Consider the following 57,671-nt stretch of genomic DNA (forward strand, 5'->3'; position numbering starts at 1 on the left):
GTTTTTTCGGCTATCAGTTCTTCGCCGTCTACCGCGCCTGTGGGGTGGAAGCCGAGGGACGTGTAGAGGGCTGCTGCCGGGGTGTTGTCGGGGTGGTACGAGAGGCGGACCGGGGGGTTGGCGTCGCGGGCCGCCAGCCACGGGGCCAGCGTCTGCACCGTCGCGCGGCCGACGCCCTGGCCCTGCTCGGCGGCATCGATCAGCATGCCGCCGATCCAGTGCGAGCCGTCGTCGTCCACGCCCCACATGACGTGGCCGACGACGGTCTCGTCGGCGTACACGGCCAGCGAGGTCCACACCTCGGATCGGCTGCTCAGCAGCAGATAGCGCGCGCCCAACGCGGCCACGAACCGGCGCTGGTCGTCGCGCGGGGCGACGTCGGCCACCGCCCGCCAGTTGTCCTCGTCCACCGGCCGCAGCGTGACTCGCCGCCCGGCCCGGTCCAGGTGTCCCGCGTCGATCATCCGGCGGATGCTACCCGGCTCGTGCCCGCCGATCCTGGACAGTTTCCGTTCGCCGGGCGGCGACGGAGGCGCAACGTGCAGCGGTGCAGCGGCGGTGGAGCGGCCCGGTCAGTCGAGCAGGGCGTCCAGGCCGACGGTGAGGCCGGGGCGGGTGCGCACCGCGCGGACGGCCAGCAGCACACCCGGCATGAACGACACCCGGTCGTACGAGTCGTGCCGGATGGTCAGCGTCTCGCCGGTGGCACCGAACAGCACCTCCTGGTGGGCGACCAGACCGGTGGCGCGCACGGCGTGCACGCGTACCCCGTCGATGTCGGCGCCGCGCGCGCCCGGCACCTCGTCCTTGGTGGCGTCCGGGACCGGGCCGAGGCCGGCCTCGGCGCGGGCCTGGGCGATCTGCCGGGCGGTGTGCGTGGCCGTGCCGCTCGGCGCGTCCAGCTTGTTCGGGTGGTGCTGCTCGATGATCTCGACGGACTCGAAGTGCCGGGCGGCCCGCGCGGCGAACTGCATCATCAGCACCGCGCCGATGCCGAAGTTCGGGGCGATCACCACGCCCACCTCGGGCCTGTCGGCCAGCCAGCCGCGCACCTGCTCCAGCCGCTGCTCGGTGAAGCCGGTCGTGCCGACCACCGCGCTGATGCCCTGCCCGATGCACCACCGGAGGTTGTCCATGACGACGTCCGGCGTGGTGAAGTCGACGACCACGTCGGCGGCGGAGGCGGCGTCGAGGGTGTCGCCCTGGTCGATCGCCGCCACCAGTTCGAGGTCGTCGGCGGCGTCGACCGCCTTGCAGACCTCCAGGCCCATCCGGCCACGGGCACCGAACACGCCGACCCGGGTCTTCTCCTGCTCGTCAGTCACGGCGCACAACCTATCCCAATCGGGACGTGCCCCGGTCGTCGGATCCGGTCGGCTCCACCGACCGGGACGCGCTTCCGGACCGTGCGACGACAGCCCTCAGACCGCGAAGTCTCCCTCGCCGAACGGGCCGACCACGGCCAGCGACATCGGCCGGCTGAGCAACTCGGCGGCGAGGACGTTCACGTCCTCCACGGTGACCTCGTCGACCCGGCGGAGCAGTTCGTCCACCGGCATCAGATCGCCGTAGAGCAGCTCACCCTTGGCGAGTCGGCTCATCCGGGAACCGGTGTCCTCCAGGCCGAGCACGAACGAGCCCTTGCTCATGCCCTTGCCCCGGGCCACCTCGGCCTCGGTCAGCCCGTCGGCGGCCACCCGGGCCAGCTCGGCGCGGGTCAACGCGAGGACCTCGTCCACCTTGCCCGGCGCGCAGCCGGCGTAGACGGCGAACAGGCCGCTGTCGGCGTACTGGCTGGCGTACGAGTAGACCGAGTACGCGAGGCCGCGCTGCTCGCGGATCTCCTGGAACAGGCGGCTGGACATGCCGCCGCCGAGCACGTTGTTGAGCACCCCGAGGGCGAAGCGCCGGTCGTCGAGGCGGTCGATGCCGGGGCAGCCGAGGAGGACGTGCGCCTGCTCGGTCTCCTTCGGCTCGACCAGGGTGGTCGCCGCCTTGGTGCGTACCGCCGGGGTGGCCGCGCGGTGCGGCGCCGGGCTGGCCGGGTCGCTGTCCAGGCCGGTGCCCCGCACGGCCTGGCGGACCAGCTTGACCACCGCGGCGTGATCCAGGTTGCCGGCGGCGGCGATGACGATCTGCGGCGCGGTGTAGCGGTCCCGGTAGAAGCTCTGGATCTGCCGGCGGGTCATCGGCGTGACGGTCTCCTCGGTGCCGGAGATCAGCCGACCCAGCGGGTGGTCGCCGTAGACGGCGCGGGCGAAGAGGTCGTGGACCTCGTCACCGGGCTCGTCGTCGTGCATGGCGATCTCCTCCAGGATCACGCCACGCTCGGTCTCCACGTCGGCCGGCTCCAGCAGCGAGTCGGCGACCAGGTCGCACATCACGTCGATCGCCAGCGGCAGGTCCTCGTCCAGCACCCGGGCGTAGTAGCAGGTGTATTCCTTCGTGGTGAAGGCGTTCGTCTCGCCGCCCACCGCCTCGATCTGCGAGGAGATCTCCAACGCGGTGCGCTTGTTGGTGCCCTTGAAGAGCAGGTGCTCCAGGAAGTGCGCGGCCCCGGCCTGCGGGCCGGTCTCGTCCCGGGAGCCGACGGCCACCCAGATGCCGAAGGACACGCTGCGCATCGCCGGGATCGCCTCGGTGAGCACGCGCAGACCGCTGGGCAGCACGGTACGACGTACCGTGCCGCCCAGCGGATCGTCGCTGAGCGTCCGGGTCACCGCGCGGGCGGTGCCGCCGGAGCGCACCGCCCCGGTGTCCCGAGACGGGGCCACCCCCCGTCGATCCGGTGGAAACGGCGCACTGAAGGCCCGACTCACGTGGTGCTCCCGGTTCGACGAGGGGTGGGTGATGCGAGGTACGACGGTCAGCTGTGCCGGGTCCGGCGGCGCGGACGCTCGCCGCCCTCGCCACCCTCGCCGCCGCCACCCTCGCCACGGTTGTCGCCGCGCTCCGGGCCACGCCCACCACGGTCGCCGCCACGGTCGCCGCGGTCCCGCGGACCGCGGTCGCCCCGGTCCCGACCGGCCGGCCGGTCGCCACCGGCGGCCTCGCCAGCGGCCGGCGCCTCGGCGCCCTCCGGACGAACCTTGTCCAGGTAGATCTTGCCGCGGGCATCGATGTCGGCGATCTCGACCTCGACCCGGTCACCGACGTTGAGGAAGTCCTCCACGCGCTCGACCCGCTTGCCGTCGCCCACCTTGGAGATGTGCAGCAGGCCGTCGCGGCCCGGCAGCAGCGAGATGAACGCACCGAACGCGGCGGTCTTGACCACCGTGCCGAGGAACCGCTCGCCCTGCTTGGGCAGGGTCGGGTTGGCGATGCCGTTGATCCGGTCGACGGCCGCCTGGGCCGACGGGCCGTTGGTGGCGCCGACGTAGATCGTGCCGTCGTCCTCGATGGAGATCTCGGCGCCGGTCTCGTCCTGGATCGCGTTGATGGTCTGGCCCTTCGGGCCGATCACCATGCCGATCTTGTCGACCGGGATCTTGACGGTGGTGACCCGCGGCGCGTAGTCGGACATCTCGGCCGGAGCCTCGATCGCCGCCCGCATGACCCCGAGGATGATCTGCCGGGCCTCGTTCGCCTGCTGCAGCGCGGCGGCCAGCACGTCCGACGGGATGCCGTTGAGCTTGGTGTCGAGCTGCAGCGCGGTGACGAAGTCCGGCGTACCGGCGACCTTGAAGTCCATGTCACCGAACGCGTCCTCGGCACCGAGGATGTCGGTCAGCGTCACGTACTGGGTCTTGCCGTCCACCTCGTCGGAGATGAGGCCCATCGCGATGCCGGCGACCGGAGCCTTCAGCGGGACACCCGCGGAGAGCAGGCCCAGCGTCGACGCGCAGACCGAACCCATCGAGGTGGAGCCGTTGGAGCCGAGCGCCTCCGACACCTGCCGGATGGCGTACGGGAACTCCTCGCGCGACGGCAGCACCGGGATCAGCGCACGCTCGGCGAGAGCGCCGTGGCCGATCTCGCGCCGCTTCGGCGAGCCGACCCGGCCGGTCTCACCGGTCGAGTACGGCGGGAAGTTGTAGTTGTGCATGTAGCGCTTGCGGTTCTCCGGGGACAGCGTGTCCACCATCTGCTCCATGCGGAGCATGTTCAGCGTGGTGACGCCCAGGATCTGGGTCTCGCCCCGCTCGAACAGCGCCGAACCGTGCACCCGGGGCAGCACGCCGACCTCGGCGGTCAGCGACCGGATGTCACGCGGGCCGCGGCCGTCCATGCGGACCTGCTCGCGCAGCACGCGGTTGCGCACCTCGGACTTGGTCAGCGACCGGAAGGCAGCGCTGAGCTCCTTCTCCCGGCCCTCGAACCGAGCGCCCAACTCCTCGGCGACCCGGGCCTTGACCCGGTCCAGGGCCTCCTCGCGGTCGGCCTTGCCGGCGATGGTGATCGCCTCGGCCACCTCGGTGCGGGCCACCTCGGAGACGGCCTCGTACACGTCGTCCTGGTAGTCCAGGAAGACCGGGAACTCGGCGACCGGCTTGGCGGCCACCTCGGCCAGTTCGGCCTGCGCCCGGCACAGCTCGCGGATGGCCGGCTTGGCGGCCTCCAGGCCGCTGGCGACGATCTCCTCGGTCGGGGCGGTGGCGCCGGCCGAGATGAGGGCGACGGCGTTCGGGGTGGCCTCGGCCTCGACCATCATGATCGCGACGTCGCCGTCGTCGAGCGTGCGGCCGGCCACGACCATGTCGAAGGTGGCCCGAGCCAGCTCCTCCAGGGTCGGGAAGGCGACCCACTGGCCGTCGATGTGCGCGACCCGGGTCGCGCCGATCGGGCCGGAGAACGGCAGGCCGGACAGCTTGGTCGACATCGACGCGGCGTTGATCGCCACGACGTCGTACGGGTGCTGCGGGTCGAGCGCGAGGATGGTCTCGACGACCTGGACCTCGTTACGCAGGCCCTTCACGAAGGACGGGCGCAGCGGCCGGTCGATCAGCCGGCAGGTGAGGATCGCGTCCTCGCTGGGCCGACCCTCGCGGCGGAAGAACGAGCCGGGGATGCGGCCCGCGGCGTACATCCGCTCCTCGACGTCGACGGTCAGCGGGAAGAAGTCGAACTGCTCCTTCGGCTGCTTGCCGGCGGTGGTGGCGGAGAGAACGACCGTCTCGCCCAACTGGGCGATGACGGAACCGGCGGCCTGGCGGGCCAGCCGACCGGTGGAGAAGGTGATCTCACGGGTGCCGAAGGACCCGTTGTCGATCACAGCGGTGCGGGATTCGGTGCCGAGTTTGGTCTCGGTCATGTGCTGTCGTGCTCCTTCGCGTCGTGGGCCCGCGACGTCGGGGAGCTGCTCAGCCGGCCGGTCTTCGATCGAAGCGCCCGGGTGGCCGGCATGATGCCGGGTTCCCGGGGGCCACTACCGGAGACCGGTACGCTGACCGGCTCCCTCTCGGGTGGTCGCGCGGCCCGTGTTCTTCAGGTGGGACGCGGTACGGGGGAGCGGCCGTTGCGCCACTCCCCCGTCACGTCACCGGCGCAGACCGAGCCGCTCGATGAGCGACCGGTAGCGGGCAATGTCCTTCTTCTGGACGTAGTTGAGCAGCCGCCGGCGCCGGCCGACCAGCAGCAGCAGCCCACGGCGGCTGTGGTGGTCGTGCTTGTGCACCTTCAGGTGCTCGGTCAGCTCGGCGATCCGCTTGGTGAGGACCGCGACCTGGACCTCCGGCGAACCGGTGTCGCCCTCGGCGGTCGCGTACTCCGCACGGATGCTGGCCTTGGCTTCCTGGTCGAGCGCCATGTTCTCCCTGTTTCGATGGGTTGATCAAGTAGGTGTCCGCCGTCCCGATGGACCGGGAACGGACCGGTACCTCGCACCCGCGGCGTCGAGCAGGCACGCGAGGCCCCACGCCGGTCACCCGACGTCTCGGCAAGACTACCAGCACTCGCCGGTAACACCCGGCGAAGGGCCTCGGCGGGGCCTGTCAGCCCCTGACGATCAGGCCAGCACGCGCCTGGTGCGTTCGACGTCCTGATTCATCTGAGTGATCAACGGCTCGATCGAGTCGTACCGGATCTGACCGCGCAGGTGCGCCACGAAGTCCAGGGCCAGCCGCTCGCCGTACAGGTCGCCGGTGAAGTCGAGCGCGTACGCCTCCACCCGCCGCTCCCGGCCGGAGAAGGTCGGGTTGGTGCCCACCGACACGGCCGCCATCAGCGGCTCGTGCTGGCCGCGGCGGATCAACCGGGCCGCGTACACCCCGTCGGCGGGCACCGCCGCGTACCGGTGGCAGAGCAGGTTGGCGGTGGGGAAGCCCAGCTCCCGGCCGCGCTGGTCACCGCGGACCACCACGCCCTCCAACCGGTGCGGCCGACCCAGCGCGGACGCCGCGGCGCCCACGTCGCCCGCGTCGACGCAGGAGCGGATGTACGTGGAGGAGAAGACGGTGCCGTCCTCGGCGACCAGCGGGCCGCCCTCGACGCCGAAGCCGAAGGTCTGGCCCAGCCGCTCCAGCAGCGCCACGTCACCGGCGGCCCGGTGCCCGAAGCGGAAGTTGCCGCCGACCACCACCAGCGCCGCGTGCAGGTGCTCGACCAGGACGTCGTGCACGAACTGCTCGGCCGGCAGCCGGGAGAACTCCGGGGTGAACGGCACCACGCACAGCACGTCCACACCGAGGGCCTCGATCAGCTCCGCCTTGCGGGCCTGCTCGGTGAGCACCGCCGGATGCGAGCCGGGGCGGACCACCTCGGCCGGGTGCGGGTCGAACGTGACCACCACCGACTGCACGCCCAGCTCCCGAGCGCGGGCCACGGCGTGGCCGATGGTCGACTGGTGCCCCTTGTGCACGCCGTCGAAGACGCCGATGGTGACGACCGAGCGTCCCCACCCTCCGGGCGCCGCGTCGTACCCCCGCCACCGCTGCATGCCACTCCTCCCCTGCTGTCCCGCCGGCCGGCGGGTCGACACCGCCGGCCGCGGGCCGGCGGACCTGCGCCCCGGCGTCAGGCCGGGGCGAGCACGATCTCGGCGCGGGCCCGCCCGTCCCGCTCGCTGACGATAGCGATCAGGCCGCCCGCCGGTCCGAAGACGGCGTACGGCCCGATGCGGCCGGTCGGGTCCAGTGGGCCGCCGTGGGCGAGCACCCGCGCCTCGTCGGGCGTGGCGTCGCGGCGCGGGAAGAACCGGTCGGCCGCCGCGTCCAACGGCAGGTTCACCACGGCCGGGGCGCGCTGCTCCAACTCGTCGAGGGTGGCCGCCTCGGCGAGGGTGAAACCGCCGACCGCGGTCCGGCGCAACGCGGTCAGGTGGCCGCCGACGCCGAGCGCCAGGCCCGCGTCCCGGGCGATGGCCCTGATGTACGTGCCGGAGGAGCAGGTCACGTCCACGTCGACGTCCACCACGTCCGGCTCGTCGCGGCGGATGGCCAGCACCTCCAGCCGGGAGATGGTGACCCGTCGCGCCGGCAGCTCGACGCTCTCCCCGTCGCGGACCCGCTTGTACGCCCGCTGCCCGTCGATCTTGATGGCGCTGACGGCGCTGGGCACCTGGTCGACCTCCCCGGCCAACGCGGCCAGCGCCGACCGGATCGCGTCGTCGGTCACGAGACCGGCCGGGGTGGTGGCGATCACGTCACCCTCGGCGTCGTCGGTGACGGTGGCCTGGCCGAGCCGGATCGTGCCGGTGTAGCTCTTGCCCGCGCCGATCACGTAGGTCAGCAGCCGGGTAGCCCGCCCCACGCCGATCACCAGCACCCCGGTGGCCATCGGGTCGAGGGTGCCGCCGTGCCCGACCCGGCGGGTCTTCGCCAGCCGGCGGATCCGCGCCACCACGTCGTGCGACGTCATGCCGCCGGGCTTGTCGACCACGATCAGACCATCGGTGCTCACGTCGCCCAAGCCTGCCAGATGCGAGCGCCGGTCAGCGGACGGCCCCGACCACCGCCCAGCGCCCGGTGCGCAGGCGCAGCAGCAGGGCGACCAGCCGGATCACCACGAACAGGGTGAGCCCGGCCCAGATGCCGCCCAGCCCGAGATCGAGCACGTACGCCAGCCAGATGGCCGGCAGGAAGCCGCCGAGGGCCGCCACGATGGTGAGGTTGCGCAGGTAGCGCACGTCGCCGGCGCCGATCAGCACGCCGTCGAGGGCGAACACCACCCCGGCCAGGGGTTGCATGGCGACGAACCACGGCCAGGCCACCATGGCCTGTTCGCGTACCTGCTCATCGGAGCTGAACCACGACGGCACGCCGCCGGCGCCGGCGGCGATGAGCAGCGCGAAGCCGATACCGCAGACGCCGCCGAGCAGGCCGATCCGCCGGGCCAGCGCCCGGGCGTCCGCCGCGTCGCCGGCCCCGAGCGCGGCGCCGACCAGGGACTGCGCGGCGATGGCGAGGGCGTCGAGCACCAGTGCGGTGAAGAACCAGAGTTGCAGGGCGATCTGGTGGGCGCCGACGGCGGCGGCGCCGAAGCGGGCGGCGACGGCGGTCGCGGAGAGGAAGCTGGCCTGGAACGCCAGGCCCCGGATCAGCAGGTCCCGGCTGAGCACCAGTTGCTGGCGGATCACCCGGGGTTGGGGCCGCAGCGACACCCGTTCGGCGACCAGCGCGGCGGCGAAGAGCCCACCGGCGATCGTCTGGGCGACCACGTTGGCGACCGCGGAACCGACCAGGCCGAGCCCGGCGGGGTAGACCAGCAGGGGGCAGAGCAGCGCGGACAGCAGATTGGGCCCGAGCACGAAGAACAACGGGCGGCGGGTGTCCTGCACGCCGCGCAGCCAGCCGTTGCCGGCGGCGGCGAGCAGCAGGCCCGGGGCGCCGAGGGCCGCGATCCGCAGCCACTGCGCGGCGGCGTCGGCCACGTCGCCACCACCGCCGGCGAGGGTACGTGCCAACGTGCCGCCGCCGAACTGCATGCCGATCGCGATCAGCAGTCCGACACCGAACGCCAACCAGGACGACTGGACGCCCTCGGCGACGGCGGCCGCCCGGTCGCCGGCGCCGAAGCGACGGGCCGAACGGCCGGTGGTGCCGTACGCGACGACGGTGCCGACCCAGGCGGTGAGCGTCATCACCGTGCCGGCGACGGCGAGCGCGGCGAGCGGCACCCGGCCGAGGTGACCGACCACGGCCGTGTCGACGAGGACGTACAGCGGCTCGGCGGCGAGCACCACGAGGGCCGGCAGGGCGAGACCGGCGATCCGGCGCGGCGAAGCCGATCGGGTGGCGGTGGTGGCGTGGCTCATCGCCGCCGATCCTGGCACGACCACCGTAAGGATCGCAATCCCGCCGACTACTTACCCGGCGGCGGGCTCGACCAGCCTCGCCGTCGACCGACACCGCTGGCTGAGCGCTGTGGAGTTGATGTCGTGCACGAATCAGTCACCTGGAGCCGGGTCGACCCGGCTCCAACGGCCGACCGCCGCGATGTCGCAGACCATTGCGCCCGACAGGCGTGCCAGGGCGCGTCCGGCAAACTTCCGGCCGCGCCCATCCGAGGGCCGAGGCCGTCAGGGCCGCCGCACGGGAACCTGCTCCGCAGACGACCGGCGTCGGAGTCACCGTCGGACCGGGGCAGGAACTACTGGCGGGTGTCCATCGACGTCTGCAGCGCGCGGCGGGCCTGCTCGCGGGCGTCGTCGGTGGTCTCGGGCTTGGGCTTGTTCGGCATGGTGGCGCTCCTTCCAGGGTGTGAGCCACCGGCACGCGGCGGCCCTCACGGGCGGTCGTGCTGAGCGCCCCACGGCGGTCCGGGGTTACCGGAGCAGCCGACTGGGCAGCGTGAGCCCGGGTCGGTCCGACCCTGGAGGGAGGCGGCGCGAGGTGTGGCACCACAGCCCACGACCTGCGCCGCAACGCGGCGCCGGCCATCTCCCAAGTTATCGTTCAGGTCCACATGCTGCTCACGGTTCCCGCCATTTGGACAGCCCGCATCCCGACTCAGCGGGCCAGGAAGTGCCAGCCCAGCCACCACCAGAACCCGAACAGACCGATCCGGCCCACCGGCACCGGGCCGACCTCGTAGCGCATCACGTACGCGCAGACCTCGCCCAGGGTGGGGATGCGCGAACCCTCCCGCCGGGCCAGCCACTCGACCACCGCGAACAGGACCAGCGCGGTGAGGAAACCGCCGATCGCGAGCGCCCGCATCATCGCCGCACCAACCCCCAGAACGCGGCCAGCCAGGCGAACCAGGCCGCCGACCGGGTCAGATGGTCCTCCAGAAGAGGATCGGCCAGGCGGGAGAAGGTGGGGAAGTCATCGCCGACCGCCAGCACGAAGGTGGCACCCTCGAAGACCCCGAAGACCACGACCGGCAGCGCCCACCAGGCCGCGCCGGCGCCCAGCCGACGCGGCGCCGGCCGCCGGGGCACCCGGTTGCTCAGACCGAGCCAGATCAGCACGCCTCCGGTGCCGAGGGTGTACAGATTCGCCTCGGTGGAGAACGACGCGAACCGGCCGCCGACGAGCGACAGGCAGACGAGGACGGGGACGGAGACGGCGGGCCGATCCCAGGCGCGGGGGGCCTCCACGGTGAGGTCGTGCGGCTGCTCCATCCCGCAATTCTTCCCGCTATCACGGAGCGCGGGAAGACCGACACTCCCCGGAGCTGTCCCTGATCTTCCCCACCATCCGATCGGCCGGCGTCGACGCCAGGTCAGTCCTCGGAGCGGATCAGCGCGGCGTCCAGCTGGTCGCGGATCGACCCGATCACCTGCTCGGCGGTCCCCCGGCCGGTGAACCCGGCCGCGAACCGGTGGCCGCCACCGCCCAGCACGACCGCGACCCGGCTGACGTCCACCGCACCCTTGCTGCGCATCGACACCGCCCACTCGTCGGGCCTGACCTGCTTCAACACGCAGCTCACGTCCGCCTCGGCGGTGCACCGCACCGAGTCGATCAGCGCCTCCAGCACGTACGGCCGCTGGTCGTGTCGGGCCAGGTCGTCGAGTGTCGCGAAGGTCCACACCAGCCCCCGGCCGCCGGCCGCGGCCGGCTCCAGCCGAGCCCGACCGAGCACCTCACCGAAAAGACGAACCGCGCCGAAGGGCCGGGTGTCGAAGACCCGCCGGGAGATGTCACCGGGCGAGATCCCGGTGGCCAGCAGCCGGGCGGCCAGGTGGTGCACGGCCGGGGTGGTCGCCTCGAACCGGAACGAACCGGTGTCCGTGGTCAGCGCCACGTACAGGCACTCGGCGATGGCCCGGTCCAGCGGTACGCCGAGCCGGGCCAACAGCTGCTCGGCCACCACCGACGTCGCCGCGGCGGCCGGGTCGACCAGGTTGACGGTGCCGAAGCCGTCGTTGGAGGCGTGGTGGTCCAGCACCAGCGCCGCGCCCGCGCTGGTCAACCGCCCGGCCAGCTCACCGAGGCGCGACTCGCTCGCCGCGTCGAAGCAGATCACCAGGTCCGGGGCCGGGTCGGCGTCGCTCGACGGGACCAGCAGCTCCAGTCCGGGCAGCCCCCGGAACGGCTCGGGCACCTCCGGCGGCCCGGGGAAGGTCGCCTGCAACGCGCCCACGCCGAGCCGCAGCAGCCCCAGACCGAAGCCGAGCATGCTGCCCAGCGCGTCACCGTCCGGGTTGACGTGGCAGATCAACAGCACCCGACCGGTCGGCGGAAGAGCCCGGATCAGCGCCTCGGCCGCGGCCCAGTCCGCCTCGGCGGGGCCGGCGCCGACCGTCGGGGCGAGCTGCGCGCCGGCGGTGCCGGTCACCGCGCTTCCCCACCCCGGGGAGTTTCCTTGACGTCGGTGGCCTCGTCGGCCTCGTCCGTCTCGTCGTCCTCGTCCTCGACCCGGTACGGCTGCGCCTCACCCGCGTACTCCGCCCGGGCGGCGAGCCGCTGCACCTCGGCGTCGGCGTTGCGGGCCGCGGCCAGCAGGTCGTCGATGTGCTTGACCTGATCCTGCACGTCGTCCAGGACGAAGGTGAGGGTCGGCGAGTGCCGCAGCCCGAGGGCCTTGCCGACGGTGCTGCGCAGCAGCCCCTTGGCGCTCTCCAGGGCCGCCGCGGTGTCCGCCTGGGCCACCGCGTCACCGAGCACCGTGTAGAAGACCGTCGCGTCCCGCAGATCGGCGGTGATCCGGGCGTCGGTGATAGTGATCATGCCGAGCCGCGGGTCCTTGATCTGGCTCCGCACCACCGACGCGACCAGCTCACGCACCCGTTCCGCGTGCCGGCGTACCTTGGCCGGATCAGACATCTCGCCACCTCCACGGCGTCCTGCTCCCGGCCGCCCGGCGGCCGGATAGGCCGCCGGCCGACCGGCCAACAACTCGAACATTACCTTCGCGGCCGGACCGGTCGCCCGGCACAGCCGGCAGCCCGGTCAGTCGTCGTCCACGCCGTACAGCCGGCGCCGCACGGACAGCAACTCGACCTCGGGGCGAGCCGCCACCAGCCGCTCGCACGAGTCGAGCACCTCGCGGACGTGCGCCGCCTCGGCGGCCACCACGGCCACCGCTATCTGCGCTCGACCGTGCAGGTCGAGCGCACCCACCTCGGCGGCCGACACCTCGAAGCGGCGCAGTGCCGCCACGATCGGCCGTACATATGATCTCTTGGCTTTGAGCGACCGGGAGTCGCCCGGCAGCAGCAGGTCGAAGACCGCGGTTCCGGTGAACATCGCCCCGGACGATACCGCCACCCCGCCCCGCATGATCAAGGGGTTTACGCCGGTCGGCGTAAACCCCTTGATCAGCGTGTCACCGCCGGATCAGGCGCGAACCTTCTCCCGCATCTCGAACGTCTCGATGACGTCGCCGACCTGGACGTTGTTGTAACCACCCAGGGTCAGACCACACTCGAAGCCCTCGCGGACCTCCGTGGCGTCGTCCTTGAAACGCTTGAGCGAGGTGATCGTGAGGTTGTCCGCCACGACCGTCCCGTCCCGAAGCAGGCGAGCCTTCGCGTTGCGCCGGATGATGCCCGACCGGACGATACAACCGGAGATGTTGCCGATCTTGGACGAGCGGAAGACGTCGCGGATCTCCGCGCTGCCCAGCTCGACCTCCTCGTACTCCGGCTTGAGTAGGCCCTTGAGCGCCGCCTCGATCTCCTCGATGGCCTGGTAGATGACGGTGTAGTACCGGATCTCCACGCCCTCGCGGTCGGCCATCTCACGGACCTTGTTCGAGGCCCGCACGTTGAAGCCGATGATCGTGACCGGCTCGGACGAGGCGCTCGCGAGCATGACGTTGCTCTCGGTGATCGCGCCGACGCCCCGGTCGAGGACCTTGAGCTGGACCTCCTCGGGAATGTCGAGGTTGAACAGCGCGTCCTCCAGGGCCTCCACCGAACCGGAGACATCGCCCTTGAGGATGAGGTTGAGCGACGTCTTCTCGCCCTCCTTGAGCTGCTCCATGAGCGTCTCGAGGGTGGCCCGACCACGGGAGTTGGCGAATGCCGCCGCCCGCCGCCGTGCCTGGCGCTGCTCGGCGATCTGCCGCACCGTGCGGTCGTCCGCCGCGGCGAGGAACGTGTCACCCGCGCCGGGCGGCGCGGTCAGACCCAGGACCATGACCGGACGCGCCGGCCCGGCCTCGGCGACCTGGTTGCCGTTCTCGTCGAGCATCGCCCGGACCCGGCCGTGCGCCCCACCGGCGACGATCGAGTCGCCCGCCCGCAGGGTGCCCTTCTGCACCAGCACCGTCGCCACCGCACCGCGACCCTTGTCCAGGTGCGCCTCGATGGCCACACCCTGCGCCGGCCCGTCGATCGGAGCGGTCAGCTCCAGCGACGCGTCGGCGGTCAGCAGGACAGCCTCGAGAAGTTCCTCGATGCCGATGCCCGGCTTCGCGGCCACGTTGACGAACATGGTGTCGCCGCCGTACTCCTCGGCGACCAGGCCGTACTCGGTCAGCTGCTGGCGGACCTTGTCCGGGTTGGCCTCCGGCTTGTCGACCTTGTTGACCGCCACCACGATCGGCACGTCGGCCGCCTTGGCGTGGTTCAACGCCTCGATGGTCTGCGGCATCACGCCGTCGTCGGCCGCGACCACCAGGATCACGACGTCCGTCACCTGGGCACCACGAGCACGCATGGCGGTGAACGCCTCGTGACCCGGGGTGTCGATGAAGGTCACCGCGCGGTCCACACCCTCGTGCGGAACGTGCACCTGGTATGCACCGATGTGCTGGGTGATGCCACCCGCCTCACCGGCCACGACGTTCGCCTTACGGATCGCGTCGAGCAGCTTGGTCTTACCGTGGTCGACGTGACCCATGACGGTCACGACCGGCGCACGACTGACCAGACGCTCCTCGGCGACCTCCGCGTCGAGGTCGATGTTGAACTGCGCGAGCAGCTCGCGGTCCTCGTCCTCCGGGCTGACGATCTGCACCTCGAAGCCGAGGTGCACACCCAGCAACTGCAGGGTCTCGTCAGAGCAGGACTGGGTCGCGGTGACCATCTCGCCCAGGTTGAACATCTCCTGGACCAGCGAACCCGGGTTGGCGTTGATCTTGTCGGCGAAGTCCGACAGAGACGCGCCACGGGACAGCCGGACGACCTGACCCTGACCCCGGGGAGCACCCGAGCTCATGGTCGGAGCCGACAGGTTGTCGAACTCCTGTCTGCGCTGCTTCTTGGACTTGCGACCACGCGTCGGCCGGCCACCCGGACGCCCGAAGGCACCCGCGGCGCCGCCGCCACGGCCACGACCACCGGCACCCGGACGACCGCCGCCGCCAGCCGGGGCACCCGGACGGAAACCGCCGCCGGGAGCACCGCCACCGCCGCCGGGACCGCCACGGTAGCCACCGCCACCGCCGGCACCCGCGCCGCCGCCGGGGCCGCCGCGGTAACCGCCGCCACCACCGGCGCCGCCGCCGGGACCACCACGGAAGCCACCGCCGCCGCCACCGGGACGACCTGCGCCGCCACCGGGACGACCGGCGCCACCGGGACCGGGGCGACCGGCAGCCGGACGCTGGCTCGGCATGGACGCCGGGCTGGGCCGCGGCGGCATGGAGTTCGAGTTCGGGCTTGGCGGCCGCGGTGGAATGCCCGCCGGGCTGTTGGGCCGAGGGCCACCCGCACCGGCCGCCGGGGGCCGCTGCTGCTGGCCACCCTGGATGCCGAACGGGTTGTTACCGGCACCGCGCGCCGGCGGGCGACCGCCCGGCCGGGCACCCGGACCCGGGGCCGGCGTGCTCGGACGAGCGGCCGGGGAACCGGGACGGGGGGGAATCGCGGCGGGACCCGGCCGAGGGCCGGGACGGTTGCCGTCGGCCGGCGGCTCCCGGCGGACGGGGTTGTCCCGCTGCTGCTGGCGGGCGGCCTGCGCGGCCTTGACCGCGGCCTCCTGTTCAGCCTTCAGCGCGGCGGCACGCGCCTCCGCGGCCGCCACCTCGATGTCGTGGGCACTCGCCGGCTTGGCGACCGGAGCCGCGGGCTGCGGCGCACCGGGCACCGGACCCTTCGGCTTCGGACCGGGTGCCGGCGCAGCCGGCCGCCGAGGCGGCATCGGCTTGGCCGAGATCCGGGGCGCGCCCGGGGCCGGAGAGGGCGTCGGGGTCGGGGTTGAAGCCGGCGCCGACGCGGGCGCCGACGGGGCGGCCGGCGCCGAAGCACCGGCGGACGCGACGAATGCGTTACGCAGCCGTCGGGCGACGGGCGCCTCGACGGTGCTGGACGCGGACTTCACGAACTCGCCCATTTCCTTCAACTTGGCGAGAACGGTCTTACTCTCGACCCCGAGCTCTTTTGCAAGCTCGTGTACGCGGGCCTTGCCTGCCACTGCACTCCTCACTCCGAGGTCGTGCGGGCAGCACCCGCAGCGACCTCACTCGTGCACTTGAAGCCTGGTCATTTCAGGGACTTCATCGTGTGCTCATGTCGGTCGTCCTACCTTGCTAGCGACCCTCGCCCGGTCGGGCTGACCGGACGTAGTGGTTGGCGCATCGACGTGCTCCGCCAGCACACCGTGATCGAGGACCTCGGTGATGCGCAGCGCACGCCCGAAGGCGCGGCGCCGCACCGCCAGCGCGAAGCAGGCCGGATCCGGGTGCATGTTCGCTCCCCGACCCGGCAGCCTGCGGCGCGGATCAGGCCGGAGGCTGTAACCAGCCTCGTCCCCGATCGCGACGATCCGCAGCAATTCGCTGGCCGGCGCACGTCGCCGGCAACCCACACAGGTGCGCTCCGGCTGCGCGCGTCGTACCACTGGAGGAAGTCTACCCCTAGCTGCCCGAGATCGCTCCGCCCGGCTCGGTCACGTGATCAGCTGCGCCGCGCGCGGCCGGCGCGGTCTGCTCCGCGTCGGAGCGGATGTCGATCCGCCAACCGGTCAGACGAGCCGCGAGACGGGCATTCTGCCCCTCCCGCCCGATGGCGAGGGAAAGCTGGAAATCCGGGACGGTCACCCGGGCGGCCCGGCCGGCCAGGTCCACCACCTCGACCCGCAGCGCCTTGGCCGGCGACAACGCGTTGCCGACGAAGGCGGCCGGGTCGTCCGACCAGTCGATGATGTCGATCTTCTCGCCGTGGAGCTCGCTCATCACGGCACGCACCCGCTGGCCCATCGGGCCGATGCAGGCGCCCTTGGCGTTCACTCCGGGGGTGGTGGAGCGGACGGCGATCTTCGTACGGTGACCTGCCTCACGGGCGATCGCGCCGATCTCCACCGTGCCGTCGGCGATCTCCGGGACCTCCAGCGCGAACAGCTTCTTGACCAGCGCCGGGTGCGACCGGGACAGGGTGATCTGCGGCCCGCGCATGCCCTTGGCCACGTGCACCACGACGCAGCGGATCCGCTCGCCGTGCGCGTACCGCTCGCCGGGCACCTGCTCGGACTGCGGCAGCACGCCCTCCAGCTTGCCCAGGTCGACGCTGACGATGCCCTTCTCGGAGCGCGCCTCGTGCGCCTGCACCACACCGGTGACGAGGTCACCGTCGCGGCCCACGTACTCGCCGAAGTGCACCTCGTCGGTGGCCTCCCGCAGCCGCTGGAGGATCACCTGCTTGGCGGTCATGGCGGCGATCCGGCCGAAGTCGTGCGGAGTGTCGTCCCACTCCCGCACCAGGCTGCCGTCGGAGTCCATCTCCTGCGCGTACACCAGGGCGGCGCCCGACTTGCGGTCGATCTCCACCCGGGCGTGCGGCTCGGCACCATCGGTGTGCCGGTAGGCGGTCAGCAACGCGGTCTCGATCGCCGCGAGAATCGTGTCGAACGGGATCTCCCGCTCGCGCTCGAGTGCGCGCAGCGCCGCGAGGTCGATGTTCACCTCTCCTCGTCCTCCACATCATCTTCGTCGTCGATGTCGTCTGAATCGTCGAACTCGTCGGTGTCGTCCGCGTCGTCCAGCTCGTCCGGCTCACCCAGCTCGGCGAGGCGGGTGAACTCGACCTGCACCCGGCCCGGGCCCAGCTGGGCGTACGCCCACGAGGTGCGGCCGTCGTCGGTCTCCAGCTGCACGCCGTCGTCGTCGGCTCCGACCACCCGGCCGGTGAGCTGACGGTCGCCGGCGGGCTGCTCGCCGCGCTGGCCGGGCAGCGCCGCCGCTCCCCGGACGGTGACCTTGACCAGCCGGCCCACGGTGCGCCGCCAGTGCCGGGGCAGGGTGAGCGGCCGGTCCACGCCGGGCGAGCTGACCTCGAGCTGGTACTCCCCGGCGACGATGTCGCCGTCGGCCTCCTCGGCCGCGTCCAGTGCGGTCGAGACCGCGCGGGAGACGTCGGCGACGGCGTCCAGGTCGATCCCGCCGTCGGCGTCCACGATCACCCGCACCACGTGCCGGCGACCGGCCCGGGAGACGGACAGGTCCTCCAGGTCGTAGCCGGCGCCGTTGACCACCGGCTCGATCACGGTCCGCAACCGGGTACGCCGCGCCGCGAGATCACCGCTGCGGGGGCCGCCCTCGCGCGGCCCGCGGGGGCCCGCGCCATCGCGGGGTCGACCCGTCGACCTGGTGGCACGGCCACGCTGCGTCATCTCCGCACCCTTTCCCTGGTCGACCGGAACGGTCGTCCCGACATGCCGGCACGCCACCGGAGCGGACGCGCCGGTGGCTGCGCAGAGCGTAACGCGCCGGCCGGGTGGTGGACCGGGCGGCGCACCGACGCCGGTGGCCCCCACGGCGGCGCGGATGGTGTTGACTTGCCCGGTGGGGATCGGCAGAACGACACAGCGCGACGAATCATCCGGACAATCCCGGCGAAAGCTCCTGCGTGCCGGGGCGCTGCTCGCGCTCGGCGGCGCGGTGGCACCGCTGACCGGCTGTGATCTTTTCGACCGCGACGACGAGCCGGCACCGCCACCCGACCCGCTGCGGCCGATGGTGGACGAGGCCCTCGGGCTGGCCGAGGCGCACCGGGCGAGCGCGACCGCGCATCCCGACCTGGCCGACCGCCTCGGCCCGATCGTCGAGGCGCACACCGCGCACGCCACCGAACTCGCCCGGGTGATCGGTGTCGCGCTGCCCTCGGCACCGGCCGCCGCGCCGACCAGCACCCCGGCGGCCGACCCGGCCGGCGCACTGGCCGCCCTGCGGGCGCTGGAGAAGGCCGGCCAGCGGACCGCCACCGCCGCCTGCGCGGCGGCACCGGCGGAACGGGCGGCGCTGCTCGGTTCGATCGCCGCCGCGCGGGCCACCCACCAGGAGGCACTGAAGTGAAGCAGCCGTCCGCGGCGGAGGCGCTCGCCGCTGCCCTGTCCGCCGAGTACGCGGCCATCTACGCCTACGGGCGGATCGGCGTACGCCTCACCGGGGCGGCCCGGGACACCGCGCGCCAGGCGGAGGCCGCACACCGACGCCGACGCGACGCGCTGGTGGTGCAGCTCAGCACCAGCGGTGGCACCGTCCCGCCGGATCGCGCCGGGTACGCGCTGCCGTTTCCGGTGACCGACCGGGCGAGCGCGCTGCGGCTCGCCGTCGAGGTGGAGGAACGCACCGCCGCGCACTGGCGGGCCGCGTTGGCGTCGACCACGGGCGCCGACCGGGACCAGGCGCTGGCTGCCCTGGTCGAGTACGCCGTACGGGCCACCCGGTGGCGCAAGACCGCCGGGTTGACCCCGCCGACTGTCGCATTTCCCGGCCGTCCGACCTGAACCGGTCTGCTCCGGTTGCGGTGCGCATACCAGGTATGCATACTCCGTTGCCATGTCCATCCGTCACGGGCTGCTCGCCCTGCTCGAACGCGGCCAGATGTACGGCTACCAGCTGCGCGCCGCGTTCGAGGAGTCGACCGGCTCGACCTGGCCGCTGAACATCGGGCAGGTCTACACCACGCTGTCCCGGCTGGAACGCGACGGTCTGGTGCGCCCACTGCCGGAAAGCGAGGCCGGGCAACGCCCGTACGAGATCACCGACGCCGGCCGGGCGGACCTGGCGCTGTGGTTCGCCACCCCGATCAGCCGTACCGACCGCCCCCGCGACGAGCTGGCGATCAAGCTGGCGCTCGCGCTGACCACGCCCGGGGTGGACGTCCGCTCGGTGGTACAGGCGCAGCGCAGCGCGACGATGCGGGCGTTGCAGGAGTTGACCCGGTTGAAGTACGGCAGCGACCGGCCGGAGGATCTGCCCTGGCGGCTGGTCCTGGACTCGATGGTGTTCCAGGCCGAGGCCGAGGTCCGCTGGCTGGACCACTGCGAGACCAGTCTGGTCCGCCACCGGCCCGGCGTCCCGCCGCCGCCCCCGTCCCGGCCGGGTGACGCGCCCGACGCGGCGCGGTGGGCCGATGAGGAGGCGCGACGGTGAGCGGATCGGACGACGCGGTGCTGGAGCTACGCGCCGTCCAGCGCACCCACGGGGCCGGTCCGGCCGCCGTGCACGCCCTGCGCGGTGTCAGCCTCGTCGTCCGACCCGGTGAGCTGGTCGCCGTGATGGGTCCGTCCGGCTCCGGCAAGTCGACGCTGCTGGCTCTCGCCGGCGGCCTGGACCGTCCGACCGACGGCGAGGTCCTCATCGAGGGACAACCGCTGGGTGCGCTGGACCGCCGCGGGCTGGCCCAGCTGCGCCGCCGCCGGATCGGCTACATCTTCCAGCAGCTCAACCTGCTGGGCAGCCTGAGCGCCGCGGAAAACGTCGCGCTTCCGCTGGAACTCGACGGCGCCGGTGGCCGCCGGGCCCGCGCGCTGGCCATGGCCGCGCTCACCGAGGTGGGCCTGCCGACGCTGGGTGACCGCTTTCCCGACCAGCTCTCCGGCGGTCAGCAGCAGCGGGTGGCCATCGCCCGCGCGCTGGTGGGCGAACGTCGGCTGGTGCTCGCCGACGAGCCGACCGGGGCGTTGGACTCGCAGACCGGTGAGGCGGTGCTGCACCTGCTGCGCCGCCGCATCGACGGGGGCGCCGCCGGTGTGCTGGTCACCCACGAGGCACGGCACGCCGGCTGGGCCGACCGGGTGGTGTTCCTACGCGACGGGGTGCTGGTCGACACGACGGCCCCGCTGGGCAGCGTCGAGCAGTTGCTGTCCGGCAGCGACCGGTGACCATCCGCCGTACGCTGCGGGCCCCCGGCCGGGCCGACGTGCCGGCGACACGGCCGGTCGCCCCGCCGGTCCGGACCGGCCGGCGGCGGTTCGCCGAGTTGACCGGTTCCTGGCGAGCGGCACTGCGGATCGCCCGGAGGGAGTCCCGCCGCGCCCGCCGCCGGACCGCCCTGGTGCTCGCGATGATCGCCCTGCCGGTGCTGGTGCTGGCCTTTCTGGCGGCGAGCTACGACATGGCCGAGCTGACCCCTCAGGAGCGGATCGATCGACGGCTCGGCGTGGCCGACGCGGAGCTGCGCTGGGTCTCCCAGAGCCCGGTCGTGCAGGACGAGTGGGGCGAGGGCTGGTACGCCCCCGACGGCGAGCACCTACCCGCCGGTCCGGCCACCGTCAGCTGGGTCGCCGCACTGCTTCCTCCGGGCAGCCGGGTCACCGAGGTACGCGCCCGGATCCCGCTGACCGTGCGGGGCCCGGACCGCGACGAGAAGGTGAACGGACGGGTCCTGGACCTCACCGACCCCCTGGCCCGAGGGGTGGCGCGGTTCCGGGCCGGCCGGGCGCCGCAGCAGCCCGGCGAGGTGGCGGTGAGCCCGATCGCGCTGCGCCGCCTGGGCCTGCGCCTCGGGCACACGCTGACCACGGCCGACGGGAGCAGGGCGTACACCGTGGTGGGGGTGGTCGAATTCCCCGACGATCTCGGGCCGATGGTGGCGCTGCACCCGGGAGCCGTGCCGCGCACCGGTCCGGAACCGGAGAGCCGGTGGCTGGTGGACGTGCCCGGCACCGTCGACGCCGCGCTGGTCGCCCGGCTCAACGAGCAGGGGGTGCTGCTCACGCCTCGGCACCCGACGGGCGCTGCGCCCACCCCGGACTCCGGGTGGTTCAGATCGATCGGTCCGGGCGACACCAACGACCTGAGCACCAGCGTGTTGATCGCCGGCCTCGGCCTGCTGGAGGTCGTTCTCCTGGTCGGACCTGCGTTCGCGGTCGGCGTCCGCCGGCGACGCCGGGACCTCGCGCTGGTCGCGGTGGCCGGCGGGGACGCCGCCCAGCTGCGCCGGGTCGTGCTCGCCGACGGCGTGGTGCTGGGTGTGTTGGGCGCCGCCGTCGGCCTGGTCCTCGGCGTCGCCGCGGCGTTCGCCGCGCGTCCGCTGGTGGAGCAGTACGTCTTCGGCGCCCGCTTCGGGGGGTACCGCTGCTGGCCGGCGGCTCTGGTGGTGCTCGGCGGGGTCGCGGTGCTGACCGGGGTCCTCGCCGCGCTGGCACCGGCCTGGACCGTCGCCCGGCAGGACGTCGGCGCCGGGCTCGCCGGGCGCCGGACGCCGCCCACCTCCCGGGGCCGGTGGCTGGCCGTCGGGTTGACGCTGGTGGCCGGCGGGGCGGCGCTGGCCGCGTTCGGTGCCGCCCGGACCACACCGGCGGTGATCCTCACCGGCCTCATCCTCGGCGAACTCGGTCTGGTGTGCTGCACGCCCACGCTGATCGGCGTGCTCGCCCGACTCGGGCGCGTGTTGCCGCTCGCACCCCGGATCGCGCTGCGCGACGCCAGCCGTAACCGGGCCGCCGCCGCGCCGGCGATCTGCGCCGTGATGGCCGCCGTGGCGAGCAGCGTCGCGCTCGGCGGCTACCTGGCCAGCGACGGCGCCCGCGACCAGCGCGCCTACCAGCCGATGCTGCCGACCGGCCACGTGCTGGTCAGCCCGAACGATCCGGCCCGGGTGCCCACACTGGACCAGGTCACCGGCGCGGCCCGGGAACACCTGGGCACCGACCGGGTGGTGGCGGTGCACGCGGCGGTCTGCGCGCCGCGCGGCGGCTACTGCGACGTCTCGGCGGTACTCCCGAGCGAGCGGGCCTGCCCGTGGCAGGCCGGCGACACCCTCTCCGCGGCGCAGCGCCGCCAGGCCCGCGCCGACCCACGCTGCCAGCTCCACGAGCCGGCCTACTACGGCGCCTACCTGGAGCCTCTCGTCGACGACGGGACGGCACTGCCGCTGCTCACCGACGCGGACCCGGCCACGACGGCCGCCGCGACGGCGGTGCTGCGCGACGGCGGCGTGGTGGTGACCGACCCGCGCTACCTGCACAACGGCCTGGTGACCGTGCAGGTGAGAAAGATGGACGCCGGGCCGGAACAATCGATCGCCGCCGTCGACCTGCCCGGGTACGCGCTGCCCGTGGCGGTCGGGCAGTCCCGCCTGCTGCTGTCCGCCGCCGCGGGCCAACGACTCGACCTGAGCTCGTCGCCGGCCGGCTGGGTGATCGGCACGTCGACGCCGCCGGACGGGGACCGGCAGGACCGGTTCACCGCCGCCCTGCGGCCCTTCGGGACGATCTACGTCACCGTGGAGAACGGTGGCGCTCCCAGTGACCTCTCGCCGCTGCTCCTGCTGCTCGCGGCGGCGGCGGGGCTGATCACGGTGGGTGCGTCCGGGATAGCCACCGCGCTCGCCGCCGCCGAGGGGCGCGCCGAGTTGACCACCCTCGCGGCCGTGGGCGCGGCACCGATGGTCCGCCGCCTGTTGGCGATCTGTCAGGCCGGGGTCATCTCCGGCCTGGGCTCGGTGCTCGGCATCGTGGCCGGGCTGGGCACCGCCGCGATCGTGCTGTTCTCGGTAAACCGCCAGTACGCCACGGCCTGGCCGATCCAGCTGCCGTACCCGTACCTGGTGCCGTGGCCGGTGCTCGGTGTCCTGGTGCTGGTGCCCCTGGTGGCGATGCTCGGCGCGGGCCTGTTCACCCGCGCCCGGCTGCCGATCGAACGGCGCCTGGACTGAGGCTCGTGGTCGTGCGCCGGGGCCGGATCCCCTGATCGGTGGCAGCTCAGCACCTCGACACGCCGCACCGCACGCTGCTGAGCCCCACCGATCGGCGCGACGATCACGAGTCAACGCTGTCCGGGGGGTGCCGTCCGGGCCCGGCGACCGGCAGACTGATCCGCGTGTCAGCGCTCGCGAACCTCACCCGCCGCGTCGGTCACCACCGTTGGTTCGGTGCCGCCGCCCGCCTGCTCGTCCCCGCCGATCGGGTGGTCGGCCGGCTGACCCGGGGCCGGGTCGTCGCGCTCGGCCTGATGCCGTCTCTGCTGATCACCACGGTGGGCCGCCGCTCCGGCAAGCCGCGTAGCAATCCCCTGCTCTACGTACGGGACGGCGACGCGTACGTGGTGATCGGCTCGAACTGGGGGCAGACCCACCATCCGGGCTGGGCGATGAACCTGCTCGCCGAGCCGGCCGCCGAGGTGGCCGTGCAGGGCCAACGGTTCCCGGTGCGGGCCGAGCCGGCCACCGGCGCCGAACGGGACCGGCTGTGGCAGCTCCTGGTCACCGAGTGGCCGGCGTACCGCACGTACGTGCAGCGGGCCGGCGGGCGGGAGATCCGCATCTTCCGCCTGGTGCCGACCGGGCGCGGCGAGCCGTCCGGCCCTCCGCCGGCTGGCTAGGCTGACGGTCGGCAGCGAGGCGGAGGCGGACCGTGAGCGCGAGGAGTGAGCCGGGGTTGCGAGCCCCGCAGTCGCGAACAAAGGCGGACCCGTGAGCGCGAGCAGCGGACAGGCCGGTGTCGGTCGGGGCCTCGACGATCGACGGTGGACGGTGGCGGAGCGGGTGGCCGAGGCCATCGGGCGACGGTTTCCCGCCGATGTGCTCGCGGTCGCGGTGCACGGTCCCCTGGCGCACGGCGACGATGACGGTGGTGGGGACAGCGAGGTGGGCATGCTGGTGGTGACCTACCGGCCCGGCACCGGTCCCCCGTTGGCGACCCGCCGGGTGGACGGGGTGCTCGTCGACCTGACCGTGGCCGCCGCCGAGGACTACCTCGCGCAGGCCCGGGTGCTCTCCTCGCTCTGGCCGCTCACCGCCGACCGGTACGTCACGACCCGGGCGTTGCACGACCCGACGGGTTGGCTGCGGACGCTGCGCGACGAGCATCTCGGGCGGTTGGCCCGGGCTCGGCCGGCGGAGTTCAGCAGCGCGGCCCGGCAGGCGTGGTATCGGGGCAGCGCGGCGCACGCCCGGGCCGCCCGGCTGGCCGAGTGGTACGAGACCGACCAGGCGTTGCTGATGCTCGGCGAGGCACGGTTGGCGGCGGCGACGGTGACCGGCCTGCTGAGTCGCACCTATTTCCGTGATCCCGGCGACGCCGTGCGGCGCACCGGTCTGGCCGGGGCGGACATGACCGAGGTGGGTGCGGTGCTGGGCCGGCAGGCCGACGAGCTGACCGCCCGCGGCCGGCCGGTGGACGGCACGGTCGACGAGTTGCTCACCGGCTGAGGCGGGTCACAGCCCGCCCTGCACCCCGATCAGCATGCCGATCAGGTAGGTGGCGCCGGCCGCCGCGGCGCCCAGCACCAGCTGGCGTAGGCCGCTGGTCCACCAGGGCCGGCTGGTGAAGCGGGCCACCACCGCCCCGGCGGCGAACAGTCCGAGGCCGCCGACGGCGAGCGCCAGCCACAGCTGGGTGGCACCGAACAGGTACGTCAGCAGCGGCACCAGCGCTCCCGCCGAGAAGAACAGGAACGACGAGATCGCCGCGGCCCACGGGCTGGGCTGGTCGTCGGGGTCGACGCCCAACTCCTCGCGGACGTGCACCCGCAGGGCCTCCTCCGGGTCGCGGCGCACCGCTTCCGCGACCTGGGTGGCCAGGTCCCGGGGCAGGCCACGGGCCACCCAGGCGTCGGCCAGCTCGCGGGCCTCCGCCTCGGGGTGCCGCTCCAGCTCGCGCCGTTCCTTGGCGACCTCGGCGGCGACCTGTTCGTTGGCGGAGCGGACGCTGGTGTACTCGCCGAGGCCCATCGAGATCGCCCCGGCGACCAGGCCGGCGGAGCCGGTCAGCACGATGCTGCGCGGCGACACACCGCCGCCTCCGACGCCGGCGATCAGGGCGATGTTGGTGACCAGGCCGTCCATGGCGCCGAAGACGGCCGGGCGCAGCCAGCCACCGGAGACGTCGGCGTGGTGCGCCTCACGCAGCGCGGCAGGGGCGTCGGTCACGGCAGGGTCAGGATCTCGTGGCCGTTGTCGGTCACCACGATGGTGTGTTCGAACTGGGCCGTCCACTTCCGGTCCTTCGTGACGACGGTCCACCCGTCGTCCCACATGTCGTACTGGTAGGTGCCGAGCGTGATCATCGGCTCGATGGTGAAGGTCATCCCCGGCTCCATGACGTCGGTGGGTCGGGGGCTGTCGTAGTGCGGCACGTAGAGCCCGCTGTGGAAGGACTCGCCGATGCCGTGGCCGGTGAAGTCGCGGACCACGCCGTAGCCGAACCGCTTGGCGTACGACTCGATGACCCGGCCCACGACGTTGATCTGGCGGCCCGGGGCGACGGCGCGGATACCGCGCATCATCGCCTCGTGGGTCCGCTCGACCAGCAGTCGGGCCTCCTCGCTGACCTCGCCGACGCAGAAGGTGGCGTCGGTGTCACCGTGCACCCCACCGATGTACGCGGTGACGTCGACGTTGATGATGTCGCCGTCCTGGATGACCGTGGAGTCCGGGATGCCGTGGCAGACGACCTCGTTGAGGCTGGTGCAGCAGGATTTGGGGAAGCCCCGGTAGCCGAGCGTCGACGGGTACGCGCCGTGGTCGCAGAGGAACTCGTGCACCACCTTGTCGATCTCGTCGGTGGTCACGCCGGGCTTGCAGTGCTCGCCGGCGAGCTGGGTCGCCTGGGCGGCCAACCGGCTGGCGATCCGCATCTTCTCGATGGTCTCCGGCGTCTGCACGTGGGAGCCACGCCACTCCTGCGGGCCCTTCTTACCCACGTACTCCGGTCGGGCGATGTGGGACGGCACCGGTCGCAGCGGGGAGAGCGCGCCTGGTGTCAGCGGCGGACGGACGGTCATGGCGCAAGCCTATCGCCGGAGCCGCCGGTGACCCACGCCACGGCCGCCCCGGAGGGGTTGTTGCCCCGCCAGGTCGGCTGTGCCATGGTGTCTGCGTGGATCAAGGGGGAGCACCACCCGTCTTCTCCGCCAGCGCGGAGATCGACGGTGACCACCTCCACGTCGTGGTGGCCGGCGAGGTCGACATGGCGACCGCCGACACCATGCTCCAGACCGCGCTGCGCGAGCCCGCCGAGCAGATCACGCTGGACCTGAGCGCGGTCACCTTCTTCGATTCGGCCGCCATCCATGCCCTGGTCCGGCTCGCCCAGCAGTTCCCCGGCACGCTCACGGTGCTGCCGTCGCGGCAGGTCCGTCGGGTGTTGGAGATCTCCGGCCTGGGCGAGCAGAGCTGGCTCAGGCCGGCCTAGCCGACCCGGCCGTCACCGGGCGCGGGGTCAGCCCTGCAGCTCCCGGCGCAGCGTCACCTCGGTGCCCTCATCGGTACGCCGCACCGACAGGTCCCCCAGTGCCTTGATCAGGGACAGGCCGCGCCCCCGGAACCCGGAGCCGGTCGACTCCCGCCACCGCCCGCTGTCGCGCACCGTGGCGGTGACGGTGCGGTCCTCGATGGCCACCTCCACGCTGATCATCGGCTCGGCGGGGTGCACGGGGTGCTCGATGGCGTTGGCGGCGGCCTCGGAGACGGCAACGGTCAGGTCGAACAGGTCGGTCTCGCCGACGGAGTGCGCGACGAGGAAGTCCTCCAGGCGCTTGCGCAGCACGCTCAGCCGCGTCGGGTCCGCCGGCAGCCGCAACGCGAAGCGGTTCAGCTCGGCGGCCTCCAGGCCGAGCACCGCCACGTCGTCGCGGCGTCGCTGCCCGACGACCCGCTCGACCACCGCGTCGATCAGGTCCACCACGTGCTCGCCCGAGGTGGCGGCGTCGGCGCGGAGCTGCGCCAGCGCGGTGTCGATGCCGAGTTTGCGGTCCTCGATGAGGCCGTCGGTGTAGAGCAGCAACCGGTCGCCGGCGTGCAGCTCCCCGTCGACCACCTGGTAGGTCGTGTCGGGGATGGCGCCGACCGGCGGGCCGAGCGCGCGGTCGTGGAGGAACGCCACGTCGCCTCCTCGGATCAGCAGCGGGGAGGGGTGACCGGCGCTGGCGTACCGCAGCCGGCCGGTGCGCGGGTTGAACAGCAGGCAGACCACGGTCGCGAAGGAACGGCCCTCGGTGGAGGCGACCAGCCGGTTGAGCCGGGTCAGCGACTCGGCCGGGTCGAAGCCCTCCAGCACGTACGCCCGCAGCGCGTTGCGCAGTTGCCCCATCGCGGCCGCGGCCCGGACGCCCTTGCCGACCACGTCGCCGATGACGAGCACCAGCTCGTCGCCGTCCAGCGCGATCACGTCGTACCAGTCGCCGCCGACCTCGACGTCGGCGCTGCCGGGCAGGTAACGGCTGGCCACGACCGCGCCGGGCAGTTGGGGCAACGTTCGGGGCAGCAGGCTGTGCTGCAGGGTGGTGGCGATGCGGTGTTCGGCCTCGTAGAGCTGGGCGTTCTCCAGTCGCACCCCGACCAGCCGGGCCAGTTGGGTGAGCGCGGCGTCGTCGGTCTGGGCGGCGTCGCCGGCCGCCCGCCAGACCCGCAGCTCGCCGAGCTGCTCGCCGGTGGTGCCGGTCAGCTCGGCCACGAAGGACGGGTCGGCGGCGGTGGTACCGCCGGCGTCCGCCTCGGCGCGGGCGTCGCCCGTCGTGATGACCACCCGGTCCGCCTCGGCGAGGCTGAGCGCGTGCCGGGCCGCGACCTGGAGCACGTCGGCGGTGGATCGGGCGGTGTTCACCGCGACCGCCGCGTCGGCCAGGGCCCGGAGCCGGCGGATGAGCTGCCCGCGCAGCTGACCCAGCTCCACGTTGGCCCGCACCCGGGCGATCAGCTCCTGCCCGGAGAACGGCTTGGTGAGGTAGTCGTCGGCGCCGGCGGCGAGACCGGCGACGGCCTCCGCGGAGCCGGCGCGGGCGGAGAGCAGCACGATCGGCACATGCCGGGTACGCGGGTCGGCGCGCAGGGCGCCGACCAGACCGAACCCGTCCAGCCGGGGCATCATCACGTCGGTGAGCACCAGGTCGAACGCGCCCTCCTGGGCGAGTGGCAGGGCCGCCAGCCCGTCGCTGGCGGTGACCACCTCCCAGGTCGGGGAGAGCAGGCGGGTGACGTGCTCGCGCAGGTCCACGTTGTCGTCGACCACGAGGATCCGACCGGCCGGGGTGATCGTCGTCGGCCCGCTGTCGACCTCCGGCAGGTGCCCCGCGCCGCTCCACAGCACGGTCTCCGCCACGTAGAGGCGGGCCTGCTCGGGCTCGCCGGCGGGCGGGCCGAACGCCTCGACCCGGTCGGCGGGCAGGTGCGCCGACCCGAACGGGATGGTCACCGCGAAGGTGCTGCCCTCGTCGACGCGACTGGTCAGACCGACCTCGCCGCCGTGCATCTCGACCAGCTCCCGGACCAGCGCCAGGCCGATGCCGGTGCCCTCGTGCGTGCGGGCGCGCACCCCGGGCACCCGGTGGAACCGTTCGAAGACGTGCGGCAGTTCGGCCGGCACGATTCCCACGCCGGTGTCGGTGACCTCCAGTCGGGCGCCGGCCTCCACGGCCCGGACGCGGACCCGGATCTCGCCGTCGAAGGTGAACTTGACCGCGTTCGACACCAGGTTGAGGACGATCTTCTCCCACATGTCCCGGTCGACGAAGACCGGCGCGGCCAGCGGCGGGCAGTCCACCACCAGCCGCAACCCGGCCCGGTCGGTGGCCGAACGGAAGGTGCTGGCCAGCCGGGCGGTGTAGCCGGACAGGTCGGTGGGCTGGTAGCGGGCGGCGAGGCGACCCGACTCCAGCCGGGAGAAGTCCAGCACGGTGTTGACGAGCTTGAGCAGCCGCAACGCGTTGCGGTGCATCATCGTGAGGCGCTCGATGTCGGCGACCGGCAGCGCCGGGTCGGCCAGCATGTCCTCCAGAGGGCCGAGCACCAGGGTCAGCGGCGTACGGAACTCGTGGCTGACGTTGGCGAAGAAGTGGGTCTTCGCCTGGTCGAGGGCGGCCAGCTCGGCGGCGCGGGCCCGCTCCTGCTCGTACGCCCGCTGCTTGCCGACGGCCCGGGAGATCTGCGCGGCGACCAGGTCGAGGAAATCGCGGTAGTCGTCGCCGAGCGGCAGCCGGCGGGCCACGCCGACGACCAGCGCGCCGACCGTCTCGTTGGCCGCCGTGACGGGCAGCATGAGGGCCTCGTCGGCCGCGTCGGCGGGCGGCCGGTCGAGCAGCTGCGCCACGTCGACGGTGACCGGCTCACCGTCGGCGGCAGCCCGGGCGAGCAGGTCGGCGGTGGCGCCGACGGTCGCCTGGCCCGTGCCGCTGGCACCGGCCAGGACGAGGCGACCGCTGTCGTCGGCCAGGTAGATCAGTGCGAAGGGCACGTCGGCCCGGTGCCGTTCGAGGACCGCGGCGGCGGCCCGGCCCAGCTCGGCGGCGTTGGCCACGTCGGCCAGGTCGGCGCCCAGCTCGGCCAGTGCCCGCAGCCGGCGTTCGCCGAGCACCCGCCCGGTGGTCTCGTTGACGATGCAGTAGACGCCGCTGACCGTGCCGTCGTCACCGCGGATCGGGTCGTACGAGACGTTGAAGTAGGTCTCCTCGACGAACCCGTACCGGTCCAGCAGGAAGGGATGGTCCTCGCCGCGGTAGGAGCTTCCGGTGCGCCGGACGCCGTCCAGCAGCGGGCCGAGCACGTCCCAGGTCTCCGCCCAGTGCTGGCCGGCCGGCTGACCCAACACGTGCGGGTGCTTGGCGCCGATGGTCGGTCGGTAGGCGTCGTTGTAGAAGGCGAGCTGGTCGTCGCCCCAGAACATGACGATCTGCGCGCTGGAGGCGAGCATCATGCCGGCCGCGGTGGAGAGTGCGACCGGCCAGCGTCCGGGCGGGCCCAGCGGGGTGGTGGACCAGTCGAAGTCGCGCATCCGCTCGCCCAGCTCGCCGCCGGCCGCGAACGCCGCAGCCAGCATCGGGGGGATCTCCCCGCCGTCCGTGAAGGGATGCCCGGCGTCCGCGCCCCCCTGGGCCGAGCTCATGCAGCCTCCCCGCTCCGGCCGTACCCCTCAGCCGTTGATCTCCACCCGCTGTGCTCCGACTTGTACCCCAACGGACCAGCAACGTAACGCGTACCGTTCCTCGGACGCTGATTATCTCCACCCCATCCGTCGGTGAGCCGCGGTCGGAGTGGGCGGCGGCGGCCGGGCCGGTGGCGCCGCGGTGCCCGGCCAGGTCAGAAGACGGGCAGTCCGTCGATGCTCGCCGCGTTCTTGGTGGCCCGGTAGACCACCAGGTCATCGGCGGTACGACGGGAGTGTGAGCTGAGCAACAGGTCGCGTTCGGCGCGGTAGTCCATCAGCGGCACCGCATAGCCGCAGGAGTCGCTGACCCGCTCGACGTCGACGGTGATCACGGCCCGCACCGCGTGCACGTCCGGTGGCGTGGGGAACTCGGCGAGCCGATCGACGAAGGCGTCCTCGGTCACCGCGACGCTGCTGCCCCGGCCGTGCAGCCGGACGATCTTCGGCGGCCCGTCGAAGGCGCAGAACATCAGCGTGATCCGGCCGTTGTCCCGCAGGTGGGCGATGGTCTCGGCGCCACTGCCGTGATAGTCGAGGTACGCCACCCGGTGCGGACCGAGGATCACGAACGTGCCCCGCATGCCCTTCGGTGAGACGTTGACGTGCCCCTCGGCACCGGACGGTGCGGTCGCCACGAAGAAGACCGGCTGGGCCGCGATGAAGTCCCGCAGCCGACCGTCGATCTCCAGATACACCGTGCCCATGCGCCGATCCTCCCACCGCGCGTTCGCGCGGGCGGGGGCGACGTACGTCACACCGGGCGCAGCGCCGCAGGTGCGGCCGCGACGACCGGCGGACGCCGGCCGGCCGCCTCGACCAGCGCGGCGATCGGACGCGGGTCCGACTCGTTCTCCGGATGCCACTGCACACCGAGTACGAACGGCAGGGCCGGGTCCTCCACCGCCTCGATCACGCCGTCCGCCGCCCAACCGGTGACGGACAGTCGACCCGGATCGGCCACCGCCTGGTGGTGGTACGAGTTGACCCGGTCCACCCCGGCCAACACCGCCGCGGCGAGGCTGCCCGCCGCGAACCGCACCGCGTGGTCGCCGTAGACGCCGGGTGCCGGGCGGTGCTCGTCGTGACCGACCACGTCCGGCAGGTGCTGGTGCAGGGCACCGCCGTAGGCGACGGCGAGCAGCTGCATACCCCGGCAGACACCGAGCACCGGCAACCCGGCGGCGAGCGCGGCGGCCAGCAGGGTCAGTTCACCGGCGTCCCGGTCCGGCCGGTCCTCGGTACGCGGATGCGGTGGCTGGCCGTACCGCCCCGGGCCCACGTCGGCACCCCCGGCCAGCAGCAGCCCGTCGAGGACGGCCACCACGTCGGCGTCCTGGTCGTCCGGAGGCACCACCACCGCCCGGCCGCCGGCGGCGGTCACCGCCCGCACGTACGCCTGCGGCACCAGCACGGCCGGCACGCCCCGCCAGACCGCCCAGTCGGCCGGCTCGACGTACGCGCTGATCCCGATCAGCGGCCGCCTCACAGCGGGGTGACGTACGCGCCCGTGATGCCGCCGTCGACCACGAACTGCGCGGCGGTCATGAACGAGGCGTCGTCGCTGGCCAGGAACGCCACCGCGGCGGCGATCTCCTCCGGCTGTCCGAACCGTCCCATCGGCACGTGCACCAGCCGACGGGCGGCCCGCTCCGGGTCGGCGGCGAACAGCTCCAGCAGCAGCGGGGTCGCCACCGGCCCGGGGCAGAGCGCGTTGACCCGGATGCCCTCGCGGGCGAACTGCACACCCAGCTCGCGGGTCATCGCCAGCACCCCGCCCTTGCTGGCGGTGTACGCGATCTGCGACGTCGCGGCACCCATCAACGCCACGAACGAGGCGGTGTTGATGATCGACCCCTTGCCCTGCCGGCGCATGTGCGGGATCGCGTACTTGCAGCAGAGGTAGACGCTCGTGGTGTTGACCCGCAGCACCCGCTCCCAGGCGTCGAGGCCGGTGTCCAGGATGGAGTCGTCGTCCGGCGGCGAGATGCCGGCGTTGTTGAACGCGATGTCCACCCGGCCGTGCCGGTCGGCCACCCCGTCGAACAGGTCGCGTACCGCCGACTCGTCGGCCACGTCGGTGGACACGAACTCGCCGCCGCACTTCTCGGCGGCCTTCGTACCGGCCACCTCGTCGATGTCCACGCAGACGACCCGGGCCCCCTCGGCGGCGAACCGCCGCACGGTGGCCAACCCGATGCCGCTGCCCGCTCCGGTGACCACGGCCACCCGGTCCTGCAACCGACCCTGCACTGGCGTCACTCCTCCGTCGCGATGAACACGTTCTTGACGTCCGTGAAGGAGTGCAGAGCGTCGGGGCCCAGCTCACGGCCGAGCCCGGAACGCTTCATCCCACCGAACGGGGTCCAGTAGCGCACCGAGGAGTGCGAGTTGACGCTGAGGTTGCCCGACTCGACGGCGCGGGCGAGCCGGAGGGCGCGGCCCACGTCCCGGGTCCAGATCGAGCCGGAAAGGCCGTACTCGGTGTCGTTGGCGAGCCGGATCGCGTCGGCCTCGTCGTCGAAGGGGAGCACCGAGACCACCGGGCCGAAGATCTCCTCCCGCCAGTGCCGGTCGGCCGGCGAGTCGGCCAGCAGCACGGTCGGCGCGTGCCAGAAACCGGGGCCGTCGGGGCAGGACCCGGTGAACGCGACCTTCGCCCCGGTCACGTACCCGGCGACCCGGTCGCGCTGCGCGGCGGAGATCAGCGGCCCCATCTCGGCGGTGTCCCGGCCCGGGTCCTCCACCCGTACCGCCCGGACCGCCGGTTCGAGCAGTTCCAGGAAGCGGTCGTACACCGGGCGTTGGACGAGGATCCGCGACCGTGCGCAGCAGTCCTGGCCGGCGTTGTCGAAGACCGCGCCGGGCGCGGTCGCGGCGGCGCGTTCCAGGTCGGCGTCGGCGAAGACGATGTTCGCGCTCTTGCCGCCCAACTCCAGGGTGAGCCGCTTCACCTGGGTGGCGCAGCCGGCCATGATGCGCGTGCCGACCGCGGTGGAGCCGGTGAAGCAGATCTTGCGGACCGCTGGGTGGCTGACGAACCGCTCCCCCACCACCGCGCCCTCGCCCGGCAGCACGGTGAACACGTCGTCGGGCAGGCCGGCCTCGCGGGCCAACTCGGCCAGGCGCAGTGCGGTGAGGGGGGTCAGCTCGGCGGGTTTGAGCACCACGGTGTTGCCGGCCGCGAGGGCCGGGGCGAACCCCCAGCCGGCGATCGGCATGGGGAAGTTCCACGGCACGATCACCCCGACCACGCCGAGTGGCTCGTGGAAGGTGACGTCCAGCCCGCCGGGCACCGGGATCTGCCGCCCGGTCAGCCGCTCCGGCGCTCCGGCGTAGTAGTCCAGCACGTCGCGGACGTTGCCGGCCTCCCAGCGGGCGTTGCCGATCGTGTGCCCCGAGTTGCGCACCTCCAGCGCGGCCAGCTCGTCGAGATGCGCGTCGACAACGGACGCGAACCGCCGCAGCAACCGAGCCCGGTCCCCCGGAGCGACCCCCCGCCAACTCTCGAAAGCACGAGAAGCCCGCGCGATGACGGAGTCGACCTCGTCCACCGAGGCCGCAGCAACCTCCAGAAACCCCACCCCACGAGCGGGATCCACCAGAACCGTCACACGCCCCACCCCCTCTTCACCCGGTCGATCATGGAGTTGTGGTGCCCCACAAAAGCCGCCTCACGCTACTCTCCGCCCACCACAACTTCATGATCGACGCGGTGAGGGGTGGGGACGGAGGGGTCAGAGGCGCTCGAAACCACGGGTCAGCTCCCAGTCCGTCACCGCGGCGTCGAACGCCGTCAACTCCACTCTCGCCTGGTTGGCGTAGTGCGCCACCACCTCGTCGCCGAACGCCTCCCGGGCCACCGTCGACGCCTCCCACAGGGCGAGGGCGTCGCGCAGGGTGCCGGGGACGCGCTCGGCCTCCGGGTCGTCGTACGCGTTGCCGGTGCACTCCCCGTCCAGCTCCAGCTCCCGGTCGATGCCGTGCAGCGCGCCGGCGACCAGCCCGGCGATTGCCAGGTACGGGTTGACGTCGGCGCCGGGCACCCGGTTCTCCACCCGCATGCCCTGCCCGTGCCCGACCACCCGCAGCGCGCAGGTGCGGTTGTCCACACCCCAGCGCAACGCCGTCGGGGCGAACGACCCCGGCTGGTAGCGCTTGTAGGAGTTGATGTTCGGGGCGAAGAGCAGGCTGAACTCCCGCATGGTGGCGAGCAGACCGGCGAGCACCCGCTGCCCGGTCTGCGACAGGCGCGCCGGCCCGTCACCGAGCATCGCCGACGAGCCCGACAAGTCCCGCAACGAGAAGTGGATGTGGCAGGAGTTGCCCTCCCGCTCGTTCGGCTTGGCCATGAAGGTGATCGCCATGCCCTCCTGGGCGGCGATCTCCTTGGCGCCGTTCTTGTAGATCACGTGGTGGTCGGCGCAGGCGACCGCCTCGTCGTACCGGAAGGCGATCTCGTGCTGGCCCAGGTTGCACTCGCCCTTGGCGCTCTCCGGGGTCAGCCCGGCGCCGGCCATCTCGGTGCGGATCCGGCGCAGCAGCGGCTCGACCCGGGCGGTGCCGAGCAGGGAGTAGTCCACGTTGTACTGGTTGGCCGGGGTGAGATCGCGGTAGCCACGCCGCCAGGCGTCCTCGTACGAGTCGCGGAACAGCACGAACTCCAGCTCGGTGCCGGCGTACGCGGTGAGCCCGTGCTCGGCCAGCCGGTCCAGTTGCCGGCGCAGGATCTGCCGGGGTGAGGCGACCACGTCACCGGAGCCGTCCAGCCAGGTCAGGTCTGCCAGGAGCAGCGCGGAACCGGGCTGCCAGGGCGTCCGCCGCAGCGTGTCGAAGTCCGGCACCATCGCGAAGTCGCCGTAGCCGCGGTCCCAGCTCGACATCGCGTACCCGTCGACGGTGTTCATGTCGACGTCCACGGCGAGCAGGTAGTTGCACCCCTCGCTGCCGTTGGCCACCACCTGGTCGAGGAAGTACGGCGCGTGGAATCGTTTGCCCTGGAGGCGGCCCTGCATGTCGACAAGGGCCAGCACCACCGTGTCGATCTCGCCCTCGGCGACGGCGACCCGCAGTTGTTCCAGCGTGAGCGGAGCTCTTCTCATTCGCGGGCCTCCATCACCAAGGTCTACTGGCAAACCGGATCACCGTCAATGCCCCCGGCGCGGTCGGCGGCAAACCACGGTGGGATCCGCGCGACCCTGATCGACCCCGTCAGTCCGGTCCGTCGACCGCCGCCGGCTGAGACTCGACGGTCGGGTCCTCGACGGTGCGGACCGGGCCGGTAAACCACTTGCGGGCCGAGGCGTACCACCAGACGGCGACCACCAGCAGCACCCCGCCCACGGCGAGCGGCGCGTAGTTCACCGCCGACCAGGTGAAGTCGTCGCTGCCGGGCACCCCGGCGGGCACGATCGGCAGCACGAAGTAGACCGCGATGATCGCGATCTCGATGACCGCGATCCAGCCGAGCAGTTTGTACTTCCGCCCGAGGGTCCACGGGCCGGGGGTGAACCGGTCACCCATTCGCAGTCGCAGCGCGATCGGGATGAGGAAGGACAGGTAGAGCCCGAGCACCGCGACGGACACCACCGCGTAGAACGCGATCGGGATGCCGGCGGAGCTCTCGTACAGCGCCGGCAAAGTGAGCACCAGACCGGCCACGGTGGCGCCGATGATCGCCTTGACCGGGGTGCCGTTGCGGTCGACCGAGGACCACAACCGCCAGCCGGGGACCGCCCGGTCGCGGCTGAACGCGTACGCCATCCGGCTCATCGAGGTCACGCAGCTCATTCCGCAGAAGAACTGCCCGATGGTGGAGATGATGATGACGATCTTGAAGAAGACCGGGGTGAGCGCGGACTCGAAGATGGCACCGGAGAAGCCGCCGGCCGCGTTGACCGCCTCGACGTCGGTGGCCGCGAACAGGAACGCCAGCAGCAGGATCCAGCCGCCGACCGCCGAGTAGAAGATCGACTGCCAGAGCCCTCGGGCGGCGGCCTGCGAGGCGCCCCGGGTCTCCTCGGAGACGTGCGCGCAGGCGTCGAAGCCGGTGATCGTGTACTGGGTCAGCAGGAAGCCCAGCGGCAGCACGTAGAACCAGAACGTCAGCCCGCCGACGTCGCCATCACCGAAGCCGGAGTTGTTGAACCGCTCGGTGAACACGAACTGGAAGCTCTGGTGGTTGTCCGGGACGAAGACCAGGATGGCCACCACGACGGCCGCGCCGGCCACGTGCCACCAGACCGAGACATTCTGGAGTACGTCGATGATCCGGTGCCCGAAGATGTTGATCAGACCGTGCAGCACCAGGATGATCACGAAGAGCAGGAAGGCCTGGCGTAGCGTCCCCGCCCAGCCGTCGAACAGCGCCGACAGGGTGAGGTTGAGAAACGTCGCGCACCCGTAGTCGACCGAGGCGGTGACCGCGACCAGGCCGATCAGGTTGAGCCAGCCGGTGAACCAGCCGTGCACCGGCCGACCCATGGTCGCCGCCCACCAGTAGATCCCGCCCGCGGTGGGGTACGCCGACACCAGCTCCGCCATGCAGAAGCCGATGATCAAGATGAACAGCGAGATCAGCGGCCAGCCCCAGGAGATGGCGACCGGTCCACCGTTGTTCCACGCCTGCCCGAAGGTGGTGAAACAGCCGGCCAGGATCGAAATGATCGAGAACGAGATGGCGAAGTTGGAGAAGCCGCTCCACTTGCGGCGCAGCTCCTGCTTGTAGCCGAGTTCGGCGAGCCGTCGGGCATCGTCGTCCATCGGCTGCTCGGCGGTCGGCACGGGCGTCGTGGCCACTGCACACCTCCCTGAGGGATTCCGCGTACGAGTGCGCAAAGTGTCGTCCCGCCGATCAAGGGCGGTCAATACGGTGCGGGTGGGAATCTCACCGCCGCCGGGCTAATTGCGTTGCCGCGCGCGCCCGCCGGCCCCATCCTTGAGCCTGTGACCAGCCCGTTCGCGACGGGCCTACCCGGGCACTCGGACCGCCCGGACCGCGGCGGCGCGGGGCACACCTTCCTCTCTCACGGGCCGGTGCCCCGCGCCCCCATCTCCGCGGTGATCAAGAGGTTCGCGTCACGCGGGGCGCGAATTCTGACGCAAACCTCTTGATCAGCGGAGGAAGGGCTCGCGGGAGGTCAGAGCAGGAGGAGGCCGGTCACCCAGGCGGCGGCGATCAGCAGGCCGGCGGTGAACTCGACAAGCATGGACAGGCCGGCGGCCTTGAGCGCCTGCACCGTGGACGGCCAGGCCAACTGGTTGCTGCCCAGGCGCAGCCGCTCCGCCGCCCACACCCCGACGACGAAGCCGAGCAGCAGCCCCACCACCGGGATCACGAAGAACCCGACGATGCCGAGCACCGCGCCGGCGAGCAGCGTCGACGTGGGCACGCCGGTGCGCTTCAGGTTGCGACCGGGCCAGGCGTACTTGACCACCGTGCCGCCGGCGGCGACCAGCGTCGCGGCGGCGAACACCACCCACCCACCCGGGCCGGCGCCGCCGAAGATCGCCCAGACGAGCACCCCGCCCCAGCACAGCGGCAGCGCCGGCAGGCCGGGCACCACCACGCCGGCCAGCCCGGCCAGGATGGCCAACGCGGCCACCACGGTCACCACCGTCTGCGAGTCGTTCAGGCTCACGCCGTCGCCTTTCGTCGCCACCATCGGGACCGTCCCGGACGCAACGATCCCCCGCGCGCACCCATCACGCCGCCCCGCCACGCAGCCGGGCGGTGATCGTCTCGGCCGGCGACGGCGCGCCGAAATACCGGCCCTGCCCGGTGTCGCACCGCAGCGCCCGTAGCCGCTCGGCCTGCACCCCGGTCTCCACCGCCTCGGCGGTGACCCACAGCTCCAGGGCGTGGGCCAACCGCACCAACGCGTCGACGATCCGCTCGTCGCGGTGATCGGCCGCCACATCCGTACCGTCGGCGCGGATGCCCTCGACGAACGGGCCGGCCAGCTTCAGGCAGTGGATCGGCAGCCGCCGCAGGTACGCCAGGTTGGAGTAGCCGGTGCCGAAGTCGTCCACCGCCAGTCGGACGCCCAGGTCGGCGAGCCGGTGCAGGCTGCGCAGCGGCTCACCGGCGCTGCCCATCACGGCGCTCTCGGTCAGCTCCAGTTGCAGCAGTTCCTCGGGCAACCCGCTGGTGGCCAGCGCGTCGGCCACGGTGTCCACGATCGCGGGGTCGTCGGCCTGCCGGGCCGCCAGGTTGACGCTGACCACCAGTCGGGCGTCGGGGAACTCCCGCCACCACCGTTCGGCGTCGCGGCACGCGGTGCGCAGCACCCACTCGCCGAGCCCGACGATCAGGCCGGTCTCCTCGGCGAGGCCGATGAACCGGTCCGGCCCGATCAGGCCCAGCTCGGGGTGCTTCCACCGGACCAGCGCCTCCACCGCGAGCATGCGGCCCTCCAGCAGCGACACGATCGGCTGGTAGTGCAGCACGAACTCGCCCCGCTCCAGGGCCGCCGGCAGCCCGGCGACCAGCGCCGCCCGGGCCATGTCCCGTGCGCTGCGCTCCGGGTCGTAGACCGCCCACCGGCCCCGACCCGCCGCCTTGGCCCAGTACAGCGTCGTGTCGGCGGCCTTCATCAACTCCGAGGCGCTGGTCTCCGCGACCGGGCACTCCACGATGCCCACGCTGGCCGAGACCGCCAACTGCTGGTCACCGACGTGCACCGGGGCGGCGACGGCAGCGAGGGCCGTCTTCGCCACGGCCACCGCGTCCTCACCGCCGTCGACCAGGATCACGAACTCGTCGCCGCCCATCCGGGCGACCAGGTGGCCGTGGTCGGCCACACACTCGGCCAGCCGCCGGCCGATCATCACCAGCAGCCGGTCGCCGAGGTCGTGGCCGAGGCTGTCGTTGATCGCCTTGAACCCGTCCAGGTCGAGGAAGCACACCCCGACGCGGCGGTCCGCCGCCGCGGCGGCGTCGAGGACCCGGCCCAACGTCTCGAAGAACAGCGTCCGGTTGGGCAGCCCGGTCAGCGGGTCGTGCAGGGCCTGGAACCGCAGCCGCTGCTGGAGTTCGTACCGCTCGGTGATGTCCTCGATCATGGCAACGGTGAACCGGGGCCGGCCGTCGTCGTGCCGGATCAGCGAGACGGCCAGGTCCGTCCAGACCACGCTGCCGTCCTTGCGGTGGTAGCGCTTCTCCACCCGGGCCGCGTCCTGTTTGCCCTCGATGAGTTGCTGATACAGCTCCCACATGCCGGCGGCGTCGTCGGCGTGGAACAACGCCGCCACGTTGATCCGGCACAGTTCCTCGATCGAGTAGCCCAGCATGTCGGCGAACGCCTGGTTGACGTCGATGATCTGACCGTCCACCCCGGCGATGCCGATCCCGATCGCCGCGCCGGTGAACACCGCCCGGAACCGTGCCTCGCTGTCCCGCAGCGCCTGCTCGACCTCGTCGCGCGCCTGCCAGGCCGACCGGGCGATCCGTTCCTGCTGGGCGAAGGTGCGGTCCCGCAGCGCCCGGGCGTACCCGGCGGCCAGCCCACCCTGTACGGCCGCGATCCGCTCGGTCAGGTCCGCCGGCCACCCGTCGGCCGCCAGCACCCGGCGGGGGAAGTCCGTGCCGAGGGCACGCAACGACCATTCCAGTGCCCGAGGCTCGGTGAGATGGGCCTCCACCAGGGCGCGACCGACCTCCTCCGCGGGGCGGGCGGTGAACGGCTCCGTGCGCACCGCCTGCGCCAACCGGACGGTGTGCGCCAGCAGCAGCCGCTCGGTCTCGGCCGCGCTCAGCGGCACGAAACCGAGCCGGCGCACCGCACGGGCCCAGTCGGCGGCGTAGCCCTCGGCGCCGCCCCGGCCGACGTCGGCACCGATGGGATCCCCGACGGCGGCCACGGGATCAGCCGGCGGGCTGGTCGTACCGGGCGACGCCCCCGAAGGCGCCGAACCGCTCCGGGTGCTCGTCCACGTCGGACGGTGAGTCCGGACGCCAGAGCGGCATGTGCACGACACCCGGTTCGAGGACGGTCCAGTCGCCGAAGAAGCCGGTGACCTGGGCACGCGAGCGCAGGGCGATCTCGGTGTCGGTACGCGCGGAGAGCCGCTGGGCGTCCAGCATCTCCTGCGGCTGGTCCTCGAAGGTGGAGTGCGAGATGACCAGGAAACTCCCCGGCGCGGCGGCGGCCCGCAGGGTGGCCAGGATCGCATCGGGGTGGTCGGCGTCCGGCACGAAGTGCACCACCCCGGCCAGCAGGATGCCCATCGGCCGGCTGAAGTCGATCAGCCCGAGCTGGCGGGTCTCGGCGAGGATCCGCTCCGGCTCCCGCAGGTCGGCGTGGATCACACCGGTCAGGTCGTTGCCGGCGAGCAGTTCGCGGCTGTGCGCGACGGCCACCGGGTCGATGTCGACGTACACCACCCGGGCCTTGGGGTTCGCCGCCTGGGCCACCTCGTGCACGTTGCCCACGGTGGGAATTCCGGAGCCGATGTCGAGGAACTGGTCGATGCCGGCGTCGAGCAGCACCCGGACGGCCCGGCGCAGGAACTCGCGGCCGGAGCGCATGGTCGCGGCGAGGTTCGGGGTCATGCTGGCGATCTGCTCGGCCAACTGCCGGTCGATCTCGAAGTTGTGCGCCCCGCCCAGGAAATAGTCGTACACCCGGGCCGCGCTCGGCCTGGTCAGATCGATCTCGGTCGGCAGTCCGTCCGGCATCTGTGCTCCCCAGTTCATCGCCGCGGCACGGGCGGCACCGGCGTCGACGGGCGTGTGCGACCACCGGCGGACCCGCGGGTCGAGTGGTGTGGTGTGGACCACTCTAGGCCGCCGACTCCAGCGTTCGGGAGATCCCTTCGCGCTGTTTCCGCACTCAGCCGGCGGACTCCAGCAGCAGCGAGATGCCCTGCCCGACACCGATGCACATGGTGGCCAGGGCCCGACGCCCACCGCGCCGCCGCAACTCCAGCGCGGCGGTCAACGCCAGCCGGGCACCGCTGGCGCCCAACGGGTGCCCCAACGCGATGGCGCCGCCGTTCGGGTTGACGTGCTCGGCGTCGACGGGCAGCCCCAACTCGCGCAGCACCGCCACGGACTGCGCGGCGAACGCCTCGTTCAGCTCCACCACGTCCACCGCCCCCAGCTGCACACCGGCCCGGTCGAGTAGCTTGCGGGTGGCCGGGACGGGACCGATTCCCATGATCCGGGGCGGCACACCGGCCGCCGCCGCGCCCCCGATACGGGCCAGCGGAGTGAGTTCGTACCGGGCCACCGCCGCCTCGCTGGCCACCAGCAACGCGACCGCGCCGTCGTTGACACCCGAGGAGTTCCCGGCGGTCACCGTGCCGCCGGCACGGAACGGGGTGGGCAGCGCCGCCAGCTTCGCAAGCGTGGTCTCCCGGGGGTGCTCGTCGACCTCGACCAGCCGGGTCTCCCCGCGCCCGGCCGGCACGGTCACCGCCACGATCTCCTCGGCGAACCGGCCGTCGGCCTGCGCCTTGGCCGCGCGCTGCTGCGAGCGGTACGCGAACGCGTCCTGCTCGGCGCGACTCACGCCGTACTCGGCGGCCACGTTCTCCGCCGTCTCCGGCATCGAGTCGACCCCCCAGCCGTCGCGCATCAGCGGGTTGACCAGCCGCCAGCCCAGCGTGGTGTCGTACACCTCGGCCGAGCGGGAGTACGCCGACGTCGCCTTCGGCATGACGAACGGCGCCCGGCTCATGCTCTCCACGCCACCCGCGACGACCAGCTCGGCGTCCCCGGCGACGATGGACCGCGCGGCGGTGGCGAGGGCGTCCAGGCCGGAGCCGCAGAGCCGGTTGACCGTGCTGCCCGGCACCTCCTCGGGCAGGCCGGCCAGCAGGGCCGCCATCCGGGCCACGTTGCGGTTGTCCTCGCCGGCCTGGTTGGCGCAGCCCAGCACCACGTCGTCCACCCGGGCCCAGTCCACCGACGGATGGCGCTCGACCAGCTCGCGGATCACGTGTGCGGCCAGGTCGTCGGGGCGGACTCCGGCCAACGCGCCGGCGTACCGGCCGATCGGGGTACGGACACCGGCCACCAGGTATGCCACGGTCATCGCGAGTCCTTCGGGGGTGCAGACGGCGGGGGTGGGGCACACCCACCGGGTCGCGGGGGGCTGCCGGCCGCCAGGATATCCGCGCCGGCAGCGGATAGGTTGACGGCATGGCCCGGGCCCAGTTCAGCGCAGAGACCAGTGGCGGCGGCGCGTTCGTCCGCCAGCCCAACCGGTTCACCGGTCGGGTCACCGCCGATTCGACCTCCCCGCCCGGTGGCGGCCCGGACGAGCAGGACCGCTGGCCCCTGGAGGCCGGCCGGTACCGGCTGATCTGGTGCCGTGCCTGCCCGTGGGCGCACCGGGCGAGGATCGTGCGCGGTCTGCTCGGGCTGGACGACGCGATCTCGCTGGGCACCGTCGACCCGATCCGCGACGAGCGGGGCTGGGCGTTCGCCCTCGACCCGGACGGCTTCGACCCGGTCCTCGGCGTCGGCTTCCTCTCCGAGGCGTACCTGGCCACCGACCCGGACTACACCGGCCGGGTGACCGTGCCGGCGCTGGTCGACACCCTGACCGGGCGGGTGGTCACCAACGACTACCCGCAGCTCACCCTCGACTTCTCCACCGAGTGGCGGCGGCTGCACGCGCCCGACGCACCGGACCTGTACCCGGTCGAGCTGCGCCCGGAGATGGACGCGCTGATGACCGACATCCACGCCGACGTCAACAACGGCGTCTACCGATGCGGGTTCGCCACCTCCCAGGAGGCGTACGACGAGGCGTTCCGGGCGCTCTTCGCCCGGCTCGACCTGCTCTCCGACCGGCTCGACGGGCAGCGCTACCTGATGGGCGACGCGATCACCGAGGCCGACGTGCGGCTGTTCACCACGCTGGTCCGCTTCGACGCCGCGTACCACGGGCACTTCAAGTGCAACCGCTCCAAGCTGACCGAGATGCCGGTGCTCTGGGCGTACGCCCGGGACCTGTTCCAGACGCCGGGTTTCGGGGAGACCGTGGACTTCGACCACATCAAGCGGCACTACTACGGCACCCACCACGAGATCAACCCGAGTGGGATCGTGCCGCTGGGGCCCGACGAGTCCGGCTGGACGACGCCGCACGGGCGTGGCTGAGCGGGCCCGGGCCGGCACCGCGAGCACGCCGGGCATCCGGGCGGATGTCGGGCGCCGGGTCGCCGCGTCGGCCGCCGCCGCCGGATGCACGCTGGCCGGCGCGGCCGCGGTGACGGTCGCGCTGGTCGCCGGTCCCGGTCCAGGGCTCACGGGGTACGTCAGTGAGGCCGGTATCGCCGGCAGCGCGCACGCCGTGACGTACCGGATCGGGGTTCTCGCCCTGGCCGCCGCGTTGCTGTTGGTCGCCGCGGCGCTGCCTCCCGGTGTGCGGGCGGCGCCGGCTCTGCTCGCCAGCGGTGCCGTTCTCACGGCCGTGTCGGGGGCGGTGACCTGCTCGGCCGGTTGTCCGTTGCCGCCGTTCGAGCGGACCACGGTGGCCGACCTCGTGCACGGCGGCGCGAGCATCGCGGCGACCGCGGTGGTGGTCTTCGCCATGGTCGCGCTCACCGTGTCCGGGCCGGTCGGCCCGGTGGTACGGCGGGTGTCCGGCGGCACGGTCGCGCTGACGTTGCCGCTCTGCGCCACGGTCGGGCTGGCCATGCTCGTCGTCGGCCGGGGCGCCCTGGTGGGCATGGTGGAGCGGCTGGTCCTCGGGCTCGTGGTGCTCTGGGGCCTGACCACCGCCACCGCGTTGGCGCTGACCCGCCAGCGGGACGGTCTGTAAGGAGCCTCACGGCTGACACTCGTTGCGATGGAGGCGTGCCGGGGTAACGTCGGTCACCGATGACCAATGTCTGGGGCCTCACCGTTCGCCTGTATGTCGATCTCCGACTGCAGGCCAGCGGCATCTGTCGGGCGTAACGCTCCCACCCCGCCCGGATCAGACCATTGGATACGTCCGGCTGCGCCATCGGGACCGCACCGAGCCGGAGCCAGCCGCCGCCGACATCCGGCCGGAACTGAACCCCGTCCCCGCCTGACCCGTTCTTACCGCGTCGGACCCCTCGTTCGGGGGGTCCGACGCCGTATCGAGAGGATGACGACATGAGCTCCCTGTTCACACCACTCGCCCTGCGCGGGGTCACCCTGCCCAACCGGATCGCCATGGCGCCCATGTGCCAGTACTCGGCCGGCCCCGACGGCCTGCCCACCGACTGGCACCTGATCCACCTCGGCACCCGCGCCGTGGGCGGAGCCGGGCTGGTGCTGACCGAGGCCACCGCCGTACTCCCCGAGGGGCGGATCAGCCCCCAGGACACCGGGCTGTGGTCCGGCGCGCACGTGGACGCGTGGCGACCCGTCACCGCCTTCGTCGCCGCACATGGCGCGGTGCCGGCCGTCCAGCTCGCGCACGCCGGGTTCAAGGCGTCCACCTACCGGCCGTGGGCGCCGGCCGACGGTGGCGTACCGGACTCGGAGGGCGGCTGGACGCCGGTCGCGCCGAGCCCGGAGCCGTACAACGCCACCTACCGGGTGCCCACCGCCCTCGACGCGGCGGGCATCGCCGGCGTCGTGGACGCGTTCGCCGCCGCCGCGGAACGCGCTCTCGACGCCGGGTTCGCCGCCGTGGAAGTCCACGCCGCGCACGGCTACCTGCTCAACGAGTTCCTCTCGCCGCTGACCAACAAGCGCACCGACGAGTACGGCGGTGACCGCGCCGGTCGGATGAAACTCACCCTGGACGTGGCCCGCGCGGTGCGTGCCGTGGTCGGCGAGGACGTGCCGGTGCTCACCCGGATCTCCGCCACCGACTGGGTCGAGGGCGGCTGGACGATCGAGGACAGCGTCGTGCTCGCCAGTGAGCTGGCCGGTGTCGGCGTGGATCTCGTCGACACCTCCACCGGTGGCGTGAGCCCGCACCAGCGGATCGCCCTCAGCCCCGGCTACCAGGTGCCGCTGGCCGCCCAGATCCGCCGCGAGGCCGGTGTGCCGACCGGCGCGGTGGGCCTCATCGTGGAGCCGGAGCACGCCGAGCAGATCATCGCCAGTGGCGACGCCGACCTGGTGCTGCTCGGTCGGGAGCTGCTGCGTGACCCGTACTGGCCCCGCCGCGCCGCCGCGAAGCTCGGCGTCGCGTACAGCGGGCCCGCCCAGTACGCCCGCGCCGCCTGAACCCCGCCGGTCGGGTGGCCGCCGCCGTGCTCGGCGGCCGCCCGACCGACGTCAGCCGGCGAGGTGCGACCAGTCGCCCTCCAGGTCGCGCCACGACCCCTGGGCCGCCACCGTGCCGCCGAGCAGCACCACCACGTGGTCGGCGCGGACCAGCGCGGCCCGCTTCGCGGTCGAGCCGACGACGGTCACCCCGTGCTCGCGCAGCGCCTCCCACAGCGCCAGCTCGGTGGTGACGTCCAGCGCCGACGACACGTCGTCCGCGACCAGCAGTTCGGTACGCGGCGCCAACGCCCGTGCCAACGCCAGCCGCTGAAGCTGACCGCCGGAGAGCCGGGTGCCCTTGTGCCCGATGAGCAGACCCAACCCGCCGCCCGCGGCGGCCAGGTCATGGTCGAGCTGGGCGGTGGAGATCGCCGCGGCGGCGTCCACCTGGTGGCCGAGCGTGACGTTGTCGGCCACCGTGCCGGAGAGCACCCGGGGCAACTGACCGACGTAGCCGACCTGGTTGGGTCGCAGGAACAGCTCGGGCTCGGTGACCGGGTCACCGTTCCACGACAGCTCCCCGGTGTGGTGCACGATCCCGGCCAACGCCCGCAGCAGGGACGACTTTCCGGAGCCGACCGGCCCGACGACCAGCACCAACTGCCCGCGCGACACGGTCAGGTCGACGTCGCGCACGGCCAGCACGCCGTCGGAGTGCACCACCCCGAAGCCACGCAGCTCCAGCCGGCGCAGCGGGTGGCGGGGCGGCGACGTCGGCGCGGGTGCCGTCCCGGCGACCAGGTCCACGTCCGGCACGGCCGCCGAGTACGCGCTCACCCCGGTCATCGCCACCGTCCGCCGGGTCCACACGCGCGCCGAGGGCAGCTGGGAGATCAGCGACGCGGTGGTCCAGGCGATCCAGCGGGCCGCCGACAGGGTGGCGACAGCCACCAGGACCGCGCCGGCGGAGAGGTCACCGGCCAGATAGAGCGCCCACGCCGCGATCGGCAACAGGCCACTGGCCAGCGACGGGGTGGAGCGGGACCACACCTGCACGCTGATCTCCCGGCGCTGCCGGTCACTGCGCAGCGCGTCCAGGTTGGCCAGGTGACGCAGCACCGACCCGGTCGCCCCGGCCAGCTTCACCGACCGTGCCGCCGACAGTGTCGAGACCAGCGCCGTGGCGAAGGCGGCCCGGGCCGCGACGGTGGCCCGCGCCGAGCGCTCCAGCTTTGGCCCGAAGAGCGTCGCGGCCAGCCCGGAGACCACCATCGTGCCGGCGAAGAACAGCGCCGGTACGAAGCTGCCGGAGACCAGCGTCATGGCCACCACCAGGACCACGGCGACCATCTGGTCCAGCACGTTGTCGGCGAGCTGGACCACCCGCTCGGTGTCACCGCCCTGCGCCACCACCTCGGCCGGGGTGTGTCGGCTGACCCGACGCGGCCCGGTCTGCCCGTGCACCAGGCGCAGGCTGATCCGCAGCATCTGACCCACCCACCACTGGGGGAACCAGATGTGGGTGTAGTACGGCACCGGCAGGGTGACCAGCAGCCCGGCGACGATCCCCAGCGCCGGCAGGTACGGCCCGCCGACGCCGTCGACCAGGTCGGCCCAGAGCCAGGGCAGCACCGGGCCGTCCAGCCCGAGCAGGGTGATCAGCAGGAACATCGCGACCGCCGCCAGCCCGTACCGGGGGTCGTTGCCGCACAGCCGCACGATCTCCCGCAGCGTCCGGGCCCTGGGGTCGGGCGGCAGCGGCGGCGGGTCGGCCCGCGCCGGCGCGACGGGACGGTCTCCCGCGCCGTCCGGCCGTTCGGCGGACTGGTCCGGCCATGGCCCCGTCGGCGCCGGGTCGGCCGGCAGCGGCAGGTCCGGCCAGGCCTCGCCGGGGGCGGGGAGCAGATCGGTGGCGGTGCGCCCCGCCGGCCCGGCACCGACGTACGCGGCGGCGTGGCTGGTCGCCAACAGCTCGGCGAAGCGGGTCGACGCCTCCAGCGGGCCGGCCTCCACCACCGCGCCGTCGGCCAACACCACCACCTCGTCGCAGCGGCGCACCGAGGAGAGCCGGTGTGCGATGACGACGCCGATCCGGTCGCGCAGCAGCCGCTCGGTGGCCCGCTGCACCCGCGCCTCGGTGACCGGGTCGAGCCGTGCCGTGGCCTCGTCGAGGATCACCACGTGCGGGTCGCGGACCAGGATCCGGGCGAACGCCACGAGCTGCTCCTGCCCCGCCGAGAGGACGTGGCCGCCCTCGCCCAGCCGGGTCCCCAGGCCGTCGGGCAGCTCGGCGATCCAGCCGGTCAGGCCCAGCTCGTCGAGGGCACGAGCGGCGGCATCGAGCAGCGCCGGGTCGAAGAGCGCCACGTTCTCGGCCAGCGTTCCGGCGAGGATCTCGGTGCGTTGCGGCACCACGGCCACCCACCGGCGCAACTCCTCGACGTCGAGGTCGCACAGGTCGGTGTCGCCGAGGAAGACCGCCCCCGGTGGCACGTCCACGGCCCGGGTGAGCACCTTCGCCAGGGTCGACTTCCCGGAACCGGTCCGACCGATCAACGCGTACGAGCGACCACGGGTGAAGGTGAGGCTGACCCCGCGCAGCGCCGGCCCCCGAGCGCCCTCGGAGTCGCCGACCTGGTAACCGAAGGTCAGGTCACGAATGCGCAGGTCACCGTCGGTGGGACTGACCCCGCCCGCCGGCTCCTGCCGGGCATCCTGGAGCAGTTGCACCCGGGCCCAGGCACCCAGCGCGTACTGCAACTCCGGCACCATCCGGCTCAGGTGCTCGACCGTGGCGCCGAAGGCCAGGGCGAGCAGCCAGACGGCGGTCAGCCGGGCGGCGTCGATCTGGCCGGTGGCCAGTGCCCACGCTCCGCCGAGCACCACCGCGGCGATCCCGCCCCGGATCGTCGCCGCGGCTGTCGCGTTCACCCGGGCCGACATCACCCACACCCGCCGGCCGCGGGAGAGCACGGCCGCGGCCCGTCGGGCGTACAGCCGCAAGACGTACGGCCGGGCCAGGCTGGTCCGCACGTCGTCCTGCCCGTGGACGGCCTCCTCCATCACCGCGGCCAGGTCCGACCACGCCTCCTCCTCGGCCATCCGGGCCGGGGCGATCCGCGCGGTCGGCCGGCGCAGGCCGACGGCGAGCGCCACGGTGAGCGCCAGCATGGCGAGCCCGGCCGGCCACCAGACCGCCAGCGTGACCACCATCGACAGCAGGCCCACGCAGAGCCCCTGGGCCAGCCGGGTGCCCTCGTTGCGCACCGACGAGGCCACCTGGTAGACGTCGCCGTCGATGCGGTCCAGCATCTCGCCGACCGGGGTGGTCTCCAGGGTGGGCAGGTCCTGCCCGAGAGCCACCTGGCACAGCCGCCGTCGGACGTCGGCGGACCAGTCCGCCGTCAGGCTGGCCATCAGCAGGCTGACCGCGAGGTCGCTGAGCACCACGGCGACCAGCGCCACCGCCAGCACCGTGAAGAAGCCGGTCGAGCGGTGCAGCAGCACCGGGCCGGCCAGCGCCGACGCGCCCGCCTGACCCGCGGCGCCGAGGACGATCAGGATGGCCACGACCGTCAGGCGGCGTGGCGAGGTGCCCCACAGATCACGGAGCAGGCGCATCGGAGGTCCTCCGGACGTGGGTGGCGGAACACCCAGCGTGCCGGCAACACCCCCGTCGACTCAACCGATTTACCCGCCCTGAGCAGGGCTTCCGGTCAGGTCTGCGCAACCCTTCGCACGATGCCGAGCAAGCCCTGTTCGGACCGGCCACGAATCGTCTAGTCGTCCACGGTGGTCGCAACTCGGCGCTGCCGTCGGCGAGGGTGCCCAGCCCGGCGGCCAGTTCGTCGACCTTGCCGCGCGCGGCGGCCACGTCGTCGGCCAGGTGCGGCGCCGCGTCCGCGATCTGCCGCGCCGTGGCGGCCATCGCGGTCATCCGCTTGCGCAGCGCGGTCAGGTCGGCCTGGTCGAGGCAAACATGACCCAGCGTAGGTGCGAGGCGTGATCACCAAAAGATCGCCATATCGGGGCATCAACCAGCCCTGGACGCCCCGCCTTCATGGAATCCGAGTGGATCACCGCCCGCACGGCTCACATGGGCCGTGGCTGGTCGCGTGGGGTCGGCGGTTTGTCCGGCCGTGGGGGTTTGTTGCTGTGACCCGGCCGCGCCTGCCGTGCCGGATGGGGGCTCTGTCCGTCTCGGGGCCTTCTGCGCTGTGACCGGGTGCACCCCGGCGGCGGAATCATGCCGGGCCGGGGGTCGTTACACACCCTGACGATCGCAGGACCACCGCCGCCGGCTCGACCCCGACGCGGGGTTGGAATGCCCGGCCCGGTCCGGTCGTTGCAGACCCGGCCAGCGATCAGGCGCCGCCAAGATGCAGGCGCCGATGGATGGGCCGCCCCCGGGAATGACCCCGGCCCGCCGGTCGTTATACCCGGTCCCGGCGCCCCGAGCCCCCGCTCGGTAGGCCGCCGACACCGGCGCCGCGAGCCCCCGGCTCGCAGGTCCGCAGACTTTCCCCCGTGTGTTTGTGCAGCGCCGGACGTGGTGCTCGCACCCTGCCCGCCGTTTTTCCCCTTGGCGGTGTGGGTGTTTCTACCCCCGAAGGAGCTATCCCCATGACCACGATCTTCCGTAAGAGTGTGCTGTCTGTTGCGGGTCTCGCGTTCGCCGGTGGTGTGTTCGCCGGTCCGATCGCCGCCCACGCCGCCACCCCGGTCGTGGACGCCAAGCCTGTCGCGGTGGCGGTGCAGAGTGGTGCGCCGAAGCCGCAGGGTGAGCAGTCGCGCATCGACCTGAACGGTGAGCAGACCGCGAACGTGAAGGCGATCATCGCCGCGACGAAGAAGGCTGGCCTGCCCGAGCGGGCCGCGGTGATTTCGATCGCGACGAGTTTGCAGGAGTCGAAGCTGGAGAACCTGGGTCACCTGGGTGACGCCAACGATCACGACTCGTTGGGCCTGTTCCAGCAGCGCCCGAGCTCGGGTTGGGGCACGCCGGAGCAGATCACCGACCCCGGCTACTCCACGACGGCGTTCCTCAAGGGCCTCACGCAGGTTGATGGTTGGCAGGACATGGCGCTGACCGACGCCGCGCAGACGGTGCAGGTGTCGGCCTACCCGGACGCCTACGCCCAGTGGGAACAGCAGGCCACCGACCTGGTCAACCAGCACTGGAACAGCTGACACACCGAAGGCCGGCACTCGACAGAGTGCCGGCCTTCGTCATACCCAGACGTGAATCGTGGATCGAAGACAGGCCCGCGACCACAAGGAACGCCGTGGGCAGAAGCCCCCGCTCAGAAGAGGACGGTGGCGAGGGTGCCGACCGGTTGGAAGCCGCAGCGCTCGTACACCCGGCGGGCCGGAAGGTTGAAGTCGTTGACGTACAGGCTGACCGTGGGGGCGACCCGGAGCAGCGCGTCGCGTACCACTGCGGCCATGGCGCCGGCGGCGATGCCGCGACCCCGCCACTCCGGCGCGACCCACACGCCCTGGACCTGGGCGGTCCGTTTGGTCACGACGGCCAACTCGGCCTTGAACACGACCTTGCCGTCGACGAACCGGGCGTACGCGCGGCCGGCGCGGACCAGGTCGTTGACCCGGCGGCGGTAGCTACGACCGGCGTCCTCGGCCAGCGGGGAGACGCCGACCTCCTCGGTGTACATGGCGACGGCTGCCGGAAACAGTCGGTCGACCTCGCCGGAGCGGACGCGGCGTACCTCTGGATCGGCCGGTACGGCCGGCAGGGTGTCGGTGGCCAGGAGCGGCTGGTTGGGGCGGACGTCGCGGGCCGGGCCCCACGTGCCGGAGAGCCGGTCCCAGAGGCCGAGGACGGCGTCCGCTCGGCCGACGATGGAGGAGCAGAGCCGCTCCTCCCCGGCGAGCAGATCGGCGAAGGCGGACACGGCGGCGTCGCTGGCGAGCACCGGCGTCAGGTTGCCGCCGAGCCAGCACAGCGATTCGAGGTTGCGCCGGGCGCCGTACCCCAGGATCCGCCCTTCGGCCCGCCACCAGGACAGCCCGCGCGCGGCGATGCGCTCGGCGACCTGCGCGCCCGCGAACGGGTCACGATCGAGCAGGCGCTCGACCGCGCGGCGCTCCGATTCCCCCAGTTGCCGTACCGGCACCGTCAGCACGACTACCAGCCTGCCAGATCCACCCCCCACCTCGCCGGCCGAGTGGCGAGCCCGGCCTCAGACGGTCAGCGGCTCGGTGGCCGGGCTGGTCGAACGGGTCCGGCCGGCCCACCCGACAACCGGGGGCACCAGGGCACCGAGCGGGAGGAACAGCACTCCCAGCGCGATCCACCCAGGTACGGCTTGTGCCGCCCAGGGCACGGTGAGCAGCTGGCACGACATCCGCGACTCCGGCGCGCAGGCGATGAACGCCCTGCGGCAGGTGATGATGAACGGCACCGACGACCAGCGTGAGCGGGCCGCCCAGGTGCTCGACGAAACCCGCCGCAAGCTGTATGCGATCCTCGCCGAATCCGAGTGACGCGCGCCAGCGCCACACGAGCACAGCGCACAGAAAAGCGGCCGTTCCCCGTGCGGGGAACGGCCGCTTTTCCACAAGGAAAATCAGTGCACGGTGACCGTCGGGCCGGTGACCAGCCCGCGCAGCTCCTCGGGAAGCTCGGCGCCCATCTCGTCGGCGATCCGCAGCGCCTCTTCGATGAGCGTCTCCACGATCTGCGCCTCGGGCACCGTCTTGACGACCTGCCCCTTGACGAAGATCTGGCCCTTGCCGTTGCCCGAGGCGACGCCGAGGTCGGCCTCGCGGGCCTCACCCGGACCGTTGACGACGCAGCCCATGACGGCGACCCGCAGCGGCACCGGCAGCCCTTCCAGGCCGGCGGTGACCTCCTCGGCGAGCTTGTACACGTCCACCTGGGCGCGCCCGCAGGACGGGCAGGAGACGATCTCCAGGCCGCGCTCGCGCAGACCCAGCGACTCCAGGATCTGGTTGCCGACCTTGATCTCCTCGACCGGCGGGGCGGACAGCGACACCCGGATGGTGTCGCCGATGCCCTCGGCGAGCAGGGCGCCGAAGGCGACCGCCGACTTGATGGTGCCCTGGAAGGCCGGGCCGGCCTCGGTGACGCCCAGGTGCAGCGGGTAGTCGCACTGTTCGGCGAGCTGCCGGTACGCGCGGATCATCACGACGGGGTCGTTGTGCTTGACCGAGATCTTGATGTCGCGGAAGCCGTGCTCCTCGAACAGCGAGCACTCCCACAGCGCCGACTCGACGAGCGCCTCGGCGGTCGCCTTGCCGTACTTGGACAGCAGCCGCTTGTCCAGGGAGCCGGCGTTGACGCCGATGCGGATCGGCACCCCCGCCGCCCCGGCGGCACGAGCGATCTCCTTGACCTTGTCGTCGAACTGGCGGATGTTGCCCGGGTTGACCCGGACGGCCGCGCAGCCGGCGTCGATGGCGGCGAAGACGTACTTGGGCTGGAAGTGGATGTCGGCGATGACCGGGATCTGCGACTTCTTGGCGATCGCCGGCAGGGCCTCGACGTCGTCCTGGGACGGCACCGCCACCCGGACGATCTGGCAGCCGGACGCGGTCAGCTCGGCGATCTGCTGGAGCGTGGCGTTGACGTCGGAGGTGAGGGTGGTGGTCATCGACTGCACGGACACCGGCGCACCGCCACCGACCGGCACCGAGCCGACCATGATCTGGCGGCTGGCGCGGCGGGGAGCGAGCGGCGGGGGCGGTACGGCCGGCATACCGAGCCTGATTGCGGTCACTTCAGCACTCACCTTGGGAAGAGCGTGATCGGGTTGACGACGTCCGCGGTGATGGTCAGCAGCGTGAACACGCCACCGATCAGGATCACCACGTACGTGAAGGGCATCAGTTTGAGGTAGTCGACCCGCCCGGGGTCGGCGCGGCCGATCTTCGCGTACAGCCAGGAGCGCGCCCGTTCGAACCAGGCGATGGCGATGTGGCCGCCGTCGAGCGGGAGCAGCGGCAGCAGGTTGAACACGCCGATGAAGAAGTTCAGCGAGATGAACAGGGTCACGAACAGCAGCCACGCCTTGTTGGCGAACGCCTCGCCACCGAGCCGGCTGGCGCCGACGACGCTGATCGGGGTGTCCACGTCACGTTCGCCGCCGGTGATGGCGGTCCACAGGGCGGGCACCTTCTGCGGCAGCCGCTGCAACGCCTGCACGGTGCCGACGGCCAACTCCTTGGTGAAGTCGCCGGTGGCGCCGAACGCGGCGACCGGCCCGTACGTCACGCGGGTCGGGGTGCTGGGCACGAGGCCGACGCCGAGCGCGGCAACGGGGGCGACGGTGCCCTTCGGGTCGTCGAGCGGCGGCCGCTGGGTCTGCGCGAGGACCGTGCTGGTCGTACCCGGCTGCCCATCGCGGACGTAGTCGAGCTTCGCGGTGTCGCCCGGCTTGAGCGCGCGCAGGGCGACGAGCATCTCGCCGTAGTTGTTGATCGGCGTGCCGTTGACGGAGGTGATCCGGTCGCCGTCGCGCAGGTGCGCCTGGGCGGCGGGGCTGGCGGCGTCGCCGGGGGCGCAGGCCCGGGGTGCGCTGTCGGGGATCACGCAGTCGGACAGCGCGATCACCGCCGGCTCCTGGCGGATCTCCGCGTCGGTGGTGGGGAAGTTCTGGTTGGGCAGGCCGAGGGTGACGGCGGCGATCCAGATGGCGACCAGGGCCAGCGCGAAGTGGGTGATCGAGCCCGCGGACATGACGATCGTCCGCTTCCAGACCGGGTAGCGCCACATCGCGCGCGGCTCGTCGGCCGGGTCGACGTCGTCGTCCTGCGCGGTCATCCCGACGATCTTGCAGAAGCCGCCGAGCGGAATGCCCTTGATGCCGTACTCCGTCTCGCCCCGCTTGAACGACCAGAGGGTCGGACCGAAGCCGACGAAGTACTTGGTGACCTTCATCCCGAATGCCTTGGCGGTCACCATGTGACCGGCCTCGTGCAGGCTCACCGAGACGAGAATGGCCAGGGCGAAGAGCGCCACCCCGAGCAGGTTAGCCATCAAGCTCCTTCCACCGAACCCGCGATGATCTCCTGGGCGTGCGCGCGCGCCCACGACTCGGCCGCGAGCACGTCCTCGACGGTACCTGGTTCGGCGAAGTCCGGAGCGTCCTCCAACACCCGCTCGAGGGTGTCGACGATCCCCAGGAACGGCAGTCGACCGGCCACGAAGGCCGCCACGCACTCCTCGTTCGCCGCGTTGTAGATCGCCGGGCGGCACCGCCCGGCCTCCCCGGCGGCCTTGGCCAGCGCGACGGCCGGGAACGCGGCGTCGTCCAGCGGCGCGAACTCCCAGGTGTGCGCGGCCGTCCAGTCGACGGCGGAGGCGGCGTCGGGCACCCGGTCCGGCCAGCCGATGCCCAGCGCGATGGGCAGCCGCATGTCCGGTGGGCTGGCCTGGGCGATCGTCGACCCGTCGACGAACTCGACCATCGAGTGGATCACCGATTGCGGGTGCACCATGACGGTGATGTCGGCGTAGGGCACGTCGAACAACTCGTGCGCCTCGATCACCTCCAGCGCCTTGTTGACCATCGTCGCAGAGTTGATCGTGACGACCGGTCCCATGTTCCACGTCGGGTGCGCGAGCGCCTGCTCGGGTGTGACCTGCGTCAACTCGTCGCGCCGCCGACCCCGGAACGGCCCGCCGCTGGCCGTGACGACCAACCGTCGCACCTCACCGCGCGTCCCGGACCGCAGGCACTGGGCCAGCGCCGAATGCTCCGAGTCGACCGGCACGATCTGCCCCGGCCGCGTCACCGCGGCCTTCACCAGCGGGCCGCCGGCGACGAGCGACTCCTTGTTGGCCAGGGCGAGGGTACGACCACCGCGCAGTGCGGCCAGCGTAGGAGCGAGGCCCAGCGAGCCCACCACCCCGTTGAGCACGACGTCGCACGGCCACTGGGCCAGCTCGGTCATCGCGTCCGGCCCGGCCACGATCTTGGGGAGCTTGAAGTCGCCGGTGGCCCACCCACGCCGACTCGCCTCGGCATAGAACGCGAGCTGGAGGTCCTGCGCGGCGGACGCCTTGGCCACCCCGACCACCTCGACGCCCAACTCCAGGGCCTGCGCGGCGAGCAGTTCGACGTTGCCGCCGCCCGCACCCACGGCGACCACCCGGAACCGGTCCGGGTTACGCCGGACGATGTCGACGGCCTGCGTGCCGATCGAACCGGTGGACCCGAGCAGGACGAGGTCGCGGGGGGAAGTCACGAGGCCATTCTTCCCCACCGCCGCTGAACGCCCGCTGGGAGCCTCAGCCGTCGCCCTCCGCGCTCGCGGCGCTGATCAACTCCAGATCGCCGATGTCGGGGTATCCCCAGCTCTCGGACACCCCCACATCGCCGAAACCGTGTCGATCAAGAAGTGCCACCGGCCGAGTCGGTCGCGGCTACATCCGTCGGCCCCTCCTCGTCCAGTAGTTCCGCCGGGTCGATGGCGAACTCGAACGGCTCCCGCATCGCGAAGATGCTTCCTGCCGCAGCGGCGGCCAACGGCCGGTACTCCCCGTCGACCAACTCGAACAGGGCGATGGTCGGCACCCGGTTGCGCAGGTCCACCCGCAGGAAGAACGGCACACCGGCGGCGGCGTACTCCCGGGGTCGATCGATCACGTCCTTGCGTCGATTTCCGGGGGACACGATCTCCCCCAGCAGCACCGCCTCGGCGATGGGAACCGTCGTACGGCCACCACCTGATTTGCGCAGCACAGCGATGTCCGGAATGAAGAGATCATCCCCGGAGAGGACGTTGATCTCCGGATAGACCCAGAATCCGGCCTTCCGCGCAGCACGGTGCAGCACATATGGCAGCTCCCGCTCGACCGACTGATGATCGATTCCCGCGGGTGGTGTCACGATCACGCTTCCGCTCAGGACCTCAACCTTGGGGCCGTTGGTCTCCGGCAACAGGTCGAGGGCGAGCTGCGCGGTCCACGGCTCGTCGTGCCACCGCAGCACGTCGAACGACGGCTCGGTGTGCTGCGGCACCGGCTCCGGTGCGAACGCTGCCTGGGCCATCCGGGCTCACCCCCTCAGCGGGACATTCTGCTCAGCTCAGCCTAGCCACCGCAGCCCTCAGAACGCGTCATCGCACACCCAGTCCGACAACCCAAGTGACTCACGGTCAACCGCACTGATCCTGATCAACGAGCCGGGGTGGCACGACCCCGTCGCCGTAATTGGCGGCAAGGGTTGCGGCCCACACGTCCGGGACGGTCCAACCGGGAAACGCCCGCGGCAGGTACTCCTGCAGCGCGCCGGATGCGTCCAGCATGGGCCCGAACTGCTCCTGCCATTCGCCGCGCACCGCCGAGGTGGGAAACCCCCGGAAGACCGCCACTTCAGGATCCCGCTCACCCCAGCATCCCCATCTGCGGGAAGGCCCGGTCACCGCAACGACGTTCGCCGAAATCGCGATCGAACCGAAGATGTCTCTGGCAGCCTCGTGACCAATCAGCGCCCAGTAGTCGTCCTCGCCGGCCTCGACGGACAACGATAGAGCCGGGTAGGACTGGTACTCCGACAGGTAGTACCCATCGCAATCCGGCTCAAGGACCAGCAGCTCGACGTGCTCGTCGCCGTGCCAACGGGCCATCGCAGAGAGCGCCGGCCAGAACTCCGGGGTGAGGACCCTGTCGAACTCACAGAACAGCGACTCGTCGCCGATTTCACGGAAGACCTGGTCGGGCAACCTGACCGAAAGATCGAAGGTGGCTCCGCAGCGGGAGCGGATGTTCAGATAGGCATGGTGATCGGTCACGGCAGACGCTCCCCGGACATCGCGGGACCTCAGCGGCGGGTGGTGAACTGCCTTGCACGGGTCGCCACGACGAAGTCGGACCAGGCCGACTCGGTGAAGGTCAGCGCCGGCCCCTGCCGGTCCTTGCTGTCGCGTACGCCGACCGTCTCGGCGAACCCCGCCACCTCGACGCAGTCGCCCTCACTGCCGGACCGGGTCGACGTACGCCAGACTCCGTCACGCACCATCGGTCATCTCCTTCGCCATGGCCGCGATCGACTCGCGGGACTCGTCGGCGCTGAGCGCCCGCTCGCCGAGGGAGCGCCACGCGTCTTCGTAGATCTCGATCTCGTGGGTCTTGTCAAGGTAGACCGCGCCGCACGGCCCGTCCATGTAGATGGTCGTCGGCTCCGGCT

Annotated in this window: 52 protein-coding genes (1 of these 52 running past the window's edge); 13 read left to right on the forward strand and 39 right to left on the reverse strand. The window is 72.5% G+C overall.

The window, feature by feature from the left end:
• The 17 genes from F8271_RS03595 to rimP all read right to left on the reverse strand — a co-directional run.
• Positions 1-464, reverse strand: a 464-nt coding sequence (locus F8271_RS03595; protein WP_151488140.1) for a GNAT family N-acetyltransferase, incomplete at its 3' end; no start/stop codon positions are given.
• 108 nt (positions 465-572) lie between these two features.
• Complete coding sequence (dapB, locus tag F8271_RS03600; RefSeq protein WP_151488141.1) at positions 573-1,325, reverse strand: 4-hydroxy-tetrahydrodipicolinate reductase; 753 nt, start codon at positions 1,323-1,325, stop codon at positions 573-575.
• Between the two features lie 96 nt (positions 1,326-1,421).
• On the reverse strand, positions 1,422-2,819 hold the full coding sequence (locus F8271_RS03605; protein ID WP_151488142.1) for a pitrilysin family protein: 1,398 nt from the start codon (positions 2,817-2,819) through the stop codon (positions 1,422-1,424).
• Positions 2,820-2,866: 47 nt separating this feature from the next.
• On the reverse strand, positions 2,867-5,251 hold the full coding sequence (locus tag F8271_RS03610; RefSeq protein ID WP_151488143.1) for a polyribonucleotide nucleotidyltransferase: 2,385 nt from the start codon (positions 5,249-5,251) through the stop codon (positions 2,867-2,869).
• Positions 5,252-5,476: 225 nt separating this feature from the next.
• Complete coding sequence (gene rpsO, locus F8271_RS03615) at positions 5,477-5,746, reverse strand: 30S ribosomal protein S15 (RefSeq protein WP_030337594.1); 270 nt, start codon at positions 5,744-5,746, stop codon at positions 5,477-5,479.
• 198 nt (positions 5,747-5,944) lie between these two features.
• Positions 5,945-6,874, reverse strand: a complete 930-nt coding sequence (locus F8271_RS03620) for a bifunctional riboflavin kinase/FAD synthetase (protein ID WP_151488144.1) — start codon at positions 6,872-6,874, stop codon at positions 5,945-5,947.
• Positions 6,875-6,951: 77 nt separating this feature from the next.
• Positions 6,952-7,836, reverse strand: a complete 885-nt coding sequence (gene truB / locus F8271_RS03625) for a tRNA pseudouridine(55) synthase TruB (protein ID WP_151488145.1) — start codon at positions 7,834-7,836, stop codon at positions 6,952-6,954.
• Between the two features lie 31 nt (positions 7,837-7,867).
• Positions 7,868-9,190, reverse strand: a complete 1,323-nt coding sequence (locus F8271_RS03630; protein ID WP_151488146.1) for an MATE family efflux transporter — start codon at positions 9,188-9,190, stop codon at positions 7,868-7,870.
• Between the two features lie 694 nt (positions 9,191-9,884).
• Positions 9,885-10,094 carry a DUF6186 family protein gene (locus F8271_RS03635; protein WP_192580123.1) on the reverse strand — a complete coding sequence of 70 codons (210 nt, stop codon included), beginning with the start codon at positions 10,092-10,094 and terminating at the stop codon, positions 9,885-9,887.
• The gene (locus F8271_RS03640) at positions 10,094-10,501 is read right to left on the reverse strand and encodes a hypothetical protein (protein ID WP_151488148.1); all 408 of its coding nucleotides are present in this window, start codon (positions 10,499-10,501) and stop codon (positions 10,094-10,096) included. The genes F8271_RS03635 and F8271_RS03640 overlap by 1 nt, the downstream gene beginning before the upstream one ends.
• Positions 10,502-10,602: 101 nt before the next feature.
• Positions 10,603-11,661: a bifunctional oligoribonuclease/PAP phosphatase NrnA gene (locus F8271_RS03645; protein WP_151488149.1), complete on the reverse strand. Its 1,059-nt coding sequence runs from the start codon at positions 11,659-11,661 to the stop codon at positions 10,603-10,605.
• Positions 11,658-12,149, reverse strand: a complete 492-nt coding sequence (rbfA, locus tag F8271_RS03650) for a 30S ribosome-binding factor RbfA (protein WP_151488150.1) — start codon at positions 12,147-12,149, stop codon at positions 11,658-11,660. The genes F8271_RS03645 and rbfA overlap by 4 nt, the downstream gene beginning before the upstream one ends.
• A 126-nt stretch (positions 12,150-12,275) precedes the next feature.
• The gene (locus F8271_RS03655; protein ID WP_151488151.1) at positions 12,276-12,572 is read right to left on the reverse strand and encodes a DUF503 domain-containing protein; all 297 of its coding nucleotides are present in this window, start codon (positions 12,570-12,572) and stop codon (positions 12,276-12,278) included.
• A gap of 90 nt (positions 12,573-12,662) precedes the next feature.
• Complete coding sequence (gene infB, locus F8271_RS03660) at positions 12,663-15,686, reverse strand: translation initiation factor IF-2 (RefSeq protein WP_151488152.1); 3,024 nt, start codon at positions 15,684-15,686, stop codon at positions 12,663-12,665.
• 93 nt (positions 15,687-15,779) lie between these two features.
• Positions 15,780-16,112, reverse strand: a complete 333-nt coding sequence (locus tag F8271_RS03665; RefSeq protein ID WP_151488153.1) for a YlxR family protein — start codon at positions 16,110-16,112, stop codon at positions 15,780-15,782.
• Positions 16,113-16,128: 16 nt separating this feature from the next.
• Complete coding sequence (nusA, locus tag F8271_RS03670) at positions 16,129-17,172, reverse strand: transcription termination factor NusA (protein WP_151488154.1); 1,044 nt, start codon at positions 17,170-17,172, stop codon at positions 16,129-16,131.
• Positions 17,169-17,879: a ribosome maturation factor RimP gene (gene rimP / locus F8271_RS03675; RefSeq protein WP_151488155.1), complete on the reverse strand. Its 711-nt coding sequence runs from the start codon at positions 17,877-17,879 to the stop codon at positions 17,169-17,171. The genes nusA and rimP overlap by 4 nt, the downstream gene beginning before the upstream one ends.
• A 154-nt stretch (positions 17,880-18,033) precedes the next feature.
• Between rimP and F8271_RS03680 the strand changes: the two genes are divergently transcribed.
• The 7 genes from F8271_RS03680 to F8271_RS03710 all read left to right on the forward strand — a co-directional run bounded on the left by F8271_RS03680 (position 18,034) and on the right by F8271_RS03710 (position 24,646).
• The gene (locus F8271_RS03680) at positions 18,034-18,561 is read left to right on the forward strand and encodes a hypothetical protein (protein ID WP_225854141.1); all 528 of its coding nucleotides are present in this window, start codon (positions 18,034-18,036) and stop codon (positions 18,559-18,561) included.
• Positions 18,558-18,995 carry a ferritin-like domain-containing protein gene (locus F8271_RS03685; RefSeq protein ID WP_151488156.1) on the forward strand — a complete coding sequence of 146 codons (438 nt, stop codon included), beginning with the start codon at positions 18,558-18,560 and terminating at the stop codon, positions 18,993-18,995. The genes F8271_RS03680 and F8271_RS03685 overlap by 4 nt, the downstream gene beginning before the upstream one ends.
• 52 nt (positions 18,996-19,047) lie before the next feature.
• Complete coding sequence (locus tag F8271_RS03690) at positions 19,048-19,644, forward strand: PadR family transcriptional regulator (protein ID WP_151488157.1); 597 nt, start codon at positions 19,048-19,050, stop codon at positions 19,642-19,644.
• Positions 19,641-20,375 (forward strand): ABC transporter ATP-binding protein, encoded by a 735-nt coding sequence (locus F8271_RS03695; protein ID WP_151488158.1) that lies wholly within the window; start codon positions 19,641-19,643, stop codon positions 20,373-20,375. The genes F8271_RS03690 and F8271_RS03695 overlap by 4 nt, the downstream gene beginning before the upstream one ends.
• Complete coding sequence (locus tag F8271_RS03700) at positions 20,372-23,152, forward strand: FtsX-like permease family protein (protein WP_225854142.1); 2,781 nt, start codon at positions 20,372-20,374, stop codon at positions 23,150-23,152. Before F8271_RS03695 ends, F8271_RS03700 begins: the two co-directional genes overlap by 4 nt.
• Before the next feature lie 164 nt (positions 23,153-23,316).
• Entirely contained in the window at positions 23,317-23,817 is a 501-nt protein-coding gene (locus tag F8271_RS03705; RefSeq protein ID WP_151488159.1) for a nitroreductase/quinone reductase family protein, read from the forward strand.
• Positions 23,818-23,908: 91 nt separating this feature from the next.
• The gene (locus F8271_RS03710; protein ID WP_151488160.1) at positions 23,909-24,646 is read left to right on the forward strand and encodes a nucleotidyltransferase domain-containing protein; all 738 of its coding nucleotides are present in this window, start codon (positions 23,909-23,911) and stop codon (positions 24,644-24,646) included.
• A gap of 6 nt (positions 24,647-24,652) precedes the next feature.
• On the opposite strand, the gene F8271_RS03715 is transcribed toward F8271_RS03710, so the two are convergent.
• Entirely contained in the window at positions 24,653-25,366 is a 714-nt protein-coding gene (locus F8271_RS03715; protein ID WP_151488161.1) for a VIT1/CCC1 transporter family protein, read from the reverse strand.
• Positions 25,363-26,220 (reverse strand): type I methionyl aminopeptidase, encoded by an 858-nt coding sequence (gene map / locus F8271_RS03720; RefSeq protein ID WP_151488162.1) that lies wholly within the window; start codon positions 26,218-26,220, stop codon positions 25,363-25,365. Before map ends, F8271_RS03715 begins: the two co-directional genes overlap by 4 nt.
• Before the next feature lie 95 nt (positions 26,221-26,315).
• Between map and F8271_RS03725 the strand changes: the two genes are divergently transcribed.
• Positions 26,316-26,630: an STAS domain-containing protein gene (locus F8271_RS03725; RefSeq protein WP_192580122.1), complete on the forward strand. Its 315-nt coding sequence runs from the start codon at positions 26,316-26,318 to the stop codon at positions 26,628-26,630.
• A gap of 27 nt (positions 26,631-26,657) precedes the next feature.
• Here F8271_RS03725 and F8271_RS03730 read toward each other — a convergent pair whose 3' ends face one another.
• From F8271_RS03730 to pcaF, 11 genes are all read right to left on the reverse strand, one after another.
• Complete coding sequence (locus F8271_RS03730; protein ID WP_151488163.1) at positions 26,658-30,314, reverse strand: SpoIIE family protein phosphatase; 3,657 nt, start codon at positions 30,312-30,314, stop codon at positions 26,658-26,660.
• Between the two features lie 194 nt (positions 30,315-30,508).
• Positions 30,509-31,060 carry a pyridoxamine 5'-phosphate oxidase family protein gene (locus F8271_RS03735; protein WP_151488164.1) on the reverse strand — a complete coding sequence of 184 codons (552 nt, stop codon included), beginning with the start codon at positions 31,058-31,060 and terminating at the stop codon, positions 30,509-30,511.
• 47 nt (positions 31,061-31,107) lie between these two features.
• Positions 31,108-31,842, reverse strand: a complete 735-nt coding sequence (locus tag F8271_RS03740) for a gamma-glutamyl-gamma-aminobutyrate hydrolase family protein (RefSeq protein WP_151488165.1) — start codon at positions 31,840-31,842, stop codon at positions 31,108-31,110.
• Positions 31,839-32,606 (reverse strand): 3-oxoacyl-ACP reductase, encoded by a 768-nt coding sequence (locus F8271_RS03745; RefSeq protein ID WP_151488166.1) that lies wholly within the window; start codon positions 32,604-32,606, stop codon positions 31,839-31,841. The genes F8271_RS03740 and F8271_RS03745 overlap by 4 nt, the downstream gene beginning before the upstream one ends.
• A gap of 5 nt (positions 32,607-32,611) precedes the next feature.
• Positions 32,612-33,967 carry an aldehyde dehydrogenase gene (locus tag F8271_RS03750; RefSeq protein WP_151488167.1) on the reverse strand — a complete coding sequence of 452 codons (1,356 nt, stop codon included), beginning with the start codon at positions 33,965-33,967 and terminating at the stop codon, positions 32,612-32,614.
• 123 nt (positions 33,968-34,090) lie between these two features.
• Positions 34,091-35,455 carry a glutamine synthetase family protein gene (locus F8271_RS03755; RefSeq protein WP_151488168.1) on the reverse strand — a complete coding sequence of 455 codons (1,365 nt, stop codon included), beginning with the start codon at positions 35,453-35,455 and terminating at the stop codon, positions 34,091-34,093.
• Between the two features lie 109 nt (positions 35,456-35,564).
• A complete protein-coding gene (locus F8271_RS03760; protein WP_151488169.1) occupies positions 35,565-37,151 on the reverse strand; it encodes an amino acid permease in 1,587 nt (528 codons plus the stop codon).
• A gap of 341 nt (positions 37,152-37,492) precedes the next feature.
• Entirely contained in the window at positions 37,493-37,993 is a 501-nt protein-coding gene (locus F8271_RS03765) for a DUF456 domain-containing protein (RefSeq protein ID WP_151488170.1), read from the reverse strand.
• 64 nt (positions 37,994-38,057) lie between these two features.
• Positions 38,058-40,214, reverse strand: coding sequence for a bifunctional diguanylate cyclase/phosphodiesterase (locus F8271_RS03770; RefSeq protein ID WP_151488171.1), 2,157 nt, complete (start codon positions 40,212-40,214; stop codon positions 38,058-38,060).
• Between the two features lie 4 nt (positions 40,215-40,218).
• A complete protein-coding gene (locus F8271_RS03775) occupies positions 40,219-41,049 on the reverse strand; it encodes an SAM-dependent methyltransferase (protein ID WP_370461853.1) in 831 nt (276 codons plus the stop codon).
• A gap of 136 nt (positions 41,050-41,185) precedes the next feature.
• Complete coding sequence (pcaF, locus tag F8271_RS03780) at positions 41,186-42,391, reverse strand: 3-oxoadipyl-CoA thiolase (RefSeq protein WP_151488173.1); 1,206 nt, start codon at positions 42,389-42,391, stop codon at positions 41,186-41,188.
• Positions 42,392-42,498: 107 nt separating this feature from the next.
• Between pcaF and F8271_RS03785 the strand changes: the two genes are divergently transcribed.
• The 3 genes from F8271_RS03785 to F8271_RS03795 all read left to right on the forward strand — a co-directional run bounded on the left by F8271_RS03785 (position 42,499) and on the right by F8271_RS03795 (position 45,516).
• A complete protein-coding gene (locus F8271_RS03785; RefSeq protein ID WP_151488174.1) occupies positions 42,499-43,464 on the forward strand; it encodes a glutathione S-transferase family protein in 966 nt (321 codons plus the stop codon).
• Positions 43,457-44,128 carry a DUF998 domain-containing protein gene (locus tag F8271_RS03790; protein WP_225854143.1) on the forward strand — a complete coding sequence of 224 codons (672 nt, stop codon included), beginning with the start codon at positions 43,457-43,459 and terminating at the stop codon, positions 44,126-44,128. Before F8271_RS03785 ends, F8271_RS03790 begins: the two co-directional genes overlap by 8 nt.
• A gap of 320 nt (positions 44,129-44,448) precedes the next feature.
• On the forward strand, positions 44,449-45,516 hold the full coding sequence (locus tag F8271_RS03795) for an NADH:flavin oxidoreductase/NADH oxidase (protein WP_151488175.1): 1,068 nt from the start codon (positions 44,449-44,451) through the stop codon (positions 45,514-45,516).
• A gap of 51 nt (positions 45,517-45,567) precedes the next feature.
• On the opposite strand, the gene F8271_RS03800 is transcribed toward F8271_RS03795, so the two are convergent.
• Positions 45,568-49,119: an ABC transporter ATP-binding protein gene (locus tag F8271_RS03800; protein WP_151488176.1), complete on the reverse strand. Its 3,552-nt coding sequence runs from the start codon at positions 49,117-49,119 to the stop codon at positions 45,568-45,570.
• A 1,002-nt stretch (positions 49,120-50,121) separates the two neighbouring features.
• Between F8271_RS03800 and F8271_RS03805 the strand changes: the two genes are divergently transcribed.
• Positions 50,122-50,688 (forward strand): hypothetical protein, encoded by a 567-nt coding sequence (locus F8271_RS03805; protein WP_151488177.1) that lies wholly within the window; start codon positions 50,122-50,124, stop codon positions 50,686-50,688.
• 113 nt (positions 50,689-50,801) lie between these two features.
• Here the strand turns inward: F8271_RS03805 and F8271_RS03810 are convergent, their stop codons facing one another.
• Positions 50,802-51,641 carry a DUF4081 domain-containing GNAT family N-acetyltransferase gene (locus tag F8271_RS03810; protein ID WP_151488178.1) on the reverse strand — a complete coding sequence of 280 codons (840 nt, stop codon included), beginning with the start codon at positions 51,639-51,641 and terminating at the stop codon, positions 50,802-50,804.
• A 202-nt stretch (positions 51,642-51,843) separates the two neighbouring features.
• On the opposite strand from F8271_RS03810, the gene F8271_RS03815 reads away from it, so the two are divergent.
• The gene (locus F8271_RS03815; protein ID WP_370461851.1) at positions 51,844-52,002 is read left to right on the forward strand and encodes a hypothetical protein; all 159 of its coding nucleotides are present in this window, start codon (positions 51,844-51,846) and stop codon (positions 52,000-52,002) included.
• A gap of 83 nt (positions 52,003-52,085) precedes the next feature.
• Here F8271_RS03815 and ispG read toward each other — a convergent pair whose 3' ends face one another.
• From ispG to F8271_RS03850, 7 genes are all read right to left on the reverse strand, one after another.
• A complete protein-coding gene (gene ispG / locus F8271_RS03820; RefSeq protein ID WP_151488179.1) occupies positions 52,086-53,258 on the reverse strand; it encodes a flavodoxin-dependent (E)-4-hydroxy-3-methylbut-2-enyl-diphosphate synthase in 1,173 nt (390 codons plus the stop codon).
• Positions 53,259-53,266: 8 nt separating this feature from the next.
• Complete coding sequence (locus F8271_RS03825; RefSeq protein WP_151488180.1) at positions 53,267-54,517, reverse strand: RIP metalloprotease; 1,251 nt, start codon at positions 54,515-54,517, stop codon at positions 53,267-53,269.
• The gene (dxr, locus tag F8271_RS03830) at positions 54,517-55,728 is read right to left on the reverse strand and encodes a 1-deoxy-D-xylulose-5-phosphate reductoisomerase (RefSeq protein WP_151488181.1); all 1,212 of its coding nucleotides are present in this window, start codon (positions 55,726-55,728) and stop codon (positions 54,517-54,519) included. The genes F8271_RS03825 and dxr overlap by 1 nt, the downstream gene beginning before the upstream one ends.
• 146 nt (positions 55,729-55,874) lie before the next feature.
• Entirely contained in the window at positions 55,875-56,534 is a 660-nt protein-coding gene (locus tag F8271_RS03835; RefSeq protein ID WP_151488182.1) for a Uma2 family endonuclease, read from the reverse strand.
• Between the two features lie 106 nt (positions 56,535-56,640).
• Positions 56,641-57,276: a hypothetical protein gene (locus F8271_RS03840; protein ID WP_151488183.1), complete on the reverse strand. Its 636-nt coding sequence runs from the start codon at positions 57,274-57,276 to the stop codon at positions 56,641-56,643.
• A 29-nt stretch (positions 57,277-57,305) separates the two neighbouring features.
• A complete protein-coding gene (locus F8271_RS03845) occupies positions 57,306-57,503 on the reverse strand; it encodes a DUF397 domain-containing protein (protein WP_151488184.1) in 198 nt (65 codons plus the stop codon).
• Positions 57,493-57,671, reverse strand: partial view of a helix-turn-helix transcriptional regulator gene (locus F8271_RS03850; RefSeq protein WP_151488185.1) — the 3' end only. 703 nt of this gene lie beyond the right edge of the window; only the last 179 of its 882 coding nucleotides appear in the window; the start codon falls outside the window, past its right edge; the stop codon is at positions 57,493-57,495. The genes F8271_RS03845 and F8271_RS03850 overlap by 11 nt, the downstream gene beginning before the upstream one ends.

Origin of the sequence: Micromonospora sp. ALFpr18c (assembly GCF_008868155.1) — a bacterium.
GTDB lineage: Bacteria > Actinomycetota > Actinomycetes > Mycobacteriales > Micromonosporaceae > Micromonospora.

Coding starts and splice junctions, on each gene's coding strand:
- F8271_RS03610 (WP_151488143.1), bottom strand. CDS start 5,251: ATGACCGAGACCAAACTCGGCACCGAATCCCGCACCGCTGTGATCGAC.
- rpsO (WP_030337594.1), bottom strand. CDS start 5,746: ATGGCGCTCGACCAGGAAGCCAAGGCCAGCATCCGTGCGGAGTACGCG.
- F8271_RS03620 (WP_151488144.1), bottom strand. CDS start 6,874: ATGCAGCGGTGGCGGGGGTACGACGCGGCGCCCGGAGGGTGGGGACGC.
- F8271_RS03630 (WP_151488146.1), bottom strand. CDS start 9,190: ATGAGCCACGCCACCACCGCCACCCGATCGGCTTCGCCGCGCCGGATC.
- F8271_RS03635 (WP_192580123.1), bottom strand. CDS start 10,094: ATGCGGGCGCTCGCGATCGGCGGTTTCCTCACCGCGCTGGTCCTGTTC.
- F8271_RS03640 (WP_151488148.1), bottom strand. CDS start 10,501: ATGGAGCAGCCGCACGACCTCACCGTGGAGGCCCCCCGCGCCTGGGAT.
- rbfA (WP_151488150.1), bottom strand. CDS start 12,149: ATGTCTGATCCGGCCAAGGTACGCCGGCACGCGGAACGGGTGCGTGAG.
- F8271_RS03655 (WP_151488151.1), bottom strand. CDS start 12,572: ATGTTCACCGGAACCGCGGTCTTCGACCTGCTGCTGCCGGGCGACTCC.
- rimP (WP_151488155.1), bottom strand. CDS start 17,879: ATGACGCAGCGTGGCCGTGCCACCAGGTCGACGGGTCGACCCCGCGAT.
- F8271_RS03680 (WP_225854141.1), top strand. CDS start 18,034: ATGGTGTTGACTTGCCCGGTGGGGATCGGCAGAACGACACAGCGCGAC.
- F8271_RS03690 (WP_151488157.1), top strand. CDS start 19,048: ATGTCCATCCGTCACGGGCTGCTCGCCCTGCTCGAACGCGGCCAGATG.
- map (WP_151488162.1), bottom strand. CDS start 26,220: ATGACCGTCCGTCCGCCGCTGACACCAGGCGCGCTCTCCCCGCTGCGA.
- F8271_RS03730 (WP_151488163.1), bottom strand. CDS start 30,314: ATGAGCTCGGCCCAGGGGGGCGCGGACGCCGGGCATCCCTTCACGGAC.
- F8271_RS03735 (WP_151488164.1), bottom strand. CDS start 31,060: ATGGGCACGGTGTATCTGGAGATCGACGGTCGGCTGCGGGACTTCATC.
- F8271_RS03755 (WP_151488168.1), bottom strand. CDS start 35,455: ATGAGAAGAGCTCCGCTCACGCTGGAACAACTGCGGGTCGCCGTCGCC.
- F8271_RS03775 (WP_370461853.1), bottom strand. CDS start 41,049: ATGAACTGGGGAGCACAGATGCCGGACGGACTGCCGACCGAGATCGAT.
- pcaF (WP_151488173.1), bottom strand. CDS start 42,391: ATGACCGTGGCATACCTGGTGGCCGGTGTCCGTACCCCGATCGGCCGG.
- F8271_RS03785 (WP_151488174.1), top strand. CDS start 42,499: ATGGCCCGGGCCCAGTTCAGCGCAGAGACCAGTGGCGGCGGCGCGTTC.
- F8271_RS03795 (WP_151488175.1), top strand. CDS start 44,449: ATGAGCTCCCTGTTCACACCACTCGCCCTGCGCGGGGTCACCCTGCCC.
- F8271_RS03800 (WP_151488176.1), bottom strand. CDS start 49,119: ATGCGCCTGCTCCGTGATCTGTGGGGCACCTCGCCACGCCGCCTGACG.
- F8271_RS03805 (WP_151488177.1), top strand. CDS start 50,122: ATGACCACGATCTTCCGTAAGAGTGTGCTGTCTGTTGCGGGTCTCGCG.
- F8271_RS03825 (WP_151488180.1), bottom strand. CDS start 54,517: ATGGCTAACCTGCTCGGGGTGGCGCTCTTCGCCCTGGCCATTCTCGTC.
- F8271_RS03835 (WP_151488182.1), bottom strand. CDS start 56,534: ATGGCCCAGGCAGCGTTCGCACCGGAGCCGGTGCCGCAGCACACCGAG.
- F8271_RS03845 (WP_151488184.1), bottom strand. CDS start 57,503: ATGGTGCGTGACGGAGTCTGGCGTACGTCGACCCGGTCCGGCAGTGAG.